Below are 45,239 nucleotides of genomic sequence, written 5' to 3'. Positions count from 1 at the left end.
GCGCGTCACCAACACGGGGCGCACACCCCCACCGGGCCTCACCACCCCCCCCCGGGGCGCGCCCCCCCCCCCCCCCGCGCGCGGCCGCCGGGCCCGTGTCGTCTCAGCCCGAGAAACGGGAACATCCGGATCCCGAGACGGGCATGGAGGAGCGGGCCGGGGAATCTATACGATGAGCCCATGCGTTCCGTCGATGTGAGCAACCAGGCCCCGGGCACCCGCCTCGTGGCGCGCCTGCACGTCGACCTGTGCCGGCTCGCCAGTGCGATCTGTCCCGGCACGCCCGCGCGTTCGCGCTGAGCCGCCCGCCCCACCCGGTGCCCACCGCCTGCCGGCGACGCCGAGCCCCGGGACCACCCTCCCCGCCGTGCCCGCCGCGGCCCACCCACCTCACGACTCGCACAGGAGCGCACCCATGGCCATCGAGGTCCGCATCCCGACCATCCTCCGCACCTACACCGACGGCGCCAAGGCCGTCGAGGGCACCGGCAGCAACCTCGGGGAGCTCTTCGCCGACCTCGACGCCCGCCACCCGGGCATCGCCGCCCGCCTGGTCGAGGGCGGTGAGCTGCGCCGCTTCGTCAACGTCTACCTGAACGACGAGGACGTCCGCTTCCTGGAGGGCATCTCCACCGCCCTCGCCGACGGTGACAGCGTCACCATCCTGCCCGCCGTGGCCGGCGGAGCCCGCTGACCTCCCGCCCTCCCGTCCGCCCAGCGGCGGGCGGGAGGGCGCCCTTCCGCACCCCCACCGCCGTGGCCGGAGGCCTCCCTTGCGTTACGACAGCCCGCTCGAAGCCGTCGGCAACACCCCGCTGGTCCGCCTGCCGCGGCTGTCCGCCGCCGTCCCCGGCAACACCGACGGGCAGGTGACGCTCTGGGCCAAGCTGGAGGACCGCAACCCCACCGGCTCGATCAAGGACCGCCCGGCGCTGCACATGATCGAGCGCGCCGAGGCCGCTGGCCGGCTCACCCCCGGCTGCACCATCCTGGAACCCACCAGCGGCAACACCGGCATCTCGCTCGCCATGGCCGCCAAGCTCAAGGGCTACCGGATGGTCTGCGTGATGCCCGAGAACACCAGCGAGGAACGGCGCGAACTGCTCCGCATGTGGGGCGCCGAGATCATCCCCTCGCCGGCCGCCGGCGGCTCCAACACCGCCGTCCGGATCGCCAAGGAGATCGCCGCCGAGCACCCGGACTGGGTCATGCTCTACCAGTACGGCAACCCCGACAACGCGGGCGCCCACTACGCCACCACCGGCCCCGAGATCCTCGCCGACCTGCCGACCGTCACCCACTTCGTGGCCGGCCTCGGCACCACCGGCACCCTGATGGGCGTCGGGCGCTACCTGCGCGAGAAGGTCCCCGGCGTGCGGATCGTCGCCGCCGAACCCCGCTACGACGACCTGGTGTACGGGCTGCGCAACCTCGACGAGGGCTTCGTCCCCGAGCTGTACGACGCCGCGGTGCTCACCACCCGTTTCTCGGTCGGCTCCGCGGACGCCGTCCGCCGCACCCGCGAACTCCTCCAGCAGGAGGGCATCTTCGCGGGCGTCTCGACCGGCGCGATCCTGCACGCCGCGATCGGCGTCGGCCGCAAGGCCGCGGCGGCCGGGGAGCGCGCCGACATCGTGTTCGTGGTCGCCGACGGCGGCTGGAAGTACCTGTCCACCGGCATCTACACCGCGGAGACCACCGAGGCGGCCGTCGAGGCGCTGCAGGGGCAGCTCTGGGCCTGAGAGCCCCAGCGGTGCTGGAGGGCCAGCTCCGGGCCTAGCCGCGTTGCAGGGCCTGCTGCGCGCGGGACCAGACCTGCCGGTCCACCGTGCCGGCCCGGCGGCGGAAGGCCGACAGCGGCACCTCGCGCAGCTCGTCGGTCTCCAGCCAGCTGGTGCGGCCCTGCCGGTCGCCCACCGAGGCGGGCGGCAGCGGCAGCACGCCCGGGCGTTCGGCGTGGTGCTTGCTGGTGATCTTCGCGACGGTCGCGGTGCGGCCGTGCACCCGCAGCACCAGGCACGGGCGGTCCTTCGACCCCGGGCCGTCCTCGAACGGGACCTCCGCCCACCAGATCTCCTGCGGCTGCGGCCCCGGACGGCCCTTGGCCGCCGGGCGCGGGCGCGGAGCCGTCGGACCGGCCGGTCGCGGCGCCGGGCGGGTGCGCCGGACCAGCGCCCCCACGACGGCGGCCAGCAGCGCGACGCCCGCCACCGCCAGGACCACCCAGACCCCGGTCGAACTGTTCATGGCGCGAACCGTACCGGGCCCATGGCGGCCCCCACCACCGTGAGTGCCCGGACGGCCGGGCATTTGTCCGCACCAGGCTCCCGGTTCGTCACGGAATGACCACGGTGCCCGTTCCGTGGTGAAGAGTCGCCGACGCCCGGACAGGCTGCCTCACGTACGCCCGCCCCGCCCCTCCGGAGGTGCCTCGTGGGGAGAAGCTCCGAGCTGTGGTCCTACGCCGAGATCGCCCGCCACATCAACGTGCAGGCCGAGAGCGTCCGCAACTACCGGCGGCACGGGCTGCTGCCCGACCCGGACGTCCTCGACGCCGGCGGCCACCCCCGCTGGTACCCCGACACGATCAAGGCCTGGGCCCGCAACCGCCCCCGCCACCGCTGACCCGACGGCACCCGAACGGACGGCACCGCCCCCGCCCCGGCGTTCTGGTGATTCCAGCCACAGCCCGGCACGGGGACGGGGGCAAAGTGCCGCTCCGCCCTTACTCTCGACACGCGAAGCAGTGCTACCGGCCGGTTCCACCGGCCCGGCCTGCCGTTTTCCAGCAGCAGCCAGGACGTGTCGGGGCGGAGGGGCTCGGATGAAACTGACCGTGGTGGGGTGCTCGGGGAGCTTCCCGTCCGCCGAATCGCCCTGCTCCAGCTACCTCGTCGAGGCCGACGGCTACCGCGTCGTGCTCGACCTCGGCAACGGTGCCCTCGGCGCCCTGCAGAAGTACGTGGACATCTACGAGGTCGACGCCGTCCTGCTCAGCCACCTGCACGCCGACCACTGCGTCGACCTGTGCGCCTACTGGGTCGCCCGCAACTACCGCGCCGAGGGCTGCCCCGACCCGATGCCCGTCTACGGCCCGGCCGGCACCGCCGAACGGCTCGCCCGCGCCTACGACATGCCGGAGAACCCGGGGATGAAGGAGGTCTTCGACTTCCACACCCTCACCCCCGGGGCCTTCGACCTCGGCCCGTTCCGGATCGAGGTCGCCCAGGTCAACCACCCCGTCGACGCCTTCGCCTTCCGCCTCGAACACGACGGCCGCGCGCTCGTCTACTCCGGCGACACCGGCGAGAGCGCCGAACTCGTCGAACTCGCCCGCGACGCCGACCTCTTCCTCTGCGAGGCCGCCTACATCGACGGCCGGGACACCTACCAGGCCGTCCACCTCAACGGCCGGGAGGCCGGCGAGCACGCCGCCGCCGCCCACGTCCGCCGGCTCGTCCTCACCCACATCCCCCCGTGGACCGACGCCGAGCACAACCGCCGCGATGCCGCCGCCGCGTACCCGGGCCCCGTCGAGGTCGCCCGGGCGGGTGCGGTGTACCGGATCTGAGCGGGCGGGCGGGCCGGTCGGCTCGGCGTCGGTCGTCTCAGCGTCGGCCGGGGAGCGGCAGGCCGAGGTGGTCGCGCAGGGTCGTCCCGCTGTAGTCGGTGCGGAACACCCCGCGCTCCTGGAGCAGCGGCACCACGTGGTCGACGAACGCGTCCAGGCCGCCCGGGGTCAGGTGGGGGACGAGGATGAAGCCGTCGGCCGCGTCGTTCTGCACGAAGAAGTCGATCCGCTCGGCGACCGTCGCGGGGGAGCCGATGAAGGACTGCCGGCCGGTCACCTCGATCACCAGCTCGCGGCTGGTGAGCTGCTTCTCGGCGGCCAGCGCCCGCCAGCGGGCGGCGACGGCCGACGGGTCGCCGATCCGGACCCGGCCCTGGGCCAGGGCGCTGTCCGGGTCGGGGTCGACGGCGGGCAGCGGACCGTTCGGGTCGTGGTCGGACAGGTCGATGCCCCAGACCTGTTCCAGGAAGGCGATCGTGGTCTGCGGCCCGACCTGGGCCCGGCGGACCTCGGCGGCGAGTTCGGCGGCCTCGGCGTCGGTGTCGCCGAGGGCGAAGGTGACGCCGGGCATGATCTTCAGCTCGTCCGGCTTGCGGCCGTACGCGGCGAGCCGGCGCTTGACGTCCGCGTGGAAGGCCTGGCCGTCGGCGAGGGTGGAGTGCCGGCTGAAGACGACGTCGGCGGTCGCGGCGGCGAACTCCCGGCCCTCGTCGGAGTCCCCGGCCTGGATGACCACCGGGTGGCCCTGCGGCGGGCGGGGCAGCGAGAGCCGGCCCTCGACCTCGAACTGCGGGCCGCTGTGCCGGACGGTCTCCGCTCCGCCGTCCCAGAACTCCCGGGCGAGCTGCACGAATTCGGCGGCCCGGGTGTAGCGGTCGGCGCGGTCGAGGTAGCCGCCGCGGCGGAAGTTCTCCCCGGTGAAGGCGTCCGAGGAGGTGACCACGTTCCAGGCCGCGCGCCCGCCGGAGAGGTGGTCCAACGAGGCGAACCGACGGGCCAGTTCGTACGGTTCGTTGAAGGTGGCGTTGACGGTGCCGGCCAGCCCGAGACGGGTGGTGACGGCGGCCAGCGCGTTCAGCACGGTGATCGACTCGGGGCGGCCGACCACGTCCAGGTCGTGGATGCGGCCCTTGTTCTCGCGCAGCCGCAGGCCCTCGGCGAGGAAGAAGAAGTCGAACTTCCCGCGCTCGGCGGTCTCGGCGAGGTGGCGGAAGGAGTCGAACTCGATGTGGCTGCCGGAGTCCGGGTCGCTCCACACCGTGGTGTTGTTGACGCCGGGGAAGTGTGCGGCGAGGTGGATCTGCTTGAGCGGGCGGTCCGTCATCGGGTCACCTCGGCGAGAGCGGCAGCGGACGGGGCGGCGGTGGCGGCGGTGTTGGTGGCGGCGTTGGTGGCGTAGCGGCTGGCCGGGCGGGCCAGGCCGAGGTGGTCGCGCAGGGTGCGGCCGGCCGCGTACCCGGCGCGGAACAGCCCCTGGGCGCGCAGCACCGGGACGACCCGTTCGGCGAGGGCGGCCAGGTCCCGTTCGGGCTCGGCGGGGACGAGGTGGAAGCCGTCGACGCCGGTGCCGATCGCGGCGAGGTCGGCGAGCAGGCGGTCGGCCGCGGCGTCGTCGGGCAGGGAGGCGTCGGTCCGGGCGAGGATGCGCAGGTGCTCGCCGGCGCGCAGCCGCAGTTCGGTGGCGGCGGCCAGCCGGGCGGCGTGGTCGGGGGCGTCCAGCAGGACGACGTCGGCGTACCGGATCGCCGCCGCGACCCGGGCGCGACCGCCGGGGGAGGCGTACGGGGCGAGGTCGACGGCGGACACCGGGACGGCGACGACCGGGCGGCCCTGCGGTGGGCGCGGGGTGATCGACGGCCCGCGGACGGAGAAGTGCGGGCCCTCGAAGTCGACGTAGTGCAGCTTGTCGCGGTCGATGAACCGCCCGGTGGCGGTGTCGCGGATCTCCGCGTCGTCCTCCCAGCTGTCCCAGAGCCGGGCGGCGACCTCGACGGCGTCGGCGGCTTCGGCCCAGAGCGCGTCCGCGGGGGCGGTCGGGCGGCGGCCGAAGGCCTTGGCCTCGGCCTCGGTGGCGGAGACGCCGACCAGCCAGCCGGCCCGGCCCCGGCTCACCCAGTCCAGCGTGTTGACCGCGATCGAGGTGTGGAACGGCTCGGTGTGGGTGGTGGTGACGGTGGGCACCAGTCCGACCCGCTCGGTCAGCGGGGCGATCCGGGCGAGGGTGGCGAGGGCGTCGGGGCGGCGCGGTTCGGAGGTGAAGGAGTCGTCGAGGGTGACGAAGTCGAGGGTGGCCCGCTCGGCGAGGCGGGCGAGGGCGGCGTAGTGCCCGGCGTCGACGTGGCCGGGGCTGTCCAGGGCGGCGGAGAGGTGCAGTTGGCGGGGCATGCTGAGGCCTGACTTTCCTCGTGCGGACGCGTGCGGGCGACGCCGGCGAACGCGCACAGGGGGTGTGCGGGTGCGTACGGCCGCGCGCGGGTGCGCGGGTGCGCGGTGGCGGCCCGGAGGCGGGCGGGGCCCGTGCGGGCGGGAGGGGAGGAACGGCGCCGGGCGGGAGGTCAGCCGGGCGGCGGGGGGAACGGTCGGCTCAGCCGCGACACGCCGCGGACCACACGCGACCGAAGTCGATGTGGCTGCGGGTCACCAGCGGGCAGGACGCGTTCACGGCTTCAGTTGACCAGTGCCTGCGCCGGTTCGTCAACCGCCGTTCCCGCCGCCCCGGGGCGGGACGCACGACGACCCCGCCCCGCCGCTGGGGGAGCAGCGGCGGGGCGGGGTCGTGGAGTGCGGACGGGCGGGGCCTCAGGCCTTGGTCACGTCCTCGATCTCGTCGTCGTCCTCGCGGCCGGGGGTCTTGAGGTCGAACTTGGTGATCGCGAAGCGGAAGAGGAAGTAGTACAGCGCACCGAAGACCAGGCCGATCGGGATGATCAGCCACGGCTTGGTGGCCAGGTTCCAGTTGAGCCCGTAGTCGATCAGGCCGGCCGAGAAGCCGAAGCCGTCGTGCACGCCCAGGCCCCAGGTGACGGCCATCGAGAGGCCGGTGAGCACCGCGTGGATCAGGTAGAGGACCGGGGCGATGAACATGAAGGAGAACTCGATCGGCTCGGTGACACCGGTCACGAAGCTGGTCAGTGCGACGGAGATCATCATGCCGAGCACGGCCTTGCGGCGCTCGGGGCGCGCGGCGTGGGCGATCGCGATGGCGGCGGCGGGGAGGCCGAACATCATGATCGGGAAGAAGCCGGACATGAACTGGCCGGCGGTCGGGTCACCGTGGAAGAAGCGCGGGATGTCGCCGGTCCAGGTGTGGCCGGTGGGGTCGGTGAAGCTGCCGACCTGCTGCTGGAAGAAGGTGTTCAGGAACTGGTGCATGCCGACCGGGATCAGCGCGCGGTTGGCGACACCGTAGACGCCGGCGCCGACGCTGCCGAGGCCGGTCAGCCAGTCGCTGGCGTGGGTCAGGCCGGTGCCGATCGGGCCCCAGATGAGGCCCATGACGACGCCGAGCAGGGTGCCGAGGAAGGCCATGATGATCGGGACGAGGCGGCGGCCGTTGAAGAAGCCGAGCCAGTCGACGAGCTTCTTGCGGTGGTACTTCTGCCAGATCACGGCGCTGAGCAGGCCGACCACGATGCCGCCGAAGACCCCGGGGTTCTGGGGCTTTCCTTCCGGCAGCGCCGCGGTGATGCTCCCGTCCACCGGGAAGACGGTCAGCACGTTGTGGAAGACCAGGTAGCCGACCAGGGCGGCCAGCGCGGTCGAGCCGTCGGCCTTCTTGGCGAAGCCGATGGCGACACCGACGCAGAACAGCAGCGGCAGGTTGCTGAACACGGCGTCACCGGCGGTGGCGAAGACCTGGGCGACCTTTCCCCAGCCGAGCCAGTCCTTGCCGAAGACGTCGTCCTGGCCGAGGCGGAGCAGGATGCCTGCGGCCGGGAGGACGGCGACCGGCAGCTGGAGGCTGCGGCCGATCTTCTGCAGGCCCTGGAGGAGGTTCTGGCCGAACTTCTTGACGGGGCTTGGCGTGGCCGGAGCCGTGGCGGGCGCCGGTGCCTGCGCTGACTGACTCATTGGGGTGGGTTCCTAACGGCATGGCGGTCGGGGGAGGGGCACAGGGGGCCGAACCGCGAACTGGTCTACACCACGTGTGGTGTAGACCAGTTTTGTAGCACGGGTGGAGAAGGGGGGGAACCCCGGAAAGCGCCCCTGCCGGGAAGCGCTATGAAATCGAAACCTAGTTGCGGAACGACGATCATGATTACCCGCCGTGATTGGGATTTTGGCTATTTGCGCAACAAAAAGACCCGGCCCCGTCCGGAGGCCCCGCCGAGGCCTCGTCAGGGGTCCGCCGCGGGCCCGGCGGTGCGCGGACGGGGGTCGGGTCGGCGGGGTTCACGGGCGGACGCGACGGTGTCCGGGCGGGGGGCGGCCTCCGGAGCTCCGGTGTCTGCTGCCGGGGTCCGGTCCGGGTGCGGTGGGCGGTGGGGAAGGGGCCCACCGGGGTGTCGGACATCACGGACGGCCGGCGGTCGGGAGGAGTCCGGGCCCCACCCCGTCCGGCTTCGGCCAATCCGCGGCTTTCCGACCCCCGCGGCGCATGGTCGGGGTCGGCGGGGAAACGGTGGCGGCCGATTGCCGGCCACCGCCCGCGCCGGGCGGCGGCGGCCTTTCCCCACCCCCGCGGTGCCCCCGGCCGGCGGCCGGGCGGTGCGGGTCGCCCCGGCCCCGCCTGGCACGGCTGACGGCCCGCCGGGGAATCCCCGGGGCGCATATCGGAATTGTTTTACCGCCCGGGCATTTGGTCATTTCCGGAAATGCCGAAGGCCTCCGGACCGTCGGGTCCGGAGGCCATTGCGGGTGCTGCCCGGTGACGCTCGGTTTCAGACCTTGGTGACGTCCTCGACCTCGCTCTCGTCCTCCCGCCCGGGTGTTTTCAGATTGAATTTGACGATGATGAACCGGAAGAGCGCGTAGTACACGGCGGCGAAGCAGAGCCCGATCGGGATGATCAGCCACGGCTTGGTGGCCAGCCCCCAGTTGATGACGTAGTCGATCAGGCCGGCCGAGAAGCTGAAGCCGTCGTGCACCCCGAGCCCCCAGGTGACGGCCATCGAGGCGCCGGTCAGCAGCGCGTGCACGCCGTACAGGGCCGGGGCGACGTAGGCGAAGGAGTACTCGAGCGGTTCGGTGACGCCCGTCACGAAGGAGGTCAGGCCGACCGAGAGCATCAGGCCGTAGATCTCCTTGCGGCGGTGCGGTTTCGCCGAGTGCGCGATCGCCAGTGCGGCGGCGGGCAGCGCGAACATCATGATCGGGAAGAATCCGGACTGGAACTGGCCGGCCGTCGGGTCACCCGCCAGGAAGCGCGGGATGTCGCCGTGCGCGATGGTGCCGTCCGGCTTGATGAACTCGCCGAACTGGAACCAGACGAATGTGTTCAGCAGCTGGTGCATGCCGATCAGCAGCAGCGCGCGGTTGAACAGGCCGAAGATGCCGGCGCCGCCCGCGCCCAGGTCGGCCAGGGTCTGGCTGAAGTCGTTGAGCCCGCGGCCGATCGGCGGCCAGACCCAGAGCGCCACGCAGGCGGTGGCCAGGCCCACCACCGCGGTGATCATCGGCACCAGGCGGCGGCCGTTGAAGAAGCCCAGCCAGTCGACCAGCCTGGTGCGGTGGAAGCGGACCCAGAGCCAGGCCGACATCAGGCCGATCAGGATGCCGCCCAGGACGCCCGGGTTCTGGTACGTCGCGGCCGCCGCCTTGGCCGAGCTGTAGTCCACGCACTGGCCGGTCCAGGCGTCGGTGACCAGGACCGTCCCGTTCTTGCAGTTCTCCGGGAACGCGTGCAGGACCTTGTAGTAGACGAGGAAGCCCACCACGGCGGCCAGCGCGGTGGAACCGTCCGCCTTCTTCGCCATGCCGATCGCCACACCGACGCAGAACAGCATCGGCAGGCCGAACGAGGAGTCCAGCAGGGCGCCGCCGGCCGAGGCGAAGACCTTGGCGACGTCGGTCCAGCCGAGGCCGTCCTTGCCGAAGACGTCGGGCTGGCCGAGCCGGTTGAGGATGCCGGCCGCGGGGAGCACCGCCACCGGGAGCTGCAGGGAGCGGCCCATCTTCTGGAGGCCGCCGTAGAAGGTGTGCCACCACACGCGCTGCGGGGCCGTGGCGCCTGCCGAACTCATCCTTCGCCCTCCGAGAGCAGTTGCCGGCCGGTGGCCCCCGGCGGGACCCCCGGGCGGGGATCCGGAACACCCGGGGTCCTTTCTGCGTTCATCGGAGTACACATATATTGGTGTAGACCACTTTGGGACGCAGGCCGCACTCCGGGCACGAGCCCGCTGCTCGTCATCCTCTGGTGGCGGTCGGGACCGTGCGCGCCGGAATGGGCCAAAAGTGGACTAACGTGGCAGATCGGACCGGAGCAGGTGATGCTGGTCGCGCTGCCCGGCGGCGCGACCGCGGCTGAACCCGCGTCAGCACCGGTACCGACCACGCCGGCCACCGGTCGGCGGACACCCCAGTACAGCGCAGGACGGCACCCGGCAGAGCGGCCGGCGGGCCGAGACAGAGGGAGAAATCAGATGGCCAGCAAGGCTGAGAAGATCGTCGCCGGTCTGGGCGGCATCGACAACATCGAAGAGGTCGAGGGCTGCATCACCCGCCTTCGCACCGAGGTCAAGGACGCCTCCCTGGTCAACGAGGCCGCCCTCAAGGCCGCCGGCGCCCACGGCGTCGTCAAGATGGGCACCGCCATCCAGGTCGTCATCGGCACCGACGCCGACCCGATCGCCGCTGACATCGAGGACATGATGTGAGCTGAGCCACCGGGCTCACCCCACCCCCGGCCCGCCGCCCCACCCGGGAACGGCGGGCCGAGGCGCACCCGGGGACGGCGCCGAGCGCAGCCGGGGAGCGGCGCCCAGCCGCACCCCGGCGGGCCGAGGCGCACCCGGAACACCCGCTCCGAGCGACTACGCTCAGTGCCTATGTCACGCATCGACGGCCGCACCCCCGACCAGCTCCGCCCCATCACCATCGAACGGGGCTGGAGCAAGCACGCCGAAGGATCCGTCCTCATCTCCTACGGCGACACCAAGGTGCTGTGCACCGCCAGCGTCACCGAGGGCGTCCCCCGCTGGCGCAAGGGCAGCGGCGAAGGCTGGGTCACCGCCGAGTACTCCATGCTCCCGCGCGCCACCAACACCCGCGGCGACCGCGAGGCCGTCAAGGGCCGCATCGGCGGCCGCACCCACGAGATCAGCCGGCTCATCGGCCGCTCGCTGCGCGCCGTCGTCGACCACCGCGCCCTCGCCGAGAACACCATCGTCCTCGACTGCGACGTCCTCCAGGCCGACGGCGGCACCCGCACCGCCGCCATCACCGGCGCCTACGTCGCCCTCGCCGACGCGGTCGCCTGGGCCCGCGACCGCAAGCTCCTGCGCGCCAAGGGCCAGCCCATCACCGGCGGCGTCAGCGCCGTCAGCGTCGGCATCATCGACGGCGTCCCGATGCTCGACCTCCAGTACGAGGAGGACGTCCGCGCCGAGACCGACATGAACATCGTCTGCACCTCCGACGGCCGCTTCGTCGAGGTCCAGGGCACCGCCGAGGGCGCCCCCTTCGACCGCGCCCTGCTCGACCGCCTGCTCGACCTCGGCACCCTGGGCTGCGCCGAGCTCGACGAGATCCAGCGCAAGGCCCTGGAGGCCTGAACCGGTTCGGCCCACGGCGCCGTGGACCCGGATGTACCCGCAGCCGTACGGGCCGCTGTACACGCCGGGCCCGAAGCCCGTACGGTTCCCGCAGCACCCCTGCTGCGGGAACCGCGCACCCCCCGGCGCGCGTCCCGTCCCACGGAACCCGCGCGCCCCACAGGAGGACCGGATGCCGTCCAGCATCGCCCGCCCCGCCGCCCTCGCCGTGGCCGGCCTGATCGCCATCCTCCCGCTCAGCATGGTCAGTTGCTCTGCGGCCCAGAAGGCGATCGACTGCGGCAGCACGGCGGTCAGGATCACCGGTGACCTCGCCGACGTCACCAGCGCCTACGGCAACGCGAGCAACGACTCGGCGGCCGCCGGGAAGGCGCTGGAGAAGCTCAGGACCGACCTCAACCAGGTCGGCAAGAACTCCAAGAACACCGACGTCGCCAAGGCCGTCGCCGACCTGCAGAAGCAGGCCGACAAGGTCCAGCAGGCCGTCGACAAGAAGGAAGTCCCCGACCTCAAGCCGCTCGGCGACGCGGCCGGCAACCTCACCTCGGTCTGCACCGGCTGACGCCGGGACGGCTGCCGATAGGGTGGGCGATATGTCCACCCGATTGATCCTCGCCACCCGTAACCAGCACAAGGTCGCCGAACTCCGCGCCATCCTCGGCGAGGCCGGCCTGGACGTCGAACTCGTCGGCGCCGACGCCTACCCCGAGATCCCGGACGTCCCGGAGACCGGCGTCACCTTCGCCGAGAACGCGCTCCTCAAGGCTCACGCCCTCGCCCGCGCCACCGGCCTGCCCGCCGTCGCCGACGACTCCGGCCTCTGCGTCGACGTCCTGAACGGCGCCCCCGGCATCTTCTCCGCCCGCTGGGTCGGCAAGCACGGCGACGACCGCGCCAACCTCGACCTGCTGCTCGCCCAGCTCTCCGACATCTCCGACCCGCACCGCGGCGCCCACTTCTTCTGCGCCGCCGCCCTCGCCCTCCCCGACGGCACCGAGCGCGTCGTCGAGGGCCGCCTCCTCGGCACCCTGCGCACCGCCCCCTCCGGCGACGGCGGCTTCGGCTACGACCCGATCCTCCAGCCCCTCGGCGAGACCCGCACCTGCGCCGAACTCACCCCCGCCGAGAAGAACGCCATCAGCCATCGCGGCCTGGCCTTCCGCGGCCTCGCCCCGGTCGTCAAGGACCTCCTGGGCTGACGGCCGGTCGGAGAGCGCCGAAGGCCCGCCGCGGATCATTCCGGGGCGGGCCTTCGAATCTAAGGCTAGTGCGGCCTGAGGGACTTGAACCCTCACGGGATTTCTCCCACGGGCACCTAAAACCCGGGCGTCTGCCGATTCCGCCAAGGCCGCATGGCCTCTAGTCTAGGGCTTCGCCCGTGCCGGGGCACCGTCCTTTCCGGTGCGGCACCGTCCCGGATGCGGGCGGGCGGTGGTGTCGAGGGGTTCGGCGGCGGGTTCGGCGGCGGGTTCAGTGGGGGCGTTCGGTCGCGGGGTGACGGGGTTTCGGCCAAGGGGTGACTTGTTGCCGTCGGTGGGGTGACCGGCGGGGTTGGGGATTTGATTACCAATTGGTACAGACCTATTGACCTATGTGGTTCAGACCACATAGCTTCGGCGCCAATTGCAATCCCCCCACGTGCGTGCTCCCCCACAGGCACGCGCCGACACTCTCTCCCGGAGGACCGAGTGTTGATCCGAAACACGGCGGAGCGGCGTCCCACCGCCGCACTCCGCCGCAAGAGCCCGGCTGCCCGGGCGGGCGCGGTCGCGCTGGCGGCGGCCGGTCTGGCCGGTCTGCTGCTGTCGACGCTGGGCGCGGTGCCCTCGCAGGCGTCCGCGACCGTCGACAACGGGGCCTGTCGCCCCGACGGCCTGTACCAGACGCCCGGGGTGGACGTCCCGTACTGCTCGGTCTACGACACCGGCGGCCGCGAGAAGATGGGCGCGGACCACCAGCGCCGCATCATCGGCTACTTCACCGGCTGGCGCACCGGCAAGAACGGCGACCAGCCCTACCTGGTGAACGACATCCCCTGGGACAAGGTCACCCACCTCAACTACGCGTTCGGCCACGTCGGCGGTGACAACAAGCTCTCCGTCGGCACCGACGGCCCGACCAACGAGGCCACCGGGATCTCCTTCCCGGGCGTGCCCGGCGCCGAGTTGGACCCGACGCTGCCCTACAAGGGCCACTTCAATCTGCTGACGAAGTTCAAGAAGCAGTACCCGAACGTCAAGACCCTGATCTCGGTGGGCGGTTGGACCGAGACCGGCGGATACTTCGGGGACGACGGCAAGCGCGTCAACTCCGGCGGCTTCTACTCGATGACCGTCAACCCGGACGGCAGCGTCAACCAGGCCGGCATCGACACCTTCGCCGCCTCGTCCGTCGACTTCATCCGCAAGTACGGTTTCAACGGCGTCGACGTCGACTACGAGTACCCGACCTCGATGAAGGACGCCGGCAACCCGCTGGACTGGCAGCTCGCCAACTCCAAGCGCGGCTCGCTGGCGAAGGGCTACGCGGCGCTGATGAAGACGCTGCGCGAGAACCTGGACCGGGCCGGCGCCGCCGACGGCAGGCACTACCTGCTGTCGGTCGCGGCCCCGTCGTCCGGCTACCTGCTGCGCGGCATGGAGACCTTCCAGGTGGCGCAGTACCTGGACTACGTCAACATCATGTCGTACGACCTGCACGGCGCCTGGAACAAGTACGTCGGCCCGAACGCCTCGTTGTTCGACGACGGCAAGGACGGCGAGCTGGCGGCGGCCAACGTGTACGGCACCGGCCAGTACGGCGGCATCGGCTACCTGAACGCCGACTGGTCGTACCACTACTTCCGCGGTGCGATGCCGGGCGGCCGGATCAACGTCGGCCTGCCGTACTACACCCGGGGCTTCAAGAACGTCACGGGCGGCACCAACGGCCTGTGGGGCACCGCGGCGGCGACCACCTGCCCGGTCGGCTCCGGCCTGACCTCCTGCGGTGACGGCGCGGTCGGCATCGACAACATCTGGAACGACAAGGACGACGCGGGCAAGGAGTCCCCGGCCGGGTCGAACCCGATGTGGCACGCGAAGAACCTGGAGAAGGGCATCCTGCCCGACTACCTGGCCAAGTACGGCGTGAAGGACACCGCGCTGCAGGGCACCTACGCCCGCAACTACAGCAGCAGCCTGGTGGCGCCGTGGCTGTGGAACGACGCCAAGAAGGTGTTCCTCTCCACCGAGGACGAGCAGTCGGTGGGTGCCAAGGCGGACTACATCGTCAACCAGGGCGCCGGCGGCGCGATGATCTGGGAGCTCGCGGGCGACTACAAGTGGGACGCGAGCGCCAACGGCGGCAAGGGCGAGTACGTGCCGGGTTCGACGCTGACCTCGCTGATGTACGACAAGTTCAAGGCGGCCACGCCGTACGGCGCGACCCGTTCGACGGTCCCGCTGCCGCAGCAGACCCTGCCGATCGACGTGTCGTTCACCAACTTCGCGCTGGGTGACTCGAATTACCCGATCAACCCGAAGATCCACATCGTCAACAACTCGACGACGACCCTGCCGGGCGGCACCGAGTTCCAGTTCGACTACAGCAACTCGGCTCCGGGCAACGCCAAGGACCAGTCCGGCTTCGGCCTCCAGGTCATCCGGCAGGACAACCCCGGTCCGGGCAACGTGGGCGGCCTGAAGGGCACCTACAACCGGGTGTCGGTCAAGCTGCCGGGCTGGCAGTCGCTGGCGCCGGGCGCCTCGGTGGACCTGGACTTCGTCTACTACCTGCCGGTCTCGACCCCGTCGAACTGGACGGTCAACGTGAACGGCACGCTGTACGGGCTCAAGGGCGACCTGACCCGGGGCACGGTGGACGGCGGCACGCCGACCCCGACCCCGACCCCGACGCCTACCGCGACCGCCACCGCTTCGCCGACCGCGACCGCCTCCCCGACGGCGACCGCCTCGCCCACCGCCACGGCCTCGCCGACCGCGACGGCCACCGCGACCGCCACCCCGACGACGGGGGCCTGCACGGCCGCCCCGAGCTGGGACGCGGGCACCACCTACGCGGCCACCACCAAGGTGTCGTGGAAGGGCCACTACTACCAGAACAAGTGGTGGACCAAGGGCGACGACCCCGCGGCCAGCGGCTCGTGGGGCGTCTGGAGCGACCTCGGGGCCTGCTGACGGCGCCCTGAGGTGAGAGACGGCGGTGGCGGTGCACCCGGTCGGGGGGTGTGCCGCCACCGCTTCGTTCAGCGAGGTGCCGGGAGAGCGAGGTGCCGGGCCGTCGAGCGCCAGGCCTTCGAGCGTCAGGCCGTCTCGACCTTGAGGTCGCGCAGCAGCTTGGCGACGTGCCCGGTGGCCTTCACGTTGTACAGTGCGCGCTCGACCTTGCCCTGCTCGTCCACGATCACGGTGGAGCGGATCACGCCGACGTAGGTGCGGCCGTAGTTCTGCTTCTCGCCGTAGGCGCCGTAGGCCTCCAGCACCTGGTGGTCCGGGTCGGACACCAGGGTGACCTTGAGGTTCTCGGCCTCGCGGAACTTGCCGAGCTTCTCCGGCTTGTCCGGGGAGATGCCGATGACGTCGTAGCCGGCGCCGGCGAGGACCTCCAGGTTGTCGGTGAAGTCGCAGGCCTGCTTGGTGCAGCCGGGGGTGAGCGCGGCCGGGTAGAAGTAGACGATGACCTTGCGGCCCAGGTGGTCGGCGAGGGACACCTGGTTGCCGTCGGCGTCGGACAGGCTGAAGGCGGGCGCGGTGTCGCCGGGCTGGAGACGCTCACTCACGGGTAAATCTCCTGTTGCTGGGGCGGGCGGTCATAGCACGGCAAACTTACCCCCGATGGTGGGTGGGGTCGCGCGGCCCTGCTCGGCAACTGACAGACTGGGTCAGTCGCACAGGACAACATCAGCAAGTGAATGGGGTGGCCCGAGTGGGCGAGGCGAGCACGAAGGACAAGTCGGCGCGGACGACCGCCCAGATCGAGGCGGACATCTCCCGGACCCGCACCCAGCTGGCGGCCACCCTGGACGAGCTGGCCGTGCGCGTCCACCCGAGCACGATCAGCGCCCAGGTGAAGGCGAAGGCCGTGGCCGCCGTCGAGGAGAAGGCCGGCCGGGCGTACGTGGCCGCCAACGGCGTGGTGGAGAAGGTGCGGGCGCAGTTCGTGGACGAGAAGGGGCAGCCGCGCACGGAGCGGATCGTCCCGGCCGCGCTGGTCGGCGTGGGCGTGCTGCTGCTGGTGGCTTCCGCCCGGAAGCGCCGCAAGGGCTGAACGGGCACGGGGTGAGGGCCGGGCGCGGGAGGCGTCCGGCCTTCGGTGTGCCCGGGCCCGGGAGGTGCGCCCGGCTCTGGGGGGTGTGCCCGGGCCCGGGTGCGTGTCCGGCCCCGCGGGCGCCGCGGCTTCCCGCATGCCGGGCCAGCGTCACGCCGCGCGCCCGGGGGCGGTACCTTCGGGATCGTGAGTACGAACGACGAACCGACCCCGCAGGCCTCCTCCGCCGCACCCGAGTACGAGGCGGCGCGGCACGACCGGCTGGGCGAGAAGCTGCCGATCCGGATGCTGCACGACCGCGTGCTGGTGCGGATCGAGGGCAGCGAGGGCGAGCGCCGCTCGACCGGCGGCATCCTGATCCCCGCGACCGCGGAGCTGTCCAAGCGCTGCACCTGGGCGGAGGCCGTCGCGGTGGGCCAGAGCGTCCGCTCGGTGGAGCCGGGCGACCGGGTGCTGTACGACCCGGAGGACAAGCTGGAGGTCGAGGTCCGCGGCGCCACCTACGTGCTGCTGCGCGAGCGTGACCTGCACGCGGTGGCGGCGACCCGCTTCGGCGACACGGAGGGCTCGACCGGGCTCTACCTCTGAACCTCTGAGCACGGACGTGGCGTGAGCCGGTCGGGGCGGTGCCCCGGCCGGCTCCTTGCGTCCGGGCCTGTCGGTGGTGGGGGCTAGGGTCCGGGCATGACGAGGCGTGTGCCGGTGATCGGCGAGGGTGAGCGGCGGGCCCGGGTGGGGCGGCGGCAGTTGCTGGCGCCGTCGGTGCGGGTGGCGCGGGTGGAGCAGGTGGCGGACGCGCTGGTGGGGCTGCACGCGTCGGACCCGGCGACGGTGTACCTGTCGGCGTGCGCGCGGCTGGTGGAGCCGTCGGTGGCGGAGGTGGACCGGGCGCTGTACGAGGACGTCACGCTGGTGAAGCTGCTGTCGATGCGGCGGACGCTGTTCGCGGTGACGGAGGGCTTCGCGCCGCACGTGAGTTCGTCGACGGCGCGGGCGATCGCGGCGAGGGAGCGGGCGACGCTGCTCAAGCACCTGCGGGACCACGCGGACGGCTGGGACGAGGCGCGGCTGGCCGGGGCGGAGCGCGCGGTGCTGGCCGCCGTGGCCCGGCGCGGCGAGGCGACGACGAAGGAACTCGGCGACGACGTGCCGGAGTTGCGCGAGACGATGCTGATGTCGGCGGGCAAGCCGTACGAGAACCGGCAGAGCGTGGGCAGTCGGCTGCTGCGGCTGCTGGCCGCGGACGGGCACGTGCGGCGGGGCCGCCCGCGCGGGTCGTGGCTGAGCAACGTCTATCCGTGGGCGCCGGTGCCGCAGTGGCCGGAGGCGCCGGTGCGGGAGGCGAAGGCGGAGGTGGTGCGGCGCTGGCTGGCCGGGTACGGCCCGGCGACCGTCGAGGACGTGAAGTGGTGGACGGGCTGGACGCTGGGGGACACCCGCCGGGCGCTGGCGGACGTGGGCGCCGAGGACGTGGAGCTGGCGGGCGGGGCGGCGGCGCTGGTGCTGCCGGGGGACGCCGGGCCGGTGGCGGAGCCGGAGCCGTGGGCGGCGCTGCTGCCGGGGCTGGATCCGACGGTGATGGGCTGGCGGGGGCGGGACTGGTACCTGCGGCCGGAGGACGTGCCGGCGCTGTTCGACCGGGCGGGCAACGCCGGGCCGACGGTGTGGTGGTGCGGCCGGGTGGTGGGCGGCTGGGCGCAGCGGCCGGACGGTGAGGTGGTGTGGCGGCTGTTCGGTGATGTGGGGGCGGAGGCCGGGGCGGCGATCGCGGCGGAGGCGGCGCGCCTGGCGGGCTGGTTGGGGGATGTGCGGGTGACGCCGCGGTTCCGGTCGCCGTTGGAGCGGGAGTTGGTGGCGGGGTAGTTCACCGGCCGGCGGGGTGGTTCACCGCTCGGGGGGTGGTTCACCGCTCGGAGGGTTGCTCACTGGGCGGGCGGGGTGGCTCGCTGGGCCGGTGGTGTCGCGCTCGTCGCCGGGTTGGTGGCGGCGCCGGTGGTGCTGGGTGGCGTGGTCGGGTGGGTGGGCCGGGTCTGGGTGGGTCGGGGGGTGGGGCTGGACTGCTCCTGGGTGGCGGTGGGCTGGGGTGCCTGCGGGCTGGGCTGTTCCTGGGTGGTGGTGGGCTGCGGGGCGGGCGCGCTGGGGGCGTGGGTGGGGGTGTCGGGCACGGGGGTGCTGCTGGGGGGTTCCTCGCTGTTGCCGCCGCCGGTGGTGGGGGTGGTGGCGGTGGGGCTGGGGGTGGTGGTGGCGCTGCTGCTGGGGCTGAAGCCGGGGGCGGGGGTGTCGCGGCCGGTCTGGAGGTCGAACTGCTGGGTGGCGGTGCCGTCGAGGGCGGCGCTCATGTAGGCGGTCCAGATCCGGGTGGGGAAGGTGCCGCCGTTGATCCGGGCGAGTCCGGCGGTGCCGGCCAGTGGTTCCTTGGCGTGGGTCTTCGGGTTCTCGCGGAACAGGCCGACGGTGGTGGCGAGTTCGGGGGTGTAGCCGGCGAACCAGGCGGAGAGGTTGGAGTCGGTGGTGCCGGTCTTGCCGGCGGCGGGGCGGCCGAGGTCGAGGGCGGCGGCGCCGGTGCCGCGGGGGCCGATGACGTCGCGCAGGACGTCGGTGACGGTGTCGGCGTAGGGCCGGTCGATGGCGTCGACGGGGGTGTGGTCGGGCATCTTGGGGGCGTCGACGGCGCCGCCGGTGTGGACGCGTGCGAGTTTGAGGACGGACCACGGGGCGTTCGCCTGGCCGTGGTTGGCGAGGGTGGCGTAGGCGCCGGCCAGGTCGAGGGCGCTGGGGGTGGCGGTGCCGAGGGTCATCGAGGTGTTGGCCGGGTCCATGCCGCGGACGCTGTCGGGGATGCCGAGTTTGACGGCGGTGTCGCGGACGCGGGCGAGGCCGGCGTCGACGCCCTCCTGCGCGTACACGGAGTTGACGGACTTCACCATGGCGTAGCGCAGGGTGATGTTGCCGTAGTCGACGTCGTCCTCGTTGGGTGGCGCGTAGGGGGTGGGGCCGCCGGTGACGGGGCGTTCGCTGGTGCCGTCGTAGCGGGTGTCGGGGGTGATCTGCCGGCCGTCGAGGGTGTGCTGGGCGATGAGGCCGGCGGCGAGGTCGACGGGTTTGAAGGTGGAGCCGATCTGGTTGTCCTGGCGCAGGGCGTCGTTGTAGGGCTGTTTGGCGTAGTCGGGGCCGCCGTAGATGGCGACGACGCGGCCGGTGGCGGCTTCGACGGAGGCGCCGGCGACCCGGACGTCGGTGTCGGTGGCGGGGCGGCGCTGGGGGTCGAGTTCGTCGGTGAGTTCGTCCTGGACGGCCTTGTGGAAGGCGTCCTGCTTGGGCTTGTCGAAGGTGGTGGTGATGCGCCAGCCGCCGGCCTTGAGGGTGGCGGTGTCGATGATGCCGGCGGAGACGAGGTAGTCGTCGGCGACGCCGACGAGGTAGCCGGCCTGGCCGGAGAGGCCGGTGGCGGGCTGGGGGTCGATCGGTTCGGGGAAGGTGGTGGCGGTGCGTTCGGCATCGGTGAGGAAGCCGAGTTGGACCATGCCGTCGAGGGTGTAGTGCCAGCGGGCGATGGCCTTCTCGCGGTTGGCGGGGGTGGCGGTCTTGACGTCGTAGCTGCTGGGCGCCTGGAGGAGGGAGGCGAGGTAGGCGCCCTGGGCGAGGGTGAGGGCGGAGACGTCGACGCCGTAGTAGGCGTGGGCGGCGCTCTGGATGCCGTAGGCGCCGCGGCCGAAGTAGCTGCTGTTGAGGTAGCCGGCGAGGATCTCGGGCTTGTCGCGCTGTTGGTCGACCTTGAGGGCGATGAAGAGTTCGCGGCCCTTGCGTTCGATGGTCTTGTCCTGCGTCAGGTAGTAGTTCTTGACGTACTGCTGGGTGATGGTGGAGCCGCCCTGCGTGCCCTTGCCGGTGAGGGTGTTCCAGCCGGCCCGGAGCATGCCTTTGAGGTCGATGCCGCGGTTGCGGTAGAAGGTGCGGTCCTCGGCGGAGACGACGGCGTGCTGGGTCTGCGGGGGGATCTGGTCGATGGTGACGTCGGTGCGGTTGACGGCGCCGGTGCGGGCGATCTCGGTGGTGTCGTCGGCGTAGAGGTAGATGTTGTTCTGGGCGACGGCGTGGGCGTTGGGATCGGGCACCGGGACGATGACGTAGAGCACGGCGAAGGCGCCGACGGTGAGCAGGAGCGCGGCGGTGAGGGCGCCGAGCGTGATGCGCCAGGTGGGCAGGAGCCGGCGCCAGCGGGGGAGGGCTCGGCGGGCCGCGCGGCGGGCGGCTCGTTTGGCCTGGCGTCGGGTGCTCAAGGTCATGCCGCGATTATGTGCTATTTGATGGCCGATCAGGGGTTGGTCGGGGGGTTGGCGTGCTCGGGGAAACCGGGTGCGGCGGCTGGTCCTCGGCGCTACGGTGAAAGGTGCAAACCAGGTAGCGCCTCACGTGGCGCACTCGCATAGCGCACCCAGTTCCGTCAGCTCCGCGCGTTCGGCCCGGTACCCCCGGGTGCGGCCGGTCGGAGCCGCTGGGGTGTGCGCGGACGTCGGCGGGCATCCACCTGCCCGTATTTGTCGACAAGGAGACAATATGCTGAATCTCGCGCCCCCGGAGACGCGGACCGCACGCCCTCCTGATCCCACCGGGCCGCTCCCCGTCCTCGGGCTCTACGCGGCCGTCGCCCGCGGCGCCTTCCGCCGCTACTCCACCTACCGGGCCGCCACCGTGGCCGGCACCTTCACCAACACCGTCTTCGGCATCATCCTGGCCTCCTCCTTCCTCGCCCTCTGGCAGGCCCGCCCCAGCCTCGGCGGCTACGACCAGAGCCAGGCTGTCACCTACATCTGGGTCAGCCAGGCCCTGCTGGTCACCGTCGCGGTGTGGGGCGGCGGCTTCCAGGACGACCTCCAGGACCGCTTCCGCAGCGGGGACATCGCCGTCGACCTCTACCGCCCGGTCGACTTCCAGGGCTGGTGGCTGGCCACCGACCTCGGCCGGGCCGCCTTCCAACTGCTGGTCCGCGGCACCGTGCCGCTGCTGGTCGGCGCCCTGGTGTTCCGCACCCGGATGCCCGAGCAGCCGCTGACCTGGGCGGTCTTCCTGCTCTCGGTGCTGCTCGCGCTGGTGGTCAGCTTCGGGCTGCGCTTCCTGGTCTCGATCACCGGCTTCTGGCTGCACGACTCGGACGGGGTGCGCTCGGTGATGCTGGTGGTCTCGATGTTCTTCTCCGGGATGCTGCTGCCGATCGTGCTCTTCCCCGGCCTGCTCGGCGACCTCGCCGCGGTGCTGCCCTGGGCGGCGCTGGTGAAGGTGCCGACCGACGTCTTCCTGGAGCGCTCGACCGGCACCGGCCTGCTCGGCGCGCTCGGCTTCCAACTCGCCTGGGCCGTCGCCCTGCTCGCCGCGGGCCGGGGCGCCCAGTGGCTGGCGACCCGCAAGGTGGTGGTGCAGGGTGGCTGAGCCGATCGTGCCCCGCACCGCGTGGGCGGTCCGCTCCTGGTGGCTGTGCGCCCGGATGTGGATGCGCTCGATGATGGCCTACCGGGCCTCCTTCGCCCTGAACCTGGTGGCCAGCCTGGCCACGCACTCGCTGGACTTCGTCGTCCTGGTGCTGATGTTCCGGCACACCGACCAGCTGGGCGGCTGGCGACTGCCGGAGATCGCCTTCCTCTACGGCACCGCGACCTTCGCCCTCGGCGTGGCCAACCTGCTGGTCGGCTCGGTCGAGGGCCTCGGCGTGCGGATCGTCAACGGGTCGCTGGACACCATGCTGATCCGGCCCGCGCCCGCGCTCGCCCAACTGTGCGCCGAACGCTTCTCGCTGCGCCGGCTCGGCCGCCCCATCCAGGCCCTGGCGGTGCTCGCCTGGTCACTGGCCACCCTGGACGTCCACTGGACCTGGGACCGCGTGCTGCTGGTGCCCGCCCTGCTGGTCTGCGGCAGCGTCATCTTCGGTGCGATCTACGTCGGCGGCGCGACCGTGCAGTTCTGGTGGGGCGAGTCCAAGGAGATCCAGAACTCCTTCACCTACGGCGGCGCGACCCTGCTGCACTACCCGCCGACCATCTTCGCCAAGGAACTGGTGGCCGGCGTCGTCTTCGGCGTCCCGCTGGCCTTCGTCAACTGGCTGCCCGCCCTGCACGTCCTCGGCCGGCCCGACCCGCTCGGCCTGCCCACCGCCTTCCAGTACGCCTCCCCGCTCGCCGCCGCGCTCTGCGTCGCCGCCGCCGGGCTCGCCTGGCGGGCCGGGCTGCGCGCCTACCGCGGCACCGGCAGCTGAAGCTACCGAGGCACCGGCAGCCGAACCCCCCTCCTACGCAAGGAACCCCCATGGCACTGATCGAACTCGAGGACGTCCGCCGCACCTTCACCGTGCGGGTCCGCACCGGCCGCTTCAGCCGGGTCAGGCGCGAGGTGCGCGCGGTGGACGGGCTGAGCTTCACCGTCGAGGCCGGCGAGTGCGTCGGCTACATCGGCCCCAACGGCGCCGGCAAGTCGACCACCATCAAGATGCTCACCGGCATCCTCGTGCCCAGCGGCGGGCGGCTGCGCGTCGCCGGAGCGGACCCGGCCCGCGAACGCGTCGCGCTGGCCCGCCGGATCGGCGTCGTCTTCGGCCAGCGCACCACGCTCTGGTGGGACCTCCCGCTCCGCGACTCCTTCGAACTCGCCCGCCGGATCTACCGCATCCCCGACCGCCGATATCGCGAGAACCTCGCCCGCTGCGTCGAACTGCTCGACCTGGAAGGACTGCTGGACACCCCCGTCCGCCAGCTCTCGCTCGGCCAGCGGATGCGCGGCGACCTCGCGGCGGCACTGCTGCACGACCCGCAGGTGCTCTACCTGGACGAGCCGACCATCGGCCTGGACGTGGTCAGCAAGGGGAAGGTGCGCGAGTTCCTGCGCGAGGTGAACCGGGACCGGGGCACCACCGTGCTGCTCACCACGCACGACCTGACCGACATCGAGCAGCTCTGCGGCCGGGTGATGGTGATCGACCACGGCCGGGTCGTCTACGACGGCGGGCTGGACGGCCTGCACGCCACCGGGCGCAGCGAGCGCACCCTGGTGGTCGACCTGGCCGAGGCCAGGCCCGAGATCGAGGTGGACGGGGCCCGGGTGGTGAAGGTCGAGGGGCCCCGGCAGTGGCTGGCCTTCCCGGCGCAGCAGAGCGCCGCGCCGATCGTGGCGGCGGTGGCCGCGCGCTATCCGCTGGTGGACCTGTCGGTGCGCGAGCCGGCGATCGAGGACGTGATCGCGCGGATGTACACGGAGGCGGCGATCGGCTGAGCCTCCTGGACGGCCGGGACGGCCGGGACGGCCTGGACGCCTTGGACGCCTTGGACGCCCTGAAACGTCCGTTCGGGCGCTGTCACCCGTCCGGGGAGGGCACGTGACTCCCCGGCGGGCAGCCGAGTTGACGTTGCATCGCTCGGCGAACAGCACACCGGAGGGCAGCGCTTCTCGATGACCGGACCCGATGTGACCGTGGTGGTCGCGGTCTACAACACCATGCCCTACCTCACCGCCTGCCTGGACTCGCTGGTCGGGCAGACCCTGGCGCCCGGGCGGCTGGAGGTGGTGGTCGTCGACGACGGCTCCACGGACGGCGGCGAGGCCGTCCTGGACGACTACGCCGCCCGCCACCCCGGGCTGTTCCGGGTGGTGCACCAGCCCAACTCGGGCGGCCCGGCGGCCCCCACGAACCGGGGCCTGGCACTGGCCCGCGGCCGCTACGTGCTGTTCCTCGGCGCGGACGACTGGCTCGGCGCCGAGGCGCTGGAGCGGCTGGTCACGGCGGCCGACGCCTGGGGTTCGGACGTGCTGGTGCCCAAGCAGGTCGGGGTGAACGGGCGGCTGGTGCCGCAGGGGATCTTCCACGCCAACGCCGAGTCCGTCGGTTTCACCGACTCGGCGCTGGCCTGGGCGCTGTCCGACACCAAGCTGTTCCGGATGGACCTCGTCCGGCGCCACGGGCTGCGCCGCGACGAGGAGCTGAAGGTCTTCTCGGACCAGCCGTTCACCCTGGAGGCCTGCCTGCGGGCGGCCCGGGTGTCCGTCCTCGCCGACTACGACTGCTACTTCCTGGTGCTGCGCGAGGACTTGGGCAACGTCACCCAGCGGGCCGGGGTGCTGGACCGGCTGCGCGGGATCGCGGCGTTGCAGCAGGTCGCCGCCGATCTGGCCGCGCCCGGCGGGGAGTTGGACGCGATCCGGGCCCGCAGCTTCGCCTGGGACGTGCCGCGGCTGCTCCAGGACGACTTCCTGCTGCTCGACGACGCCGTCCAGGAGCAGGTCTGCGCCGAGGTCGGCCGGCTGATCGAGCGCTTCGACGCCCGCGCGGTCTACCCGCGGCTGCCCGTCGCCGAGCGGCTGCGGCTCGAACTCGCCGCCGCCGTCCGGCCGGAGGCGCTGCGGGACCTGATCCGGTACGAGGCCGCGCACGGCGACCCGCCGGTGGTCGTCGACGGTCGGCGGCACTACGCGGGCTACCCGGCGTTCCGGGACGCCCGGCTGGGGCTGCCGGACGAGCTGTTCCTGCTGGGCGAGGAGCCGGTGCGGCTGCCGCCGGAGGTCCCGCCGCTCAACCTGGCCCAGCAGCTGTGGCGCGGCGCCGTGCCGGCCCAGCTGCGGCGCGGGCTGCGGCGCTACCCGGTGTGGCGCCGGCTCGCCAACACGGTGAACGGGGGCCGGGGGTGAGCGGGGGCCCCGGAGGCCGGGGCCGCCGGAGGCTGGGGGCCCCGGAGGAAAGGGGACACGAGGATGAACGGGGTGCGGGGATGAACGGGGTGCGGGGATGAGCCGGACGATGGACGTGTGCGTGGTCGGGCTGGGCAAGCTGGGCCTGCCGCTGGCCGTGCAGTTCGCGCTGAAGGGTCACCGGGTGACGGGGGCGGACATCGCTCCCGGGGTCGTCCGCAGCGTCAACCAGGGCGTGCCGCCGTTCCCCCGGGAGGCGGGTTTGGACGAGGCCCTGAAGCAGGTGGTCGCCGAGGGGCGGCTGCGGGCCACCACCGACACCACGGCCGCCGTCGCCGCCGCCGAGGCCGTGGTGCTGGTCGTCCCGCTGGTCACCGCCGCCGACGGCACCCCGGACTTCGGCCTGCTCGACGCGGCCACCGACGCCGTCGCCGCCGGGCTGCGCCGGGGCACCCTGGTCAGCTACGAGACCACCCTGCCGGTCGGCGTCACCCGGGGCCGCTGGGCGCCCCGGCTGGCGGCCGGCTCCGGGCTGGCCGCCGGGGCGGACTTCGCGCTGGTGTTCAGCCCGGAGCGGGTCCGCACCGGGCGGGTCTTCGCCGACCTGCGGCGCTACCCCAAGCTGGTCGGCGGCGTGGACGCGGCCTCGACCCGGCGCGGCGCCGAGTTCTACCGGGCCGCGCTGGACTTCGACCCGCGTCCCGACCTGCCCCGGCCCAACGGCGTCTGGGAGCTGGCCTCGGTGGAGGCGGCGGAGTTCGCCAAGCTCGCCGAGACCACCTACCGGGACGTCAACATCGCGCTGGCCAACCAGTTCGCCCGGTACGCCGACCGGGTCGGGGTGGACTTCGCGGAGATCGCCGACGCGTGCAACTCGCAGCCGTACAGCCACCTGCACCGGCCCGGCATCGCGGTCGGCGGGCACTGCATCCCGGTGTACCCGCGGCTGTACCTGTGGAACGACCCGGGCGCGACGGTCGTGCGGGCCGCCCGGGAGGCCAACCTGGAGATGCCCGGGTACGCGGTCGGGGTGCTGGACGGCGCGCTGGCGGGCGGGATCGCCGGGCAGGGCGTGCTGGTGCTCGGGGCGGCGTACCGGGGCGGGGTCAAGGAGACGGCGTACTCCGGGGTGTTCCCGCTGGTCGAGGCGGTGCGGGCGGCGGGGGCGCGGCCGTACGTCAGCGATCCGCTGTACCGGGGCGGGGAACTGGCGGCGCTCGGGCTGCCCCCGTACGACGGGGAGCCGGTGGTGGCGGCGGTGCTCCAGGCGGACCACCCGGAGTACCGGGAGCTGGCGCCGGAGGACCTGCCGGGGGTGCGGGTGCTGCTGGACGGGCGGCGGTGCACGGATCCGGCGGCGTGGGCGGTCGAGGGGGTGCGGCGGATCGTGCTGGGCGGGGCGTGATCGTGCTGGGCGGAGCCCGAGGGGGTGCGGTTTCAGGCTCTGACGGGCGTGCGGGCGCCGCGTCGGCGGGCACGGTGGACCGCACACGGCGTGAGGGGGCGGGTACGGGGCGTGCGCCCAGCTGCGCGCGAGGCGTGCCCGGGCGCGCAACCAGGCGCGTGATCGCGGGGCGCGCCCTCGCCCGCGCCGGGCAGCGGGCAGACTGGCGGGGTGAGTGACGAAGCCTTCAGCGGTACGGGCCCCGGGGTCCGGTTCACCGCCGCCGACGAGCAGAAGAGACATGGCGTCCGCCGGATGAAGACCATCGCGACCGGCCTGCTGGCCTTCGCGAGCCTGGTCTTCGCCCTCGCCACCTGGGCCAAGGCGGTCGGCGCCGGCGCCTGGGCCGGGTACGTGGCGGCGGCCGCCGAGGCGGGCATGGTCGGCGCGCTGGCCGACTGGTTCGCGGTGACGGCGCTGTTCCGCCGCCCGTTCGGCCTGCCGATCCCGCACACCGCGATCATCCCGACCAAGAAGGACGCCTTCGGGCGCTCGCTCGGCGACTTCGTCGGCGACAACTTCCTCTCCGGCCGCGTGGTGCGCGGGCGCCTCGCGGCGCTGGGCATCGCCCGGCGGCTGGGGGAGTGGCTGGCCGCGCCGGGCAGCGCCGAGCGGGTCACCAAGGAGGCCTCGGCGGCGCTGCGCGGGGTGCTCGCGGTGCTCCGGGACGACGACGTGCAGGCGGTCGTCGCCGAGGCGGTGACCAGGCGTGCGGCGGCCACCTCGGTGGCCGAGCCGATGGGCCGGATGCTGGGCAAGGTGGTCGCGGACGGCGGGCACCACGGCGTGGTCGACCTGGTGGCCGTCCGGGCGCACGGCTGGCTGACCGCCAACCACGAGGAGGTGGTCCAGCGGGTCACCCAGAAGACCCCGGGCTGGACGCCCAAGTTCCTCGACCACCAGGTCGGCGAGCGGGTCTACAAGGAGCTGATGCGGTTCGTCACCGACATCCGGGACGACCCGGACCACCCGGCCCGCGGTGCCATCGACAACTTCCTCGCCGACTTCGCGACCGAACTGCAGACCGACCCGGAGACCATCGCCCGGGTGGAGCGGGCCAAGGTGGAACTGCTGGCCCGGCCCGAGGTGCAGGACCTGATCGCCTCCACCTGGGCGGCCGTCCGGACCCTGGTGGTGAACGCGGCCGAGGACGAGGACAGCGAACTGCGCCGGCGCATCCGTGAGGGCGTGAGCAGCTTCGGCGCGCGCCTGGCCACCGACGCCAAGCTCCAGGCCAAGGTGGACGGCTGGCTCCAGGGCGCCGCCCAGTACCTGGTCGACACCTACCGCGCCGAGATCACCTCGCTGATCTCCGAGACGGTGGCGGGCTGGGACGCCGACGACGCCTCCCGCAAGATCGAGGCCAACGTGGGCCGCGACCTGCAGTTCATCCGGATCAACGGCACCGTGGTCGGCGCCATGGCCGGGCTGCTCATCCACACCGTCGCGACCGCCCTCGGAGGCTGACCCCGGGGCGGCCTATCCTTGCCAGCACCTGTCGGTACGCGCGTAGAGGAAGTAGGGAACCACCGTGGTCCAGCCGGACGGAAGTCGGATCGGAAACCCCAGTGGCCAGGGGGGCATCGAGGCGTTCATCGCCGGGATGCCCAAGGCGGAGCTGCACGTCCACCACGTGGGTTCGGCCTCGCCGCGCGTCGTCGCCGAGCTGGCGGCCCGCCACCGCGGCCGGTCGAAGGTGCCGGTCGACCCGGCGGCGCTCGCCGAGTACTTCACCTTCACCGACTTCGCGCACTTCATCGACGTCTACCTGAGCGTCGTGGACCTGATCCGCGACGCCGAGGACGTCCGCGCGCTCACCTACGGCGTGGCCGAGGACATGGCGCGCCAGAACATCCGGTACGCCGAACTGACCATCACCCCGTACTCCTCGGTCAAGCGGGGCATCCCGGACGTCGCCTTCATGGAGGCGATCGAGGACGCCCGGCTGCGCGCCGAGAAGGAGCTCGGGGTCGTACTGCGCTGGTGCTTCGACATCCCCGGCGAGGCCGGTCTGGAGGCCGCCGAGGAGACCGCCCGGCTCGCCGTCGACCTGGCCCCCGAGGGCCTGGTCAGCTTCGGCCTCGGCGGCCCGGAGATCGGTGTGCCGCGCCCGCAGTTCAAGCCCTACTTCGACCGGGCGCGGGCGGCCGGCCTGCGCAGCGTCCCGCACGCGGGCGAGACCACCGGGCCGGAGACGGTCTGGGACGCGATCCGGGTGCTCGGCGCCGAGCGCATCGGGCACGGCACGCAGTCGGTGAAGGACCCGGCGCTGCTGGACCACCTGGGTGAGCACCGGATCCCGCTGGAGGTCTGCCCGACCTCCAACATCGCCACCCGGGCGGTGGAGCGGATCGAGGAGCACCCGATCAAGCGGATGGTGGACGCCGGGCTGCTGGTCACGATCAACAGCGACGACCCGCCGATGTTCGGCACCGACCTCAACACCGAGTACGCCGTCGCGGCGCGGCTGCTGGGCCTGGACGAGTCCGGGGTGGCGGCGCTGGCGCGCAACGCGGTCGAGGCGTCCTTCCTGGACGTGGCGGGCAAGGCGCGGCTGGCCGGCGAGATCGACGCGTACCTGGCGGGCTGGAAGGCCTGATTCCCGGCGTCCGCCCTGGTGGACGCCCCGTGAGCCCCGTGAACCGCCCCGCCGGCACCTGCCGGCGGGGCGGTTCTCTGTTCCCACCCGGAGGTGGTGCCAAAGTGGCGCCACTAATGGCTCGACATGGCACCACTGCTGTGCCATGCTGAAGCCATGGACCTCACGCCGTACGTCGAAAACCTTCGGAACGAGCTCGCGGTGGCCGCGGGCACGGGCGGGGACGAAGCCCGTGCGCTGGCCGAGCGGCTGACGCTGCCGCTGGATTCGGCCGTGCGGCTCACCCTGCTCAACGCGCTCTCGGCCGCGATGGGCGAAGTGACCCGCGAGCTCGCCCCCGGCTCGGTGGACGTGCGGCTGCGCGGGCTCGATCCCGAGTTCGTCGTCACCGTACCGCCCGGCGCCGACACCTTCCACGGCGATGCGCCGCCCGTGGTGCCACCGATGGCGCCGATGGTGGCGTCGGTGGCACCAGTGGCGCCGCCCGTGGTGCCGGAGTCGGACGAGACGGGCACGGCCCGGATCAACCTGCGCCTGCCCGCCCACCTCAAGGCCCGGGCCGAGGAGGCCGCCGGGCAGGAGGGCCTCTCCCTCAACGCCTGGCTGGTCCGGGCCGTCGCCGGCGCGCTGGAGGCCGGCGAGCCGACCGCCCGCCCGGCCGCGCCGCAGGCCCCCCAGCCGACGGCTCGCCCGCGCCGCGGCGGCGGCCAGGGCTTCACCGGCTGGGTCCACTGACGCTTCCGCCCGCTTCCGCCCGCTCCGCCCGCTAGACCCGCTCCATCCGCGCTCCACCCGCAACGACGTCACCCCCGCTCCGACCAGCGGGAACACCCATCAGAGTCAAGAGGACGGGACAGCCATGCCTACGTACGAGACCGACAGACCGATCTCGGTCACCCTCGAATTCGAGATCGGCTCGGTGCGGATCAGCGCGAGCAAGCGCACCGACACCGTGGTCGAGGTCAAGCCCGCCAACCCCGCCGAGGAGGCCGACGTCAAGGCCGCCCAGCAGACCCAGGTCGACTACGCCGGCGGCCGGTTCACCCTCAAGGGCCCGAAGAAGCGCTCGCCGTTCGGCCGGATCGGCTCGATCGACATCCTGATCGAGCTGCCGGCGGGCTCGGAGATCAACGCCGACGCCCCGATGGCCACCTTCGTCGCCGAAGGCCCGCTCGGCGACTGCCGGCTGAAGACCTCGCTCGGCCGGATCCAGGTCGAGCAGGCCGCGAGCGCGCGGCTCAAGACCGACCACGGGGAGGTCCGGGTCGACTCGGTCGACGGGGACGCGGAGGTCTCCGGGCTCGGCCGGGTCGCGGTCGGCACGGTCGGGGGCGCGCTGACGGTCAAGAACAGCAACGGCGACACGGAGGTCCGCGAGGTCCACGGGGCGCTCAAGGCGAGCTCCTCCTTCGGCCGGATCGAGGTCGGCACCGCCCACGCGGGGGTGGACGCCAAGACGGCGCACGGCCCGATCCGGATCGGCCGGGTGGTGCGCGGCCAGGTCACCATGCAGACCTCCCTGGGGGACTTGGAGGTCGGCATCGCGGAGGGCACGGCGGCCTGGCTCGACGTGCACAGCAAGGTCGGCACCGTGCGCAACGCCCTCGGCGCGGCGCAGGGCCCGGGCGACGCCCGGGAGACCGTCGAGGTCCGCGGCCGCACCCAGCTCGGCGACGTCGTGATCCGGAGGGCGTGATGGCGGCGATCTCGGCAGTCGGACTGACCAAGTCCTACGGCGACAAGGCCGTGCTGAAAGGCATCGACCTGGAGATCCCGGCGGGCAGCGTGTTCGCTCTGCTCGGGCCGAACGGCGCCGGCAAGACCACCACCGTGCAGATCCTCTCCACCCTGGTCCCGGCCGACGGCGGGGTGGCCCGGGTGGCCGGGCACGACGTGGTCGAGCAGGCCTCCGGGGTGCGGGCGGCGATCGGCGTCACCGGCCAGTTCTCGGCGGTGGACAACCTGCTCACCGCCGAGGAGAACCTGCTGCTGATGGCGGACCTCAACCACCTCCCCCGTCGGGAGGGGCGGAGGCGGGCCGAGGATCTGCTGCGGCGGTTCGACCTCACGGAGGCGGCGCGCAAGCCGGTCGTCACCTTCTCCGGCGGCATGCGGCGCAAGCTCGACCTGGCGATGACGCTGGTCGGCGATCCGCAGGTGATCTTCCTCGACGAGCCGACCACCGGGCTGGACCCGCGCAGCCGGCGGACGATGTGGGAGATCATCCGGGGGCTGGTCGCCGACCACGGGGTGACGATCTTCCTCACCACCCAGTACCTGGAGGAGGCCGACGAACTCGCCGACCGGATCGCCGTCCTGGACGGCGGGCGGATCGTCGCCGAGGGCACGGCGGACGAGCTGAAGCGGATCGTCCCCGGTGGGCGGATCCGGCTCCAGTTCGCGGATGCCGCCCAACTGGGTGCTGCCGCCGGGCTGTTCGACTACGCCGCGGTCGACACCGAGGCGCTGCGACTGGACATCCCGGGGGACAACTCCGTGGTCACCGTGAAGGCGGTGCTGGACGCGCTCGACAACGCCTCGGTCCAGGCCGAGTCGCTGGTCGTGGAGACGGCCGATCTGGACGACGTGTTCCTCACACTGACCGGGGAGGGCGCCCGATGAGCGCTTCGGTGAGCTACGCGGTCAGTGACTCGCTGACCATGCTGCGGCGCAACCTCAAGCACGCGCTGAGGTATCCGTCGCTGACCTTCGCGGTCGTGATCATGCCGGTGATGATGCTGCTGCTGTTCAACTACGCCTTCGGCGGCGCGCTCGGCGCGGGCATCGGCGGCGGCAGCTACATCGACTACGTGACGCCCGGCATCCTGCTGATGGCGGCCGCCTCGGGGTCGCTGGTCACGGCGATCGGGGTCTGCGTCGACATGACGGAAGGCATCGTCAACCGCTTCCGCACGATGGCGATCTCACGCTCGGCCTTCCTGGCCGGGCACGTGGTCGGCAGCGTGATACAGACCATGCTCGGCCTGGTCCTGGTGGTCGGCGCGGCGCTCGCGATGGGCTTCCGGCCCAACGCCGGGCTGGTGGAATGGCTGGCGGCCGTCGGACTGCTGCTGTTCGTCACCGTCGCGCTGACCTGGATATCGGCGGGCATCGGGCTGGTCGCCAAGACGGTGGAGAGCGCCAGCAACCTGCCGATGCCGATACAGTTCCTGCCCTTCATCGGCAGCGCGATCGTCCCGCCCGACTCGATGCCGACCGCCCTGCGGTGGTTCGCCGAGTACCAGCCGTTCACGCCGATCATCGAGACCCTGCGGGGGCTGCTGATGGGCACCCCGATCGGCAACAGCGCCTGGAGCGCGCTGGCGTGGTGCACCGGGCTGACGCTGATCGGCTACTTCTGGTCGAGGAGCGTCTTCTACCGGCGGTGACGGGGGTGCGGCCGGTAGCGGGAGGCCCGGGAGGACAGCGATGTCCGCCCGGGCCTTCCGGCGTCGTGGCCGGTCCTGAGTCGTGGCCGGCACCGGTAGACGCCCAGGGCCTGGGCCGGAGCCGACCGGAGCCCCAACCGCCGGACATCCGGTAGTAAAGTCCGGGCAAAGGCTCACCCTGGGGAGGGGCGCATGACGGCGGCACGTCGCAAGCGGATCGTGTGGTGGCTCAGAGGTGTGGCGCTGGCGGCGTTCCTGGTCTATCTGCCGGGCTATCAGGCCTCGTTCTCAGGCGGGCTGGTAGAGGTCGAGCGCTGGCTCAACCACCCGCTGCCGCTGCTCGGCGCCACCGTCGTGCTGGCCGTGGTCTCGCTGGTGATCCAGTTCGAGTTCCGCACCTGGTGGTCGCAGGTCGGGTGCGCGGCCGCCCTGGTGTCGCTCGTCTTCCTCGCCGGGGTGGCCGTGCTCCTGTCGCTGCTGCTCGACCGCGACGGGCAGCCCGTCAGCCGGAAGAGCCACCCGGAGCACCCGGACCGCGTGCTGACCGTGACCGATGTCGCCTTCTCGATCGACCCGATCTACCGGGTCGAGCTGTTGACCGGCAGTGGCTGGTCCGCCCGCCACTGGGAACTGGGCGAATGGGACGTCCGTGGCGGCGAGTTCGGCAGGGTCGACTGGTCCGGGCCGGACCGGATCGCGGTGACCGGGGTGGAGGGGACCGAGACCGCGGTGTTCACTGTCGACCCGGACGGCCGGCCGAGCAGGCAGGACCCGACGCCCGGGTAGGCCGGTAGAGCCGAGGGGGGCGGTAGGCCCTCGCGCGGCGGGGAGGCCGCGCGAGGGCCTACCGGCGGGGCTACCAGGTGTCGATGCCCATCTTCTTGGCCGCGTCGTGGACGGCCTTGTAGTGGGCGTGGGACATGCCGGACTGCTTGTCCTTCTCGGGCAGGTTCTTGTCCGTCGCGCGGAATTCGTCGCGGGCCTCGGCGAGCAGGCTCGTGCCGTAGGAGACGGGGACGTCCTTGACGCCGTGGGACGGGTGGGTCTTCTCGGCGGTCTTGCTGCCCGCCTTGATCAGGATGTCGCGGGCCTTGTTGAAGTCGTCGGCCTTGACCGTCTTCGGGTTGCTGAGCTGTGCCTGCACCCGGGCCGTCGGCTGGGCCTGCGCGGTGCCTGCGGCCATGGCGGGAGCGGCGGCGGCAGCGCCGAGGGCGCCGGCGGCGGCGACTGCCACGAGGGCGTTCCGGAGGGTCCTGTTCATGGATATCGATCCCTTCACAATGTCTAAGCATCAGTGCCCGCACCGGACTTGGAGTCCGTGGGAGTGCGAACTCCTCGGCACTACCCCGGCCCTCCTCGGCGGCAAACCGGTGTCTGTTCGGGGGCGGTGGGGGAACGGCGGGATCAGGCCGTCTTGTGATTATCGGACGGCTGGGTCAGTGGAGGCGGAAGGGTCCCAAGGGGGACGGCCAGGATTGGGTGTGCGGAGGGCGGGCCGTTCGACGAACGGCCCGCCCGGTGCTGTGGATCAGACGTCGAACTCGCCGGCGCGGATGGCGGAGAGGAGGTCGCGCCATTCGGCGGGGGTGAGTTGGGCGATGGCGTCGGGTAGAAGAGTGCTGCGGACGTAGACGGCGTCGGAGGTGATGGCGACCTCTGGGCAGTTATTGCCGTCGCCGCAGGCACTGGGCTTTCGCCATTCCACGGGATCCCTCACAGGCTGTTCATGATGCTGGAGATCACGTCACGGGAGGCCGATGGATCGAGCGCGCGATCACGCATCGCCCCGATGATGTTCCGGTAGTTCTCCAGCTGGTTCATCTCGGTCAGGAACGCTGGCGATCCTACGGAGTCAAGCTGGACCGTATCGAGGCGGGGTGCCGGCCCGCTCGCATACAGCACGGCGTGGCCCGCACCCTTGAATCCGCCGGCCCTGAACTCCAATACGCGCAGCGTCACGTTGGGGGCCTCCGAGAGCACGAGCAACTGCTTCAGCTGCTCTCTGGCGACAGTCGTTCCCCCGAACTCCATGCGCAGCGCGGCCTCGTGCACGATTGCTTCGTATTCCAGCGGATCGCTGCGTGTCAGGAGCTCTGCTCGCCGCATCCGGTTCTCGACTCGCGCTTCGATGTTCAGTGGCCGCAGCGGAGGATAGACCTCTCGGAAGATCGCGCGAGCTGTCTCCTCGGTCTGCATGAGACCGGGCGCATGGCAGATCTGATACGTCACCAACGCGCTGGAATAGTGTTCAACTTCGGAAATCTCAAGAATCCCTGCTGGGACGAGCCCTCTGTGCTCCTCCCACCACCCCTTGGTGCGGTCGGCGGCCATCTCAGCGACGGCGTCGACGTACGCAGAGTCGGCCTCCTCGTACTCGGCGGCGAGCGCAAGCACCCGTTCAGCGCTTACCGGGTAGGCGCCTTGCTCGATCAGCGTGACCTTGCTCCGGTCCAGTCCGAGAACGGCGGCAGCGTCGCCAGCCGTGCGTCCGGCGGCCTCTCGCATCTTTCGCAGCTCGATGCCGACGCGCTTGCGGCGTGCGGTTGGGGTAGGTGGCATCTCCCCAGCATCCATCGTCGGTGTGTGACGAGTCCAGCGAGCAGATAGGCATATCTTCCTGGCTTCGCTAGCAAATTTGCTATCGCATGCCCTACAGTCTGTGATGCACCGCTCACCGAGCGGATTGTCGGTAGTGCCGCTCGGGCACTGAAGAGCACCCATCTCCGTCACTGGGAGACATCGTGCGTAACCTCAACTCCCCCTCCCTCACCCTCGCTCGCGACACCCTCCGCGACGGCATGACCCGCGTCGGCTGGTCGCCCTCCTCCATCGCGGACGCCGAGCTCGCCCTCGTCGAACTGATCGTCAACGCCTGGCGTCACGGCGAGACGACCTCCCCCGTCGTCCTCATCCACTTCCTCTCGAATACTCTCCGCGTCACCGTCGCGGACCGCTCCTCCACCCTCCCCGAGCAGCGAACGCCGTGCCCGCTCGCCGAGTCCGGCCGGGGCCTCCAGCTGGTCGCCGGCCTCACCCACCGGTGGGGCGTCGACCCCCTGAAGCTGGGCAAAATCGTTTGGTTCGAGCTGGACGGTGTCGCGTGATCGCCCACCACCCCATCCATCCGGCCGATCCGGCGCTGCGCCACCTCACGGCCCGCCAGATCACCGGACTCATCGTCGAACTCCGCACCGAGGGGCGTGAGTTCGGGATCCTCTGGCCCTCCGCCCAGCCCGGCGAGACCGACCTCAACGGCCGCGCCCTCGTCTCCCTCGGCAACATCCCGGCCAGCACCCTCATCAACCTCCTCGCCCTCCTCCGCGAGTACAAGCGCGAGCGGGACCGCCGCCGATGCTAGGTCTCCTGACCTTCAACCTCCTGGCCTCCCTCCTCGGCGCCCTCTGCGAAACCCGCGCCCGCCACCTCCACGACCGCACGGCCGCCTACGCAGTGCTTGCCTCATGTCAAGCCTGCGATTCCGCACGGCACTTCGCGGTACCGACGTGCGAGTTCGGTCGGCAGGTAGCCTCCGGGTGGTGAGCACCGATTTTCAGCAGGCGCGGCTGTCACTCGGTGTGCGGCTACGGGAGTTGCGCACCGAGGCGGGCGTGAACGGCCGCGACCTCGCCGGACGGCTGGGCTGGCCGGCGTCGAAGATTTCGAAGCTGGAGAACGGCAAGCAGACGGCCACTCCCGCGGATCTTCATGCGTGGGCCGAAGCGCTGGGATGCCCCGAGACCGCTGCCGAGTTGAAGGGCAGGCTGCAAGGCCTGGAGTACCGCTATCGGGGATGGAAGCGGGTGCTGGTCGGCGGGCACCGGGTGCGCGAGGAAGCCGGAGTCAGGCACGGCCGGGAGGCGGCGGTGACCACCGGCTACGAACCTGCCATCATCCCGGGCATTTTCCAGATCGCGGAATACGCCCGCCACGTCCTGACTCGCGCAACCGATCTGGATGACGGGCCACGTGACATCGAGGAAGGAGTATGTGCCCGGTTGAAGCGCCAGGAGTCCCTCTACCAGCGAGGGAAGCGCTTCCGCTTCATCATGTCCGAGGCCGCGCTGTACGTGCAGATCTGTCCGCCCGACGTTCTGGCTGCTCAACTCGACCGTCTGGGAGGCCTGCTGGGGCTCGACTCGGTTGAGGTGGGGATCGTTCCGCTCGGGGCTCCGGTGGCGGTCATTCCCAAGCACGGCTTCTGGATCTACGACGACAGGCTCGCGATCGTCGAGACGTGGAACGCTGAGCTGTGGCTCGACGAACCCGCCGACATCGCTCTGTACCGGAAGGTCTGGGGAAAGCTGCACGATGCTGCGGTGTACGGCCCCGCGGCACACCGGCTGATCTCCCGTGCGCGCTCGACGCTGGCACTGGCAGCCACCTGAGCAACGTGCGGAAGCCTCGCCGCGCATAGGAGAAATGCGGAGAAATGCGGCTCACACCGGCATGGTTGGGCCTCTACCGTGTCGGACAGGACCTTGCCGGCACCCGAGTGACCGGCACCGATCGAGAGGAGCCGGAATGGGCGAGCACGGAGACGGCAAGGGTGGCGAGGACGGGGACAAGAAGCAGTCCCCGAAGGAGTCCGACGGCCAGTGGACCAAGCCCGTGAAGCCGTCGAAGAAGTGAGCTCCAACTGATGGATGAATACGCACAGTTGCTGGCGCGGATGGAATCGGCGGGGGCGCTGGGCGAGGGGTGGCGGGGCGCGTTCGAGCGTGCCCCGCGCTCTTCCTTCGTCCCGGACTCCGTCTGGGCCCCGGACGACGACAGCCCGACCGGCTACGGCCGGATCACCCGGGCCGACCACCCGGACTCCTGGTGGGCGCTGGTGAACGCCGACGAGGTGGTGGTCACCCAGATCGATGACGGCCTCGATACCGGGCCGGGCATCGCCACCTCCTCGGCCTCCATGCCCTCCCTCGTCGCGAGAATGCTCCGGCACCTGGACGTGGTCGACGGGAACACCGTGCTCGACATCGGCACCGGCACGGGATGGACGAGCGCGCTCCTCTCCGCCAGGCTCGGTGACGTCCACGTGACCACCGTCGAGGTCGATCGAGCGGTCGCCGCCGCAGCGGTCCGACGGCTCACCGCAGCGGGCTTCCATCCCAGTTGCTCGACCGGCGACGGCCTCGAAGGCCGGCCCCTCCGGGCGCCTTACGATCGCATCCATTCCACGGCGGCGGTTCGCCGACTGCCGCGTGCCTGGCTCGAACAGACCCGCCCCGGCGGCGTGATCGTCACCCCCTGGGGCACGCCCTACGCCAACGCCGGACTCCTGCGCGTGGTGGTCGGCGTGCCGGGGGAGCCCTCCCGGGGCAAGTTCGTGGACAACGCCAGCTTCATGTGGGTCCGCAGCCAGCGCCCCCACCCGGTGGCCGAACCGACCGGCCGGCCGATCCTCCGGGGCTCGTCGCCGATCGACCCGGAGCTGGCGCTGGAGAACGTGGACGTGGCGTTCGCCATCGGCCTCCGGGTGCCCGGCGTTCGGTATCACCACACCTGGGACGACGCGGACCCCGGCGGCACCTATCGGATGCGGCTCTCCGACGGCGCCGGCTCCTGGGCGTCCGTCCGCCACCACGACTGGGGCGCCGCCGACGCAGTCCAGCAGGCCGGGCCCCGCCGCCTGTGGGACGAGATCGTCCGCGCCCGCCGACGATGGCTCGCCGACGGCGAACCGGACCTCACCCGCTTCGGCGTGACGATGACGCCGACCGGCGAACAGCACGTGTGGCTCGACGAGCCCGGCAACCTGATCGGATGACCCAGCCGCGAACCCCCAGGCACCTGACCTGAGCCCCCGCGCAGGAAGTCGGCCCGGCCGACTTCCTGCGCGGGGCCTTCAGAATCCCGGCCGCATCCTGGCCGTCCTTTTCGGCGCCTTCTGTGAAGCTCGCCCGCGCGGTGGAACCGGTGGCAGGCGCAGACGGTCACCTTCGGTGTGACCTCGAACGAATCGCAGACCGATCCCGTCCGCCCCCACGTCAGCCGCAGGCGCATGCTGTTGGGCGTCGCCGGCGTGGCGGCGGCCGCCGTCACCGTCGGGGGCATCGGCTGGTGGGCGCGGCGGGACGCCGACACCGGCCACCGCGTCTGGAGCCGGACCGGCACCGGCAGCCGGGTCGCCCTGTCGGCCACCCCGCAGTCCGACCTCTACGTCGCGGACTTCGACGGCACGGTCAGGGCCCTCGACCTGCGGACCGGCGCCCCGCGTTGGAGTGCCGAGGTCGCCTCGCGCAACCCCGCCGACAGCAGCTTCGGCTGGCCGATCGCCGCAGGTGACGGACTGGTCTGCGTGACCACCGACTCCCACGTCCACGCCCTGGACGCCGCGTCCGGAGCCGTCCGGTGGACCGTGCCGGCGCCGAGGGGCTATCTGTCCGGATGGACGGACGGCCCCACCGTCGGCGGGGACGTGTTCGTGATCTGCGACGGCCGCGTCCACTCCTACGACGCGGCCACCGGCGAGGCCCGGTGGGCCGGCCCGCTGGAGGCCGCCTGCGGGCCGGCGGTCGCGGGCGGCACCGTGTACCTTGCCGCCCCTGCGGGCGGGATCTCCGCCCTCGACGCGAAGACCTGTGAGCGACGCTGGGAGCAGCCCGCCGTCGGCACGCTCGTCGACCGGCCCGTGGTCCACGAGGGCGTCCTCTACCTGTCGGCTTCCGCCGGCGCCGCCTCGACCGTCTCGGCCTCGACCGTCTCCGCCCTGGACGCGGCGACCGGTCGGGTGCTCTGGCAGCGTGACGACCTCGGCCACCCCGTTGTCCAGCCCGCCCCGGTCGCCGACGGGACGCTCTGCCTCCTCGACAACGACCGGGTCATCGCCGTCGAGGCGGGTACGGGCCGCAGCCGGTGGACGTCCTCGGTGCCGGACGGCCTGGGCCGGGGCATGAGCACCATGGCCGTCGCCGACGGCCGGGTCTACGTGGCGCTGAACGACGGTCGGCTGCACGCCCTCGACCTCGCCACCGGCCGGCTTCAATGGCAGGACGATCCGGCCAAGTTCGGCACCGAGTACACCGGGCTCTCGCTGACGGCCTTCGGCGGCGTCGCCTACCGCGGCAGCCGGGCCGGCCTCTACGCGGCGGGCATACCCGCGGCCTGACCTCCGCGCGAGGTCTCGGCGCGGCAGGGCACCGCGCGGTGCGCCTTCAGGCAGCGGGCACTGCCCGTAGGGACCTGGCGCCCGGGTCGACGTCACCGATATCCAGGAGAGTGAGCTTTCGAGTCGAGAGGGGGACGATGCACGCCCACGACAGGACCAAGGCTGCCGCCGCCGGCAAGGCCCGCACGCCGGCCCGTACTTCGGAGCCGACGACCAGGAACCCGAACCGGGCGCAGGCCGCCGCCCAGTCGCTGCTCGGTCTCCAGAGCACCCACGGCAACGCGGCCGTCGTGCAGATGCTCCGCGCGACCGGGATCCAGCGCGCGTCCGACCAGAACCGGCCCATGATCAATCACCAGAACCCGGACGACGACTGGGAGGCCGACAACACCGCGCCCGCGCGTACGGACGGTCTCGTCCTCAGCGGTCACGGCGCCTGGGAGGCCGCGAACGGCAGCTTCCGGGTGCCCGCGGGGACGCGGGTGCACTTCTACACGCAGCACGGGATGGTCCTCCCCGACGACCTGGGCGGGCAGGTGGAGAACGGCGCCAACCGGGGCGGCAGCGTGGAACAGGGGCAAGAGCGTGGCGCCGCGCGCACCGTGGTGGGCGGGCGGAGCCTGCAGAACTACACCATCTCCTACCCCAGCGGCCTCACCATCCGGGGAAACCCGGCGATCGCCAGCCCGGTTGGCGGCGGGTACGACGTCGAACTCGATCCGGGGACGCCGGCCGCAACCGTCATCAACGTCGCCACGCTGATCGACCCCCAACTCGCGGGCCGCTCGATCGTCTTCGACGGCGACGTGCTGCTGAGCGACATCCTGCGGCCCGGCATGGGCGACGTGCACTTCGCGGCCTGCCGCTTCGTCGAGACCAACAGGCCCGGGACGCGGAACCAGGGCCGTCCTCAGAACCACAACTACGCCGGCGACCCCGGCGAGGCCGGCGGTCTCTACAACCCCTGACCCGCCCGGCCTCCAATGCTCCGCGCTCCGCGCAGGAAGTCGGCCCACCCGACTTCCTGCGCAAGGGGCGCCGCCCCGAGCAGGCCTCAACCAGCCACGCGCACCACGTACTTGCCGGTGGCCCGCCCCTCCGCCATGGCGTCGTGGGCGGCGGGGACGGAGGCCAGGCCGGGGACTTCGGTGACCGGCAGCGTGAGGTCACCGGCGGCGAGCAGGTCGAGGACCGTGCGGATGGCGCGGGCGAGCCGTTCGGGGGCGGTGGCGGCCAGGGCGCGGTGGCTGAAGCCGGTGATGGTGAGGTTCCCGGCCATCAGGCGGCCGAGCGGCGGCAGGTCGGCGACGGCGCCGCCGCCCGCGTTGCCGAAGAGGACGATCCGGCCGCCGGGTGCGGTGAGTTCGAGGTCGAGCTCCAGGGCCTCGGTGCCCAGCGGGTCCAGCACGAGGTCGACGCCCCGGCCCCCGGTCGCGGCCCGGACGGCCTCGGGCAGTGCCTCGTCGCGGGCGAAGGCGTGGTGGTAGCCGGAGGCGACGGCGGACGCCGCCTTCTCCGGGCGGCCCACCGTGCCGATCAGCCGACCGCCGCCCCCGATCAGCGGGACCAGTTGGGCGACGGCGTGGCCGATCCCGCCGCCGGCCGAGTGCACCAGGACGGTGTCCCCGGCGGTGAGCCGGCCGGCGTCGGTGAGCAGCAGCACGGCGGTGGCCAGGCCCAGCGGGGCGGCGGCGGCCTCGCGCAGCGCCAGCCCGTCCGGGACGGGCACGGTGAGCGCGGCCTCGGCGAGCACCACCTCGGCCAGGCCGCCGCCGACGGGCGCGGCCGCCACCCGGTCGCCCACCGCCAGTCCGGTGACGCCCTCGCCGACCGCCCGGACGGTGCCGGCCACCTCCTTGCCCGGCCGGTACGGCCAGGCGGTGACGTAGCCGGCGTCGCCCCGGCGGCCCATCACGTCGACGAAGTTCAGCCCGGCGTAGGCGACGTCGACCGCCACCTGGCCGGGGCCGGGGTTCGGGGCCTCGACCTCCCGGATCTCCGTGTGCTCGGCCCCACCGGGTGCGGTCATCACCAATGCGCGCATGTCGGTCCCCCTCGACTACGATTTTCGACGAACGGCGAAATTGACGTGGGGTAGTGGTACCACGTAGTTTCGATGATTGTCGAACATCGCAGATCAAGCGCAGATCAAGCGCTTGAATCAACCGCAGATCAGGGAGGTCGGATCATGCCCCGCAGTACCCGGCGCCGACCGGCGCTCGCCCACCCCGCGACCGGGGAGATCGACCTGCTCGACGTCCTGCACGCGCTCTCCGACCCCACTCGGATGACCATCGTGCGCATCCTGCGCGCCGAACCCGAGCGGGCCTGCGGCACCTTCCCGGTGGACGTCGCCCCCTCCACCCTCAGCCACCACTTCAAGGTGCTGCGCGAGTCCGGCCTGATCCGCCAGCGCGAGGAGGCCAACCGCAAGTTCTCCGCCCTGCGCGCCGTCGACCTGGAGCAGCGCTTCCCCGGCCTCCTCGACACCATCCTCGCCGCCCACACACGGGCCGAAGCCGACGCACAGGCCGAAGCTGACGTGCAGGCCGAGCCCCACGCGCGGGCCGAAGCCCGCGCGTAGGCAGCCGCCCGCGCGCGGTGGCGCAGCCCGTCAGCGCAGGCGCGAGGAGGACAGGATCGACGCCAGGTGCGCCACCACCATGCCCCAGGTGATCACCGCGATCCCCGCGACCGCCGCCCGCGTCGCGTCCAGGTTGCCGAGCGCCGCGTCCGCCACGGCCGCCGCCAGCAGCACCAGGGAGGCCTCGATGCCGTTCGTCACCCGGTGGATCTTGAACACCGAGGCGAGCCGGCGCGCGGTAGCGATGCCCTGCGAGCGCGGCTGGGTGGACTCCTCGTCCGCCGGGGCCTGCCCGCTGCGGGCCCGGGCCACGTCCACCAGGTCCGTCGAGGCCTTGAGCAGCACCACGCCCAGCGCGGCCGCCAGGCCCACCGACACCCACAGCTCCGACCCGCCCCGGGCCGCCCGCGCGCCCGCGCCGATCATCAGCGCCGCGTCCGCCAGATAGGCGCCGAGCCGGTCCACGTAGACCCCGGCCATGCTGAACTGGCGCTTCCAGCGCGCCACTTCGCCGTCGACGCAGTCGAAGAGCAGGAACAGCTGGAACAGCACCGCCGCCAGCACGGCGCCGGTCAGGCCGGGGATCAGCAGGGCCGCCCCGCCGCCGACCCCGCAGACCACCATCACCCAGGTGAGGGTGTTCGGCGACACCGAGGTGCGTACCAACTGCCGGGTCGTGCGCAGCGAGATGCGGCGCATGTACAGCCGTCCCGCCCAGTGCTCACCGTTGCGGCTCTGCAGCTTGGCCTGCGGCTGGCACACCTCGCGCAAGTCCGCGAGCGCCGGAGCAGCCACCATGACGACATCCCTCCACCTGTCCCGAAACGATCACCACAGGCTACGGCCTCCCGGACCCCGCCCCGACCGGTCCCTCGTCGCCGTCCGGAGGCGGGGGAGCCGCCTGCCGGGCGGCCCCGGGAGGAAAACCGCTGGGCCGCCGGAAGGCCCCGGGCTAGGCTTCGCGGGTTCGTCGGAACCGGAAGCCCCGGCCCCGATCACCCGCCCTCGCAAGCCGGTTGACGTGGTCCGGAGCGCAACGAGGAGTGCTGATCATGGCGACCACAGGCGGCGCGGCGCACAGCCCGGGCCTGGCCGAACTGCTGGCCGAGCACCGGCTGCAGGGCCCGACGGAGACCGCCGACCACGAGCGCGTCCGCCACCTCACCGGGGCCGCCGACGCCTGGGACCGCGGGACGCCGCTGCACTTCACCGCCTCCGCGTTGATCGTCCACCCGCCGACCCGGCGCGTCCTCCTGCGCTGGCACGTGCGCCAGCAGGCCTGGCTCCAGGTCGGCGGCCACGGCGACCCGGGGGAGACCCTGCCGCTGGACATCGCGCTGCGCGAAGGCCTGGAGGAGACCGGACTCGCCGACCTCACCCCGTGGCCCGACGCCGCCCTCGTCCACCTCGCCGTCGTGCCCGTCCCGGCCTCGCCCGTCGAACCGGCCCACGAACACGCCGACCTGCGCTTCCTGCTGGCCACCGCCACCCCGGAGCGGGCGCGGCCGGAGAACCCCGCCGCCCCGCTGGAGTGGCTCACCATCGCCGAGGCCCGGCAGCGGACCACCGAGGAGAACCTCCGCGAAACGCTCGACCGGGCCGGCCGCCTGCTCGACGCCCCCGCCTGACCTTTCGAACCCCGCTGGAGCACACCCGGATGCACACCGACCAGACCCTCATCTTCGACGCCGACGACACGCTCTGGGAGAACAACGTCCTCTTCGAGCGCGTCATCGACGGCTTCCTGGACTGGGCCGCCACCCCGGCCGACCGCGAGCCCGCCAGGGCCGTCCTCGACGAGATCGAAGCCGCCAACTCCGCCGCCCTCGGCTACGGTGCCGCCGTGTTCCGGCAGAGCCTCACCGACTGCCTGCGGCGGCTGAACGGCGACCGCACCCCCACCCCGGCCGAAGAAGCCCGGATCGACGGCCTCCTCACTCCGCTCAGCAGCCGCGAGATCGAGCTGATCCCCGGCGTCGCCGACACCCTCGCCGACCTCGCCGGACGCCACCACCTGCTGCTGCTCACCAAGGGCGACCTCGACGAGCAGCAGCGCAAGGTGACGGCCTCCACGATCGACCACCACTTCCGCGGCGTCCACATCGTGGCCGAGAAGTCGGCGGACACCTACCGGCGGCTCAGCGCCGAGCTCGGCCTCGACCCCGACCGGACCTGGATGATCGGCAACTCGCCCAAGTCCGACATCGCCCCGGCCCGCCAGGCCGGCCTGCGCACGGTCTTCATCCCGCACGAGCACACCTGGGTCCTGGAACACCAGGACCTCGGCCCCGACGAGGCGACCCTGCGACTGGCGGCCTTCTCCGAGCTGCTGCGGCACTTCTGACACGGACCGGCGGGGTCGGCAGGGTCGCCGGGGTCGGCAGGATCGCCGGGGTCGCCGGGGTCAGCGGGATCGGCGGCGGCGCTCACAGCGCGAGCGCCGTCGCCGGCGCCGGTGCGCCGCCCCGGTGCAACCAGGCCCGCTCCGCGGCCGTCCACGTGCTCGTCGTCACCAGGTGGAGCGCGGCGGCCACCGGCACCAGCATCGCGAACAGCACCGACCCGAAGGACAGGTAAGGCAGCAGCCCCGCCCCCGGCTGAGGGGTCGGCTGCGCGGCCGCCGCCCGCCTGGCCCGGCGGAAGTTGACGTACCCGACCGCCGCCAGCCCGGCGTACAGCAGGCCGAACACCGCCAACTGCCCGGCACCGTGCGCGCTCCCGACGTGCAGGCCGAGCGGCACGCCGAACAGGGTGTGGTCCAGCAGGCCGTTCGGGGTGGTGAACAGGCGGTACATCACCGAGAAGAACGGAATCTGCACCAGCATCGGCAGGCACCCCGCGAACGGCGAGGCCCGCTCCTCCCGGTACAGCTCGGCGAGCGCCTCCCGCAGCTT

47 protein-coding genes and 1 tRNA gene (1 of these 48 only partly in view) are annotated in these 45,239 nt (G+C 72.4%); 34 read left to right on the top strand and 14 right to left on the bottom strand.

Features of this window, described 5'->3' with window-relative positions:
- Window positions 1-180 precede the first annotated feature (180 nt).
- From AB0O82_RS15220 to AB0O82_RS15210, 3 genes are all read left to right on the top strand, one after another.
- Entirely contained in the window at window positions 181-300 is a 120-nt protein-coding gene (locus AB0O82_RS15220) for a putative leader peptide (protein WP_347878546.1), read from the top strand.
- A gap of 115 nt (window positions 301-415) precedes the next feature.
- Complete coding sequence (locus AB0O82_RS15215; RefSeq protein ID WP_363370276.1) at window positions 416-694, top strand: MoaD/ThiS family protein; 279 nt, start codon at window positions 416-418, stop codon at window positions 692-694.
- 79 nt (window positions 695-773) lie between these two features.
- The gene (locus tag AB0O82_RS15210) at window positions 774-1,742 is read left to right on the top strand and encodes a cysteine synthase (protein WP_363583759.1); all 969 of its coding nucleotides are present in this window, start codon (window positions 774-776) and stop codon (window positions 1,740-1,742) included.
- 34 nt (window positions 1,743-1,776) lie between these two features.
- On the opposite strand, the gene AB0O82_RS15205 is transcribed toward AB0O82_RS15210, so the two are convergent.
- Window positions 1,777-2,247: a type II toxin-antitoxin system PemK/MazF family toxin gene (locus AB0O82_RS15205; RefSeq protein ID WP_363583757.1), complete on the bottom strand. Its 471-nt coding sequence runs from the start codon at window positions 2,245-2,247 to the stop codon at window positions 1,777-1,779.
- 186 nt (window positions 2,248-2,433) lie between these two features.
- Between AB0O82_RS15205 and AB0O82_RS15200 the strand changes: the two genes are divergently transcribed.
- Both AB0O82_RS15200 and AB0O82_RS15195 read left to right on the top strand, forming a co-directional pair.
- Window positions 2,434-2,625, top strand: a complete 192-nt coding sequence (locus tag AB0O82_RS15200; RefSeq protein WP_363583755.1) for a MarR family transcriptional regulator — start codon at window positions 2,434-2,436, stop codon at window positions 2,623-2,625.
- A 199-nt stretch (window positions 2,626-2,824) separates the two neighbouring features.
- The gene (locus AB0O82_RS15195) at window positions 2,825-3,571 is read left to right on the top strand and encodes an MBL fold metallo-hydrolase (RefSeq protein ID WP_350881195.1); all 747 of its coding nucleotides are present in this window, start codon (window positions 2,825-2,827) and stop codon (window positions 3,569-3,571) included.
- Window positions 3,572-3,608: 37 nt separating this feature from the next.
- Here the strand turns inward: AB0O82_RS15195 and AB0O82_RS15190 are convergent, their stop codons facing one another.
- The 4 genes from AB0O82_RS15190 to AB0O82_RS15175 form a co-directional block, all read right to left on the bottom strand.
- Entirely contained in the window at window positions 3,609-4,895 is a 1,287-nt protein-coding gene (locus AB0O82_RS15190; RefSeq protein ID WP_363583753.1) for an LLM class flavin-dependent oxidoreductase, read from the bottom strand.
- Window positions 4,892-5,956, bottom strand: a complete 1,065-nt coding sequence (locus AB0O82_RS15185; protein WP_363583751.1) for an LLM class flavin-dependent oxidoreductase — start codon at window positions 5,954-5,956, stop codon at window positions 4,892-4,894. The genes AB0O82_RS15190 and AB0O82_RS15185 overlap by 4 nt, the downstream gene beginning before the upstream one ends.
- A 414-nt stretch (window positions 5,957-6,370) precedes the next feature.
- On the bottom strand, window positions 6,371-7,642 hold the full coding sequence (locus AB0O82_RS15180; RefSeq protein WP_363583749.1) for a PTS transporter subunit EIIC: 1,272 nt from the start codon (window positions 7,640-7,642) through the stop codon (window positions 6,371-6,373).
- Between the two features lie 809 nt (window positions 7,643-8,451).
- Entirely contained in the window at window positions 8,452-9,753 is a 1,302-nt protein-coding gene (locus AB0O82_RS15175) for a PTS transporter subunit EIIC (RefSeq protein ID WP_363583747.1), read from the bottom strand.
- A gap of 399 nt (window positions 9,754-10,152) precedes the next feature.
- Here AB0O82_RS15175 and AB0O82_RS15170 point away from each other — a divergent pair, with 399 nt between their 5' ends.
- From AB0O82_RS15170 to rdgB, 4 genes are all read left to right on the top strand, one after another.
- Window positions 10,153-10,386 (top strand): PTS glucose/sucrose transporter subunit IIB, encoded by a 234-nt coding sequence (locus AB0O82_RS15170; protein ID WP_063349220.1) that lies wholly within the window; start codon window positions 10,153-10,155, stop codon window positions 10,384-10,386.
- A gap of 171 nt (window positions 10,387-10,557) precedes the next feature.
- Window positions 10,558-11,283, top strand: coding sequence for a ribonuclease PH (rph, locus tag AB0O82_RS15165; protein ID WP_350881205.1), 726 nt, complete (start codon window positions 10,558-10,560; stop codon window positions 11,281-11,283).
- Between the two features lie 172 nt (window positions 11,284-11,455).
- Window positions 11,456-11,845, top strand: coding sequence for a hypothetical protein (locus AB0O82_RS15160; RefSeq protein ID WP_363583744.1), 390 nt, complete (start codon window positions 11,456-11,458; stop codon window positions 11,843-11,845).
- Window positions 11,846-11,876: 31 nt separating this feature from the next.
- A complete protein-coding gene (gene rdgB / locus AB0O82_RS15155; protein WP_363583742.1) occupies window positions 11,877-12,482 on the top strand; it encodes an RdgB/HAM1 family non-canonical purine NTP pyrophosphatase in 606 nt (201 codons plus the stop codon).
- 69 nt (window positions 12,483-12,551) lie between these two features.
- Here rdgB and AB0O82_RS15150 read toward each other — a convergent pair.
- Window positions 12,552-12,635 (bottom strand) — tRNA-Leu (locus tag AB0O82_RS15150).
- A 420-nt stretch (window positions 12,636-13,055) separates the two neighbouring features.
- Here AB0O82_RS15150 and AB0O82_RS15145 point away from each other — a divergent pair.
- A complete protein-coding gene (locus AB0O82_RS15145; RefSeq protein ID WP_363583769.1) occupies window positions 13,056-15,461 on the top strand; it encodes a chitinase C-terminal domain-containing protein in 2,406 nt (801 codons plus the stop codon).
- Between the two features lie 125 nt (window positions 15,462-15,586).
- Here AB0O82_RS15145 and bcp read toward each other — a convergent pair whose 3' ends face one another.
- Complete coding sequence (bcp, locus tag AB0O82_RS15140) at window positions 15,587-16,063, bottom strand: thioredoxin-dependent thiol peroxidase (RefSeq protein WP_363583740.1); 477 nt, start codon at window positions 16,061-16,063, stop codon at window positions 15,587-15,589.
- Between the two features lie 146 nt (window positions 16,064-16,209).
- On the opposite strand from bcp, the gene AB0O82_RS15135 reads away from it, so the two are divergent.
- The 3 genes from AB0O82_RS15135 (at window position 16,210) to AB0O82_RS15125 (ending at window position 18,414) form a co-directional block, all read left to right on the top strand.
- Window positions 16,210-16,551 carry a DUF3618 domain-containing protein gene (locus AB0O82_RS15135; protein WP_063349226.1) on the top strand — a complete coding sequence of 114 codons (342 nt, stop codon included), beginning with the start codon at window positions 16,210-16,212 and terminating at the stop codon, window positions 16,549-16,551.
- Between the two features lie 285 nt (window positions 16,552-16,836).
- On the top strand, window positions 16,837-17,139 hold the full coding sequence (locus AB0O82_RS15130) for a co-chaperone GroES (protein WP_079136310.1): 303 nt from the start codon (window positions 16,837-16,839) through the stop codon (window positions 17,137-17,139).
- 96 nt (window positions 17,140-17,235) lie between these two features.
- The gene (locus tag AB0O82_RS15125) at window positions 17,236-18,414 is read left to right on the top strand and encodes a winged helix DNA-binding domain-containing protein (RefSeq protein ID WP_363583738.1); all 1,179 of its coding nucleotides are present in this window, start codon (window positions 17,236-17,238) and stop codon (window positions 18,412-18,414) included.
- A 59-nt stretch (window positions 18,415-18,473) separates the two neighbouring features.
- Here AB0O82_RS15125 and AB0O82_RS15120 read toward each other — a convergent pair whose 3' ends face one another.
- On the bottom strand, window positions 18,474-20,837 hold the full coding sequence (locus AB0O82_RS15120) for a transglycosylase domain-containing protein (protein ID WP_363583736.1): 2,364 nt from the start codon (window positions 20,835-20,837) through the stop codon (window positions 18,474-18,476).
- A 271-nt stretch (window positions 20,838-21,108) separates the two neighbouring features.
- On the opposite strand from AB0O82_RS15120, the gene AB0O82_RS15115 reads away from it, so the two are divergent.
- From AB0O82_RS15115 to AB0O82_RS15060, 12 genes are all read left to right on the top strand, one after another.
- Window positions 21,109-21,978, top strand: coding sequence for an ABC-2 family transporter protein (locus tag AB0O82_RS15115; protein WP_363583734.1), 870 nt, complete (start codon window positions 21,109-21,111; stop codon window positions 21,976-21,978).
- Window positions 21,971-22,798, top strand: coding sequence for an ABC-2 family transporter protein (locus AB0O82_RS15110; RefSeq protein WP_363583732.1), 828 nt, complete (start codon window positions 21,971-21,973; stop codon window positions 22,796-22,798). Before AB0O82_RS15115 ends, AB0O82_RS15110 begins: the two co-directional genes overlap by 8 nt.
- A 50-nt stretch (window positions 22,799-22,848) precedes the next feature.
- Window positions 22,849-23,808 carry an ATP-binding cassette domain-containing protein gene (locus tag AB0O82_RS15105; protein WP_363583730.1) on the top strand — a complete coding sequence of 320 codons (960 nt, stop codon included), beginning with the start codon at window positions 22,849-22,851 and terminating at the stop codon, window positions 23,806-23,808.
- Between the two features lie 177 nt (window positions 23,809-23,985).
- On the top strand, window positions 23,986-25,218 hold the full coding sequence (locus AB0O82_RS15100; RefSeq protein ID WP_363583728.1) for a glycosyltransferase: 1,233 nt from the start codon (window positions 23,986-23,988) through the stop codon (window positions 25,216-25,218).
- Window positions 25,219-25,327: 109 nt separating this feature from the next.
- A complete protein-coding gene (locus tag AB0O82_RS15095; RefSeq protein WP_363583767.1) occupies window positions 25,328-26,623 on the top strand; it encodes a nucleotide sugar dehydrogenase in 1,296 nt (431 codons plus the stop codon).
- Window positions 26,624-26,833: 210 nt separating this feature from the next.
- On the top strand, window positions 26,834-28,129 hold the full coding sequence (locus AB0O82_RS15090; protein WP_363583726.1) for a DUF445 domain-containing protein: 1,296 nt from the start codon (window positions 26,834-26,836) through the stop codon (window positions 28,127-28,129).
- 64 nt (window positions 28,130-28,193) lie between these two features.
- Window positions 28,194-29,261, top strand: a complete 1,068-nt coding sequence (locus AB0O82_RS15085; RefSeq protein ID WP_363583724.1) for an adenosine deaminase — start codon at window positions 28,194-28,196, stop codon at window positions 29,259-29,261.
- Window positions 29,262-29,417: 156 nt separating this feature from the next.
- Window positions 29,418-29,996: a YlcI/YnfO family protein gene (locus AB0O82_RS15080; RefSeq protein ID WP_363583722.1), complete on the top strand. Its 579-nt coding sequence runs from the start codon at window positions 29,418-29,420 to the stop codon at window positions 29,994-29,996.
- A gap of 124 nt (window positions 29,997-30,120) precedes the next feature.
- Entirely contained in the window at window positions 30,121-30,957 is an 837-nt protein-coding gene (locus tag AB0O82_RS15075; protein ID WP_363583720.1) for a DUF4097 family beta strand repeat-containing protein, read from the top strand.
- A complete protein-coding gene (locus AB0O82_RS15070; RefSeq protein ID WP_363583718.1) occupies window positions 30,957-31,883 on the top strand; it encodes an ATP-binding cassette domain-containing protein in 927 nt (308 codons plus the stop codon). The genes AB0O82_RS15075 and AB0O82_RS15070 overlap by 1 nt, the downstream gene beginning before the upstream one ends.
- Window positions 31,880-32,650, top strand: a complete 771-nt coding sequence (locus AB0O82_RS15065; RefSeq protein WP_363583716.1) for an ABC transporter permease — start codon at window positions 31,880-31,882, stop codon at window positions 32,648-32,650. The genes AB0O82_RS15070 and AB0O82_RS15065 overlap by 4 nt, the downstream gene beginning before the upstream one ends.
- A 192-nt stretch (window positions 32,651-32,842) precedes the next feature.
- Window positions 32,843-33,436: a hypothetical protein gene (locus AB0O82_RS15060; protein ID WP_350881235.1), complete on the top strand. Its 594-nt coding sequence runs from the start codon at window positions 32,843-32,845 to the stop codon at window positions 33,434-33,436.
- 70 nt (window positions 33,437-33,506) lie between these two features.
- On the opposite strand, the gene AB0O82_RS15055 is transcribed toward AB0O82_RS15060, so the two are convergent.
- From AB0O82_RS15055 to AB0O82_RS15045, 3 genes are all read right to left on the bottom strand, one after another.
- Window positions 33,507-33,911 carry a hypothetical protein gene (locus tag AB0O82_RS15055; RefSeq protein WP_363583714.1) on the bottom strand — a complete coding sequence of 135 codons (405 nt, stop codon included), beginning with the start codon at window positions 33,909-33,911 and terminating at the stop codon, window positions 33,507-33,509.
- A gap of 267 nt (window positions 33,912-34,178) precedes the next feature.
- A complete protein-coding gene (locus tag AB0O82_RS15050; RefSeq protein WP_363583712.1) occupies window positions 34,179-34,355 on the bottom strand; it encodes a DUF397 domain-containing protein in 177 nt (58 codons plus the stop codon).
- 8 nt (window positions 34,356-34,363) lie between these two features.
- The gene (locus AB0O82_RS15045) at window positions 34,364-35,224 is read right to left on the bottom strand and encodes a helix-turn-helix transcriptional regulator (protein WP_363583710.1); all 861 of its coding nucleotides are present in this window, start codon (window positions 35,222-35,224) and stop codon (window positions 34,364-34,366) included.
- Between the two features lie 167 nt (window positions 35,225-35,391).
- Here AB0O82_RS15045 and AB0O82_RS15040 point away from each other — a divergent pair, with 167 nt between their 5' ends.
- From AB0O82_RS15040 to AB0O82_RS15015, 6 genes are all read left to right on the top strand, one after another.
- Window positions 35,392-35,754 carry an ATP-binding protein gene (locus AB0O82_RS15040; protein ID WP_363583708.1) on the top strand — a complete coding sequence of 121 codons (363 nt, stop codon included), beginning with the start codon at window positions 35,392-35,394 and terminating at the stop codon, window positions 35,752-35,754.
- Window positions 35,751-36,008 (top strand): hypothetical protein, encoded by a 258-nt coding sequence (locus tag AB0O82_RS15035; protein WP_350881245.1) that lies wholly within the window; start codon window positions 35,751-35,753, stop codon window positions 36,006-36,008. The genes AB0O82_RS15040 and AB0O82_RS15035 overlap by 4 nt, the downstream gene beginning before the upstream one ends.
- 178 nt (window positions 36,009-36,186) lie before the next feature.
- A complete protein-coding gene (locus tag AB0O82_RS15030) occupies window positions 36,187-37,035 on the top strand; it encodes a helix-turn-helix transcriptional regulator (RefSeq protein WP_363583706.1) in 849 nt (282 codons plus the stop codon).
- 254 nt (window positions 37,036-37,289) lie between these two features.
- Window positions 37,290-38,420, top strand: a complete 1,131-nt coding sequence (locus AB0O82_RS15025; RefSeq protein WP_363583704.1) for a methyltransferase domain-containing protein — start codon at window positions 37,290-37,292, stop codon at window positions 38,418-38,420.
- Window positions 38,421-38,597: 177 nt separating this feature from the next.
- Window positions 38,598-39,761 (top strand): PQQ-binding-like beta-propeller repeat protein, encoded by a 1,164-nt coding sequence (locus AB0O82_RS15020; RefSeq protein ID WP_363583702.1) that lies wholly within the window; start codon window positions 38,598-38,600, stop codon window positions 39,759-39,761.
- A gap of 137 nt (window positions 39,762-39,898) precedes the next feature.
- Window positions 39,899-40,729: a putative adhesin gene (locus AB0O82_RS15015; RefSeq protein ID WP_363583700.1), complete on the top strand. Its 831-nt coding sequence runs from the start codon at window positions 39,899-39,901 to the stop codon at window positions 40,727-40,729.
- An 86-nt stretch (window positions 40,730-40,815) separates the two neighbouring features.
- Here the strand turns inward: AB0O82_RS15015 and AB0O82_RS15010 are convergent, their stop codons facing one another.
- The gene (locus AB0O82_RS15010; protein WP_363583698.1) at window positions 40,816-41,805 is read right to left on the bottom strand and encodes a zinc-binding dehydrogenase; all 990 of its coding nucleotides are present in this window, start codon (window positions 41,803-41,805) and stop codon (window positions 40,816-40,818) included.
- Window positions 41,806-41,949: 144 nt separating this feature from the next.
- Here AB0O82_RS15010 and AB0O82_RS15005 point away from each other — a divergent pair, with 144 nt between their 5' ends.
- Window positions 41,950-42,345: a helix-turn-helix domain-containing protein gene (locus tag AB0O82_RS15005; protein ID WP_363583696.1), complete on the top strand. Its 396-nt coding sequence runs from the start codon at window positions 41,950-41,952 to the stop codon at window positions 42,343-42,345.
- Between the two features lie 30 nt (window positions 42,346-42,375).
- Here AB0O82_RS15005 and AB0O82_RS15000 read toward each other — a convergent pair whose 3' ends face one another.
- Window positions 42,376-43,143 (bottom strand): CDP-alcohol phosphatidyltransferase family protein, encoded by a 768-nt coding sequence (locus tag AB0O82_RS15000; RefSeq protein WP_363583694.1) that lies wholly within the window; start codon window positions 43,141-43,143, stop codon window positions 42,376-42,378.
- A 254-nt stretch (window positions 43,144-43,397) separates the two neighbouring features.
- Between AB0O82_RS15000 and AB0O82_RS14995 the strand changes: the two genes are divergently transcribed.
- Together AB0O82_RS14995 and AB0O82_RS14990 are read left to right on the top strand one after the other, a co-directional pair.
- Window positions 43,398-43,973 carry an NUDIX domain-containing protein gene (locus AB0O82_RS14995; protein ID WP_363583692.1) on the top strand — a complete coding sequence of 192 codons (576 nt, stop codon included), beginning with the start codon at window positions 43,398-43,400 and terminating at the stop codon, window positions 43,971-43,973.
- A 29-nt stretch (window positions 43,974-44,002) separates the two neighbouring features.
- Window positions 44,003-44,689 (top strand): HAD family hydrolase, encoded by a 687-nt coding sequence (locus AB0O82_RS14990; RefSeq protein WP_363583690.1) that lies wholly within the window; start codon window positions 44,003-44,005, stop codon window positions 44,687-44,689.
- Window positions 44,690-44,771: 82 nt separating this feature from the next.
- Here the strand turns inward: AB0O82_RS14990 and AB0O82_RS14985 are convergent, their stop codons facing one another.
- Window positions 44,772-45,239, bottom strand: partial view of a YidC/Oxa1 family membrane protein insertase gene (locus AB0O82_RS14985; RefSeq protein WP_363583688.1) — the 3' portion only. It continues 225 nt past the right edge of the window; the window shows 468 of its 693 coding nt (coding positions 226-693); its start codon lies beyond the right edge, outside the window; the stop codon is at window positions 44,772-44,774.

Origin of the sequence: Kitasatospora sp. NPDC088264, assembly GCF_040685715.1 — a bacterium.
GTDB lineage: Bacteria > Actinomycetota > Actinomycetes > Streptomycetales > Streptomycetaceae > Kitasatospora.
This window is presented reverse-complemented; position numbering and strand designations above follow the sequence as displayed.

Bases quoted from the DNA above. Each gene is read 5' to 3' on its own strand.
- AB0O82_RS15080 (WP_363583722.1), top strand. From the start codon at position 29,418: ATGGACCTCACGCCGTACGTCGAAAACCTTCGGAACGAGCTCGCGGTG.
- AB0O82_RS15175 (WP_363583747.1), bottom strand. From the start codon at position 9,753: ATGAGTTCGGCAGGCGCCACGGCCCCGCAGCGCGTGTGGTGGCACACC.
- AB0O82_RS15160 (WP_363583744.1), top strand. From the start codon at position 11,456: ATGCCGTCCAGCATCGCCCGCCCCGCCGCCCTCGCCGTGGCCGGCCTG.
- AB0O82_RS15180 (WP_363583749.1), bottom strand. From the start codon at position 7,642: ATGAGTCAGTCAGCGCAGGCACCGGCGCCCGCCACGGCTCCGGCCACG.
- AB0O82_RS15015 (WP_363583700.1), top strand. From the start codon at position 39,899: ATGCACGCCCACGACAGGACCAAGGCTGCCGCCGCCGGCAAGGCCCGC.
- AB0O82_RS15185 (WP_363583751.1), bottom strand. From the start codon at position 5,956: ATGCCCCGCCAACTGCACCTCTCCGCCGCCCTGGACAGCCCCGGCCAC.
- AB0O82_RS15220 (WP_347878546.1), top strand. From the start codon at position 181: ATGCGTTCCGTCGATGTGAGCAACCAGGCCCCGGGCACCCGCCTCGTG.
- AB0O82_RS15005 (WP_363583696.1), top strand. From the start codon at position 41,950: ATGCCCCGCAGTACCCGGCGCCGACCGGCGCTCGCCCACCCCGCGACC.
- AB0O82_RS15120 (WP_363583736.1), bottom strand. From the start codon at position 20,837: ATGACCTTGAGCACCCGACGCCAGGCCAAACGAGCCGCCCGCCGCGCG.
- AB0O82_RS14995 (WP_363583692.1), top strand. From the start codon at position 43,398: ATGGCGACCACAGGCGGCGCGGCGCACAGCCCGGGCCTGGCCGAACTG.
- AB0O82_RS15105 (WP_363583730.1), top strand. From the start codon at position 22,849: ATGGCACTGATCGAACTCGAGGACGTCCGCCGCACCTTCACCGTGCGG.
- AB0O82_RS15170 (WP_063349220.1), top strand. From the start codon at position 10,153: ATGGCCAGCAAGGCTGAGAAGATCGTCGCCGGTCTGGGCGGCATCGAC.
- AB0O82_RS15060 (WP_350881235.1), top strand. From the start codon at position 32,843: ATGACGGCGGCACGTCGCAAGCGGATCGTGTGGTGGCTCAGAGGTGTG.
- AB0O82_RS15010 (WP_363583698.1), bottom strand. From the start codon at position 41,805: ATGCGCGCATTGGTGATGACCGCACCCGGTGGGGCCGAGCACACGGAG.
- AB0O82_RS15125 (WP_363583738.1), top strand. From the start codon at position 17,236: ATGACGAGGCGTGTGCCGGTGATCGGCGAGGGTGAGCGGCGGGCCCGG.
- AB0O82_RS15070 (WP_363583718.1), top strand. From the start codon at position 30,957: ATGGCGGCGATCTCGGCAGTCGGACTGACCAAGTCCTACGGCGACAAG.
- AB0O82_RS15100 (WP_363583728.1), top strand. From the start codon at position 23,986: ATGACCGGACCCGATGTGACCGTGGTGGTCGCGGTCTACAACACCATG.
- AB0O82_RS15055 (WP_363583714.1), bottom strand. From the start codon at position 33,911: ATGAACAGGACCCTCCGGAACGCCCTCGTGGCAGTCGCCGCCGCCGGC.
- AB0O82_RS15115 (WP_363583734.1), top strand. From the start codon at position 21,109: ATGCTGAATCTCGCGCCCCCGGAGACGCGGACCGCACGCCCTCCTGAT.
- rph (WP_350881205.1), top strand. From the start codon at position 10,558: ATGTCACGCATCGACGGCCGCACCCCCGACCAGCTCCGCCCCATCACC.
- AB0O82_RS15215 (WP_363370276.1), top strand. From the start codon at position 416: ATGGCCATCGAGGTCCGCATCCCGACCATCCTCCGCACCTACACCGAC.
- AB0O82_RS15095 (WP_363583767.1), top strand. From the start codon at position 25,328: ATGGACGTGTGCGTGGTCGGGCTGGGCAAGCTGGGCCTGCCGCTGGCC.
- AB0O82_RS15025 (WP_363583704.1), top strand. From the start codon at position 37,290: ATGGATGAATACGCACAGTTGCTGGCGCGGATGGAATCGGCGGGGGCG.
- AB0O82_RS15205 (WP_363583757.1), bottom strand. From the start codon at position 2,247: ATGAACAGTTCGACCGGGGTCTGGGTGGTCCTGGCGGTGGCGGGCGTC.
- AB0O82_RS15195 (WP_350881195.1), top strand. From the start codon at position 2,825: ATGAAACTGACCGTGGTGGGGTGCTCGGGGAGCTTCCCGTCCGCCGAA.
- AB0O82_RS14990 (WP_363583690.1), top strand. From the start codon at position 44,003: ATGCACACCGACCAGACCCTCATCTTCGACGCCGACGACACGCTCTGG.
- AB0O82_RS15045 (WP_363583710.1), bottom strand. From the start codon at position 35,224: ATGGATGCTGGGGAGATGCCACCTACCCCAACCGCACGCCGCAAGCGC.
- rdgB (WP_363583742.1), top strand. From the start codon at position 11,877: ATGTCCACCCGATTGATCCTCGCCACCCGTAACCAGCACAAGGTCGCC.
- AB0O82_RS15130 (WP_079136310.1), top strand. From the start codon at position 16,837: ATGCTGCACGACCGCGTGCTGGTGCGGATCGAGGGCAGCGAGGGCGAG.
- AB0O82_RS15190 (WP_363583753.1), bottom strand. From the start codon at position 4,895: ATGACGGACCGCCCGCTCAAGCAGATCCACCTCGCCGCACACTTCCCC.
- AB0O82_RS15065 (WP_363583716.1), top strand. From the start codon at position 31,880: ATGAGCGCTTCGGTGAGCTACGCGGTCAGTGACTCGCTGACCATGCTG.
- AB0O82_RS15075 (WP_363583720.1), top strand. From the start codon at position 30,121: ATGCCTACGTACGAGACCGACAGACCGATCTCGGTCACCCTCGAATTC.
- AB0O82_RS15000 (WP_363583694.1), bottom strand. From the start codon at position 43,143: ATGGTGGCTGCTCCGGCGCTCGCGGACTTGCGCGAGGTGTGCCAGCCG.